The organism is Pseudomonas sp. TMW22091 (genome assembly GCF_022496705.1).
GTDB lineage: Bacteria > Pseudomonadota > Gammaproteobacteria > Pseudomonadales > Pseudomonadaceae > Aquipseudomonas > Aquipseudomonas saxonica.
Genome location: NZ_SCFI01000012.1, coordinates 57,672 through 115,342 on the forward strand (window position 1 = coordinate 57,672; position 57,671 = coordinate 115,342).

46 protein-coding genes and 2 pseudogenes (1 of these 48 only partly in view) are annotated in these 57,671 nt (G+C 56.9%); 30 read left to right on the forward strand and 18 right to left on the reverse strand.

The genetic code is table 11. From position 1 onward, the window contains the following. Together EQV93_RS19145 and EQV93_RS19150 are read right to left on the reverse strand one after the other, a co-directional pair. Positions 1-1,335 carry the 5' portion of a Tc toxin subunit A gene (locus tag EQV93_RS19145; protein ID WP_240892189.1) on the reverse strand. The gene continues 1,596 nt to the left of window position 1, outside the view, so only the first 1,335 of its 2,931 coding nucleotides appear in the window; its start codon is at positions 1,333-1,335; its stop codon lies off the left edge, out of view. Positions 1,336-1,556: 221 nt separating this feature from the next. After that, entirely contained in the window at positions 1,557-3,746 is a 2,190-nt protein-coding gene (locus tag EQV93_RS19150; protein WP_240892190.1) for a TonB-dependent siderophore receptor, read from the reverse strand. A 194-nt stretch (positions 3,747-3,940) separates the two neighbouring features. Between EQV93_RS19150 and EQV93_RS19155 the strand changes: the two genes are divergently transcribed. Together EQV93_RS19155 and mtlD are read left to right on the forward strand one after the other, a co-directional pair. Then, positions 3,941-4,933, forward strand: coding sequence for an alpha/beta fold hydrolase (locus EQV93_RS19155; RefSeq protein WP_122786052.1), 993 nt, complete (start codon positions 3,941-3,943; stop codon positions 4,931-4,933). Positions 4,934-5,362: 429 nt separating this feature from the next. Further along, positions 5,363-7,483: a bifunctional mannitol-1-phosphate dehydrogenase/phosphatase gene (gene mtlD, locus EQV93_RS19160; protein WP_146426356.1), complete on the forward strand. Its 2,121-nt coding sequence runs from the start codon at positions 5,363-5,365 to the stop codon at positions 7,481-7,483. Here the strand turns inward: mtlD and idi are convergent. Then, positions 7,473-8,048: an isopentenyl-diphosphate Delta-isomerase gene (idi, locus tag EQV93_RS19165; protein WP_122785962.1), complete on the reverse strand. Its 576-nt coding sequence runs from the start codon at positions 8,046-8,048 to the stop codon at positions 7,473-7,475. The two genes, mtlD and idi, sit on opposite strands and share 11 nt — an antisense overlap. Positions 8,049-8,206: 158 nt before the next feature. On the opposite strand from idi, the gene EQV93_RS19170 reads away from it, so the two are divergent. Then, complete coding sequence (locus EQV93_RS19170) at positions 8,207-9,436, forward strand: MFS transporter (RefSeq protein WP_240892192.1); 1,230 nt, start codon at positions 8,207-8,209, stop codon at positions 9,434-9,436. A gap of 93 nt (positions 9,437-9,529) precedes the next feature. After that, positions 9,530-10,150: a dTMP kinase gene (locus tag EQV93_RS19175; RefSeq protein ID WP_240892194.1), complete on the forward strand. Its 621-nt coding sequence runs from the start codon at positions 9,530-9,532 to the stop codon at positions 10,148-10,150. Between the two features lie 94 nt (positions 10,151-10,244). Here the strand turns inward: EQV93_RS19175 and EQV93_RS19180 are convergent, their stop codons facing one another. Next, positions 10,245-10,760, reverse strand: coding sequence for a DUF2938 domain-containing protein (locus EQV93_RS19180; protein ID WP_240892196.1), 516 nt, complete (start codon positions 10,758-10,760; stop codon positions 10,245-10,247). Between the two features lie 79 nt (positions 10,761-10,839). Here EQV93_RS19180 and EQV93_RS19185 point away from each other — a divergent pair, with 79 nt between their 5' ends. Further along, on the forward strand, positions 10,840-11,280 hold the full coding sequence (locus tag EQV93_RS19185; RefSeq protein ID WP_122785965.1) for a helix-turn-helix domain-containing protein: 441 nt from the start codon (positions 10,840-10,842) through the stop codon (positions 11,278-11,280). A 267-nt stretch (positions 11,281-11,547) separates the two neighbouring features. Here EQV93_RS19185 and EQV93_RS19190 read toward each other — a convergent pair. Continuing rightward, a pseudogene (locus tag EQV93_RS19190) lies at positions 11,548-11,961 on the reverse strand (transposase); the annotation flags it as partial. Positions 11,962-12,458: 497 nt separating this feature from the next. On the opposite strand from EQV93_RS19190, the gene EQV93_RS19200 reads away from it, so the two are divergent. Together EQV93_RS19200 and EQV93_RS19205 are read left to right on the forward strand one after the other, a co-directional pair. Then, positions 12,459-13,799, forward strand: coding sequence for an MFS transporter (locus tag EQV93_RS19200; RefSeq protein WP_146387532.1), 1,341 nt, complete (start codon positions 12,459-12,461; stop codon positions 13,797-13,799). Next, positions 13,783-14,712, forward strand: a complete 930-nt coding sequence (locus EQV93_RS19205) for a 2-hydroxyacid dehydrogenase (protein WP_146387530.1) — start codon at positions 13,783-13,785, stop codon at positions 14,710-14,712. Before EQV93_RS19200 ends, EQV93_RS19205 begins: the two co-directional genes overlap by 17 nt. A 30-nt stretch (positions 14,713-14,742) precedes the next feature. Here the strand turns inward: EQV93_RS19205 and EQV93_RS19210 are convergent, their stop codons facing one another. After that, positions 14,743-14,910, reverse strand: coding sequence for a hypothetical protein (locus tag EQV93_RS19210; RefSeq protein WP_240892198.1), 168 nt, complete (start codon positions 14,908-14,910; stop codon positions 14,743-14,745). A gap of 348 nt (positions 14,911-15,258) precedes the next feature. Here EQV93_RS19210 and EQV93_RS19215 point away from each other — a divergent pair, with 348 nt between their 5' ends. Then, on the forward strand, positions 15,259-15,843 hold the full coding sequence (locus EQV93_RS19215) for a dihydrofolate reductase family protein (protein WP_122785968.1): 585 nt from the start codon (positions 15,259-15,261) through the stop codon (positions 15,841-15,843). Between the two features lie 214 nt (positions 15,844-16,057). Continuing rightward, on the forward strand, positions 16,058-16,606 hold the full coding sequence (locus EQV93_RS19220) for a GNAT family N-acetyltransferase (protein ID WP_240892200.1): 549 nt from the start codon (positions 16,058-16,060) through the stop codon (positions 16,604-16,606). A 25-nt stretch (positions 16,607-16,631) separates the two neighbouring features. Here the strand turns inward: EQV93_RS19220 and EQV93_RS19225 are convergent, their stop codons facing one another. Continuing rightward, positions 16,632-17,525: an AraC family transcriptional regulator gene (locus tag EQV93_RS19225; protein ID WP_240892201.1), complete on the reverse strand. Its 894-nt coding sequence runs from the start codon at positions 17,523-17,525 to the stop codon at positions 16,632-16,634. Positions 17,526-17,662: 137 nt separating this feature from the next. Between EQV93_RS19225 and EQV93_RS19230 the strand changes: the two genes are divergently transcribed. Then, complete coding sequence (locus EQV93_RS19230) at positions 17,663-18,406, forward strand: SDR family NAD(P)-dependent oxidoreductase (protein WP_240892204.1); 744 nt, start codon at positions 17,663-17,665, stop codon at positions 18,404-18,406. 18 nt (positions 18,407-18,424) lie between these two features. After that, the gene (locus EQV93_RS19235; protein WP_146387516.1) at positions 18,425-18,826 is read left to right on the forward strand and encodes a VOC family protein; all 402 of its coding nucleotides are present in this window, start codon (positions 18,425-18,427) and stop codon (positions 18,824-18,826) included. A 52-nt stretch (positions 18,827-18,878) separates the two neighbouring features. Here the strand turns inward: EQV93_RS19235 and EQV93_RS19240 are convergent, their stop codons facing one another. After that, positions 18,879-19,802 carry a LysR family transcriptional regulator gene (locus tag EQV93_RS19240; protein WP_240892205.1) on the reverse strand — a complete coding sequence of 308 codons (924 nt, stop codon included), beginning with the start codon at positions 19,800-19,802 and terminating at the stop codon, positions 18,879-18,881. 140 nt (positions 19,803-19,942) lie between these two features. On the opposite strand from EQV93_RS19240, the gene EQV93_RS19245 reads away from it, so the two are divergent. From EQV93_RS19245 to EQV93_RS19255, 3 genes are read left to right on the forward strand one after another with little or no spacing between them, the layout of a single operon-like run. Further along, positions 19,943-20,707 (forward strand): SDR family NAD(P)-dependent oxidoreductase, encoded by a 765-nt coding sequence (locus tag EQV93_RS19245; protein WP_146387512.1) that lies wholly within the window; start codon positions 19,943-19,945, stop codon positions 20,705-20,707. 22 nt (positions 20,708-20,729) lie between these two features. Further along, positions 20,730-21,545, forward strand: a complete 816-nt coding sequence (gene aroE / locus EQV93_RS19250) for a shikimate dehydrogenase (protein WP_240892206.1) — start codon at positions 20,730-20,732, stop codon at positions 21,543-21,545. A 55-nt stretch (positions 21,546-21,600) separates the two neighbouring features. Further along, positions 21,601-23,043 carry an MFS transporter gene (locus EQV93_RS19255; protein ID WP_240892207.1) on the forward strand — a complete coding sequence of 481 codons (1,443 nt, stop codon included), beginning with the start codon at positions 21,601-21,603 and terminating at the stop codon, positions 23,041-23,043. Positions 23,044-23,206: 163 nt separating this feature from the next. Here EQV93_RS19255 and cobA read toward each other — a convergent pair whose 3' ends face one another. The 6 genes from cobA to EQV93_RS19285 form a co-directional block, all read right to left on the reverse strand. Beyond that, positions 23,207-23,989, reverse strand: a complete 783-nt coding sequence (gene cobA / locus EQV93_RS19260) for a uroporphyrinogen-III C-methyltransferase (RefSeq protein ID WP_122785981.1) — start codon at positions 23,987-23,989, stop codon at positions 23,207-23,209. 39 nt (positions 23,990-24,028) lie between these two features. Further along, entirely contained in the window at positions 24,029-25,696 is a 1,668-nt protein-coding gene (locus EQV93_RS19265; protein WP_122785982.1) for a bifunctional protein-serine/threonine kinase/phosphatase, read from the reverse strand. 10 nt (positions 25,697-25,706) lie between these two features. Continuing rightward, the gene (locus EQV93_RS19270) at positions 25,707-26,921 is read right to left on the reverse strand and encodes a nitrate/nitrite transporter (RefSeq protein ID WP_122785983.1); all 1,215 of its coding nucleotides are present in this window, start codon (positions 26,919-26,921) and stop codon (positions 25,707-25,709) included. A 349-nt stretch (positions 26,922-27,270) separates the two neighbouring features. Then, positions 27,271-27,846, reverse strand: a complete 576-nt coding sequence (locus tag EQV93_RS19275) for an ANTAR domain-containing response regulator (protein WP_122785984.1) — start codon at positions 27,844-27,846, stop codon at positions 27,271-27,273. Positions 27,847-27,861: 15 nt separating this feature from the next. Further along, a complete protein-coding gene (locus EQV93_RS19280; RefSeq protein ID WP_240892208.1) occupies positions 27,862-29,055 on the reverse strand; it encodes a CmpA/NrtA family ABC transporter substrate-binding protein in 1,194 nt (397 codons plus the stop codon). A 260-nt stretch (positions 29,056-29,315) separates the two neighbouring features. After that, complete coding sequence (locus tag EQV93_RS19285) at positions 29,316-33,461, reverse strand: bifunctional nitrate reductase/sulfite reductase flavoprotein subunit alpha (RefSeq protein ID WP_240892209.1); 4,146 nt, start codon at positions 33,459-33,461, stop codon at positions 29,316-29,318. 626 nt (positions 33,462-34,087) lie between these two features. On the opposite strand from EQV93_RS19285, the gene nirB reads away from it, so the two are divergent. Together nirB and nirD are read left to right on the forward strand one after the other, a co-directional pair. Beyond that, positions 34,088-36,640, forward strand: a complete 2,553-nt coding sequence (gene nirB / locus EQV93_RS19290; RefSeq protein ID WP_240892210.1) for a nitrite reductase large subunit NirB — start codon at positions 34,088-34,090, stop codon at positions 36,638-36,640. Then, on the forward strand, positions 36,640-36,999 hold the full coding sequence (gene nirD / locus EQV93_RS19295; RefSeq protein WP_240892211.1) for a nitrite reductase small subunit NirD: 360 nt from the start codon (positions 36,640-36,642) through the stop codon (positions 36,997-36,999). The genes nirB and nirD overlap by 1 nt, the downstream gene beginning before the upstream one ends. A gap of 166 nt (positions 37,000-37,165) precedes the next feature. Here the strand turns inward: nirD and sodC are convergent, their stop codons facing one another. Together sodC and EQV93_RS19305 are read right to left on the reverse strand one after the other, a co-directional pair. Continuing rightward, on the reverse strand, positions 37,166-37,687 hold the full coding sequence (sodC, locus tag EQV93_RS19300; protein ID WP_240892212.1) for a superoxide dismutase [Cu-Zn] SodC: 522 nt from the start codon (positions 37,685-37,687) through the stop codon (positions 37,166-37,168). A gap of 251 nt (positions 37,688-37,938) precedes the next feature. Next, positions 37,939-38,850: a LysR family transcriptional regulator gene (locus EQV93_RS19305; protein ID WP_146387498.1), complete on the reverse strand. Its 912-nt coding sequence runs from the start codon at positions 38,848-38,850 to the stop codon at positions 37,939-37,941. A 143-nt stretch (positions 38,851-38,993) separates the two neighbouring features. Between EQV93_RS19305 and EQV93_RS19310 the strand changes: the two genes are divergently transcribed. The 12 genes and pseudogenes from EQV93_RS19310 to EQV93_RS19365 all read left to right on the forward strand — a co-directional run bounded on the left by EQV93_RS19310 (position 38,994) and on the right by EQV93_RS19365 (position 53,336). Further along, a complete protein-coding gene (locus EQV93_RS19310) occupies positions 38,994-39,821 on the forward strand; it encodes an FAS1-like dehydratase domain-containing protein (RefSeq protein WP_240892213.1) in 828 nt (275 codons plus the stop codon). 22 nt (positions 39,822-39,843) lie between these two features. Further along, positions 39,844-41,007: an acyl-CoA dehydrogenase family protein gene (locus EQV93_RS19315; RefSeq protein ID WP_240892214.1), complete on the forward strand. Its 1,164-nt coding sequence runs from the start codon at positions 39,844-39,846 to the stop codon at positions 41,005-41,007. Positions 41,008-41,051: 44 nt separating this feature from the next. Then, positions 41,052-41,444 (forward strand): VOC family protein, encoded by a 393-nt coding sequence (locus tag EQV93_RS19320; protein WP_240892215.1) that lies wholly within the window; start codon positions 41,052-41,054, stop codon positions 41,442-41,444. Then, positions 41,441-42,823, forward strand: a complete 1,383-nt coding sequence (locus EQV93_RS19325; protein WP_240892216.1) for an MmgE/PrpD family protein — start codon at positions 41,441-41,443, stop codon at positions 42,821-42,823. The genes EQV93_RS19320 and EQV93_RS19325 overlap by 4 nt, the downstream gene beginning before the upstream one ends. Beyond that, a complete protein-coding gene (locus tag EQV93_RS19330; RefSeq protein WP_240892217.1) occupies positions 42,820-44,028 on the forward strand; it encodes a CaiB/BaiF CoA transferase family protein in 1,209 nt (402 codons plus the stop codon). The genes EQV93_RS19325 and EQV93_RS19330 overlap by 4 nt, the downstream gene beginning before the upstream one ends. Positions 44,029-44,063: 35 nt before the next feature. Further along, positions 44,064-44,891: an HpcH/HpaI aldolase/citrate lyase family protein gene (locus tag EQV93_RS19335; RefSeq protein WP_240892218.1), complete on the forward strand. Its 828-nt coding sequence runs from the start codon at positions 44,064-44,066 to the stop codon at positions 44,889-44,891. Positions 44,892-44,954: 63 nt separating this feature from the next. Beyond that, entirely contained in the window at positions 44,955-45,947 is a 993-nt protein-coding gene (locus tag EQV93_RS19340) for a TRAP transporter substrate-binding protein (protein WP_240892219.1), read from the forward strand. A gap of 116 nt (positions 45,948-46,063) precedes the next feature. Then, a complete protein-coding gene (locus EQV93_RS19345) occupies positions 46,064-46,702 on the forward strand; it encodes a TRAP transporter small permease (RefSeq protein WP_240892220.1) in 639 nt (212 codons plus the stop codon). Continuing rightward, the gene (gene dctM, locus EQV93_RS19350; RefSeq protein WP_122785999.1) at positions 46,699-47,979 is read left to right on the forward strand and encodes a C4-dicarboxylate TRAP transporter large permease protein DctM; all 1,281 of its coding nucleotides are present in this window, start codon (positions 46,699-46,701) and stop codon (positions 47,977-47,979) included. The genes EQV93_RS19345 and dctM overlap by 4 nt, the downstream gene beginning before the upstream one ends. A 280-nt stretch (positions 47,980-48,259) precedes the next feature. Continuing rightward, on the forward strand, positions 48,260-50,671 hold the full coding sequence (locus EQV93_RS19355) for a glucose/quinate/shikimate family membrane-bound PQQ-dependent dehydrogenase (protein ID WP_240892221.1): 2,412 nt from the start codon (positions 48,260-48,262) through the stop codon (positions 50,669-50,671). A 245-nt stretch (positions 50,672-50,916) separates the two neighbouring features. Further along, the gene (locus EQV93_RS19360; protein ID WP_240892222.1) at positions 50,917-52,032 is read left to right on the forward strand and encodes an aromatic ring-hydroxylating dioxygenase subunit alpha; all 1,116 of its coding nucleotides are present in this window, start codon (positions 50,917-50,919) and stop codon (positions 52,030-52,032) included. A gap of 216 nt (positions 52,033-52,248) precedes the next feature. Continuing rightward, positions 52,249-53,336: pseudogene (locus tag EQV93_RS19365) on the forward strand (IS3 family transposase). Between the two features lie 170 nt (positions 53,337-53,506). Here the strand turns inward: EQV93_RS19365 and EQV93_RS19370 are convergent. Next, a complete protein-coding gene (locus tag EQV93_RS19370) occupies positions 53,507-54,409 on the reverse strand; it encodes a LysR family transcriptional regulator (RefSeq protein ID WP_240892223.1) in 903 nt (300 codons plus the stop codon). 107 nt (positions 54,410-54,516) lie between these two features. Between EQV93_RS19370 and EQV93_RS19375 the strand changes: the two genes are divergently transcribed. Both EQV93_RS19375 and EQV93_RS19380 read left to right on the forward strand, forming a co-directional pair. Further along, entirely contained in the window at positions 54,517-55,872 is a 1,356-nt protein-coding gene (locus tag EQV93_RS19375) for an MFS transporter (RefSeq protein ID WP_240892224.1), read from the forward strand. Continuing rightward, on the forward strand, positions 55,869-57,143 hold the full coding sequence (locus EQV93_RS19380; RefSeq protein WP_240892225.1) for a glucarate dehydratase family protein: 1,275 nt from the start codon (positions 55,869-55,871) through the stop codon (positions 57,141-57,143). Before EQV93_RS19375 ends, EQV93_RS19380 begins: the two co-directional genes overlap by 4 nt. 255 nt (positions 57,144-57,398) lie before the next feature. On the opposite strand, the gene EQV93_RS19385 is transcribed toward EQV93_RS19380, so the two are convergent. After that, positions 57,399-57,596 (reverse strand): hypothetical protein, encoded by a 198-nt coding sequence (locus EQV93_RS19385; protein ID WP_146426334.1) that lies wholly within the window; start codon positions 57,594-57,596, stop codon positions 57,399-57,401. Positions 57,597-57,671: the final 75 nt, after the last annotated feature.

Genomic DNA, 57,671 nt, shown 5'->3' on the forward strand with positions numbered 1-57,671 from the left:
TGCCCGCAGGGTATTGTCATTAATCACCAGCGAGTCTGTTGGAGTGCCTTCGCAGCCTTGAGCGCTGTGCACAAACTCGTCCAGCTCGAAAAAAGGTATATCGAGCCAGCGTTGCAAGCGGATCATCCGTTGTAACCGGTCGTATCGTTGAGGACTGGTCTGCACCAGAATCATTTTGTCGGCCGTGACGGTGCTGAGTCCCAGGCTTTTTTGCCCGGCCACCACAGGGCCATTGACATAGCGTGCCCCCATGTTCTGATCGGTGGTCATCTGCGCCTGTTCAGGTAATACATGGGCTGAGCGCCGTGGGTGGTAACGCCCCAACGCCAATAATTCAAGGAGTTGGTCGGTATTCAAACCAGTGCTCTGCATGAACTGTTGTTGATCAGTAATGGGTTGGCTGTGGCCATAGTGTTTCTTGAAAAAGGACGCAGGCGGCGAATCGATTGCCGAGTTTTGCCCGTAAACGTCTTCAGTCAACAGATTTTGCTGAGCTGGACTCAGGAGCGTAAGCAGGCGTTGTGCCTCATAGGCTTCCTGTTGCACGACGCCGTATTTGTTTTCGGGTTGGTGGTTGTACGGGAGCTTGAGACTGATCAGGTAATTCAAAGCCCCGAGTCGCGGTTTTTGAGCCGACAAACCCAATACACATTGCTGATGTGCCAGATCGAACGGAAGTTCAAACGGGTAGCGCAGTTCGGTTAACACCTGCTCCACAGTTCGGTTGCCGTAGAGATCACTGTTGTCATTCAGGTACTTTTTTACAGGCACGCTCAAGGTTTCGTTAACCAAGGTCAACATCGGCAGTTCGCGATGGGTATTTTCATCGTCGATCATCAGATCTTTGAGTGTTGGCCGTCGTCGGTTGAGGGTTATTTTTTCTTTAGTGCCTTTGCCTGTTTGCTCAAGCTGCAGCGCAAACATATAGAGCGCACGCAGATAAGCGGCGGGTGAATCGACGGCGGCCAGAGAGGATGCGGAGCAAAATGCCTCCCCGTTGCCAGGGAACAGGGTCGCGTAGGTGGGAGGCGCACGGGGGTCGGTTATAGCGCTGCGTTTGTTACGTAGCGTGTCGTCATCGAGTGAAGATGGGTCACGCGCCAGCAGTTCTATTTGTGAGGCATAGCCGACGGCATTGTCATAGGCTTCCCCTCCATCGTCGTCGCAGTATTGGGCAAGTCGATCAATAAAGTCGTTTCTGGATAAACGAATGATGTCGAACACCGAGTACAGGTCGAGCGTCAGTAGTGCAGCTTTAAACCTGTCCCGATCGTGTTCACGTCCTGGGCGCGAAACAATGAGCAAATCCAGTAGGGGAGAATAATCCTTGGGCATAGTGAACAGTTCCTTTACGTGAAGTGGCTGATCCACTGCACGTTTGGAAAACTATCATTGCCCTCGTAGCGCTAACCGTCAGCTACAGCCGCTCAAAGTCTTAGGATGTATCGTTATTGAGTGTGTAATCCTGACCCCGGAGCGGGCTTTTTATTCATTCGCGGTGAAGGCAAGAGAACCGCCTTGCACCACGAAGCCGATGGCCTCATGCATCGGCCCCATCAAAAATTGATCGAGGCACTCAGCCTTGCGGTTAACGGGGCGCCCTGAAACAGGTAATTGTCCCCCATGTACTCGCCGACATCGCGCCAGTAACGCTTGTCAAAGAGATTGTCGACCGTCAAGCGGAACACGGTGTCATAGCCCTCAATACGCGTGCTGTAGCGACTGCCAATATTGAAAATGGCGTAGGAGCCCACTTCGACTGCGCCTTGCTGGTTAGCGTATTTTTTACCGCTATATTGCACGCCGCCCAACAAGGCCAAGCCTTCGACCCAAGGCAGCGCATAGTCGCCGTAAAGGCTGGCGCGCAGTGTGGGCACATTGATTGTCTGGTGCCCTTCATATTCCGGCGTACCGCTGCCTGTCACTCTGGAGCGTATGGCTGCCACGCTGGCAAACACTTGCAAGCGATCAGTCGCATGACCATTGGCGGCCAATTCAAGCCCCGTGTTTTTCTGCTCGCCCTGTTGCACAAAGGTAAAGCTGGCATCGTCGTTGGGCCTTGCATACTGGTAAGCCTGACGAATCTGAAACAGCGTGGCGCTCAAACTTATGCGCTGCCAGTCGTATTTGATACCGGCCTCGATTTGCCGCGACACGGTTGGCGCCAATATTTCAAAGGCATTGCTTGCGAACCAGGGGGCCTCTCCCCCCAGCGACAAGCCCTTGCTGTAACGGGTGTACAGCGACAGGTTTTGCATTGGTTTGTAGATCAGTGCGGCTTGCGGCAAGAATTCATAGCGCCGGGTGTGGCGCGTGGTGTCACCCTGGTCATCGAACGTCCGCTCATCAAGGCGGACTTCTCGGCCACCCAGCACCGTTTGCCACTGCTCATTGAAACTGATGAGGTCATTGAAGAACACGCCGTATTGGCGACTGTCCAAACGACGATAACTGTCGTTGACCGGGCCGGTGTAGCGGGGGAAGTCTTGAGGATCGGTGTCGACGTTACCGCTGCCGATCATCTCGTTGATCAGTTCGCGTTGGTCCACCACGCGGCGAAACGCGCTGGTACCCACGGTCAGTTCGTGGCTAATGGTGCCGGTATCGAATTGTCCGCTGAGCGCCGCCTGTATTTCATCGTTGCGGCGTGTGTCGTCGGGGCTGCGGAAATCGTAGATGTCGTAGTCGCCCTCGGGGCTGAAGTAGTTCGGCACGGCACTGCCGGCACAACTGTCTGAGCCGTAGCAGCCCCAGGCAAAAGAGCTGTAGTCATCGATGATGACTTTGCTGCGCGAGGCGCTAAGGCTCGCTTTTAAATCATCGCTGAAGCGGTACTCAAAATTCCCGTTGAGGTTCAGAGAATCTATGGTCACAGGTTTGCTGCCGCTTTGGTGGGCAAGCAGCTTTTTCGGCGAAGCATGATGTGGAAGATCGGTACCGCCCAGCAGTTGATAGCCCGGTACTGAGCGTTGCTCCTTGTTCTGGTACTCCACATCCAGTTGCAGCAGAGCATTGGGGCTTATGTTCCAGTCGAAGGCAATGGAAGCGAAGTCGCGTTGGCCATTGGCGTGCTCGACGTAAGAATGGATGTCTTCATGAGCCAGATTGACCCTCAGCCCGAATTGTTGCTCGCTGCCAAACCAGCCGCCTACGTCCGTGGCCAGGTATCCGCTGCCTCGGTCATCGGTCGAAACGGTGACCGAGCGCACATCCGCGGCTCGTTTGGTCACGTAATTGACCACACCCCCAGGCTCGGACACCCCGCTTTGCAAACCCGCGAGGCCTTTAAGCAATTCAACCTGCTGTTTGTTTTCCAGGCCGACATTTTGCTCGCCGGTGATGGTGCGGCCGTTGATTTTGTAGCTGCTGGCTGAGTTCAACGAGAAGCCACGCACCACAAAGTTTTCGTAATAGCCCACGGGCGCATAGCTTTCACCCACTGACGCGTCATTTTTCAATACATCGCTGAGCAGGCGGGCTTGCTGGTCAGTGATCAAGGCATCGGTAAAGACCGTAATTGCAGCGGGGGTGTCCAGCAACGGCGTCGACTCGAAACCTGCGACTGTGGCCTGATCAGCTTGATAGCTCAATGCCCCGGAGGCGGTCACGCTGGTGGCTGGCAGTTCAGTTTGCATTGCATGGGCGACGGGCGCCGCGCCGGATAGCAATACACCCAGGGTCAGTGAGTTGAGCGCGAACCGCGGGGCGGACTCTCCCACGTTGAAAGTCCGGTAAAGCCTGTTCATGAAACGCTCCTGAGCTATGACTGACCCGCGGCAGGCTTGAGTAGTGGCCTGATTCTTGAGCGCGACATCATACAGGCGGGTTTTAACCTTGGGTTAATAGTGGCGTGTGAGTCTCAAGTCTTTTTGAGGCATTGCCCATGAAGTTTGTACCTTTTATCAAGCGCTCATGCCTGGCTCTTTCCTGCGCCTTGCCCATGCTTGCGGTTGCGGCCCCCGAGTCATCCACTCCAGGCTATGGCGAAGAACTTCAGGGTTTTAAGTACCCGTACCCGCTGCATCACTTCACCTTCAAGTCCCAGGGGCAATCCTTGCAGATGGGCTATATGGACGTAGCTCCCACAGGGGCGGCCAATGGTCATACCGCCGTGTTGCTGCACGGTAAAAACTTCTGTGCAGCGACCTGGGGTGACAGCATCAAGGCACTGAGTGCGGCGGGTTATCGAGTAGTGGCGCCTGATCAAATTGGCTTCTGCACATCCAGTAAGCCTGAACATTATCAGTACAGTTTTCAGCAACTGTCCGCCAATACCCATGCATTACTCAGTCAGCTTGGCATAGACAAAGCCAGTGTGATTGGTCATTCCACCGGCGGCATGCTGGCAACCCGGTATGCGCTGCTTTACCCCTCAGATACGCAGAAGCTGGTGCTGGTCAATCCGATCGGCCTGGAGGACTGGAAAGCCCTCGGTGTACCGTGGCGCAGCGTCGATCAATGGTATGAGCGCGAACTGAAACTGGACGCTGCCGGCATACGCAAGTATGAACAAAATACCTATTACGCAGGTCACTGGAAGCCCGAATACGATCAGTGGGTAGACATGCTCGCGGGGCTGAACAAAGGCCCGGGGCATAAGCGTGTGGCATGGAACTCGGCGCTGATCTACGACATGATTTTTACCCAGCCGGTGATCTACGAGCTGCCGCAAATCAAGGTACCTACAGTGCTGCTGATTGGTGACGCCGATACGACTGCGATTGGCAGCGATATAGCGGCGCCTGAAGTGAAGGCCAAAATTGGCCATTACAAAGTGCTCGGCAAACAGGCCGCGGCTCTGATACCGGACGCCCGGTTGATTGAATTTCCAGGCATGGGCCATGCCCCGCAAATGGAAGATCCAGCCGCTTTCAATAAAGTCCTGATTGAGCAATTGAACCGCGCAGGGACAGCTGTCGCAGGCAGCCACTGAGTCCTGCTCAATTGTGTGCGCAGGCAGTTACGGTCACTACGCAACCGGACGTTGCCTTCGGCAACCACTGCCTAGTGACGGCCGTGCTGCCTTGCTTTAGAGCCATTGAATAGGTTATAGCTAAAAAGGACTCTTTATCGAAACAGGATATTTCAACGCCCTATGGATGGAATCACACGTATCAATCGCTCGTCCGGCTCACCTTGCGCATCCCTGATTGCCAAGTGTGGGCCTCACGTAAAAAGCTGTGCGCGCGCAGCGACAGGGTTTGTTTCTCGCCTCTTAATACATTTCGCCATCTCCCGCCTGCGACCCCGGTTACCAGGCAGCTGCGCCGACTGGCGCCATTGTTACGTCCCTCCGCCTGATGCGTTCTGAGCACTGCTTTTATCTGAACCCATCACCCGCGGTATAAGGAGTAACACCCCCATGATTCATTTCCAGGGCAAACGCATTTTCAGTGCCATTTTTGATATGGACGGCACAATGTTTGACACGGAACGCTTGCGTTTCAAAACCCTGAAACAGGCAGCGCTCGAGATTTTCGGCACACCCCTGAGTGAAGACACCCTCATAGGTTCGTTGGGCCTGAGTGCCAAGAAAGCCGAAGCGCTGGCCAAGGCCAACCATGGCGACGACTTCCCCTACGCAGAAGTCAGAAAGCGCGCCGATGAACTTGAGCTGGCTTATGTCCGCGATAATGGCGTACCAATCAAGGACGGTTTGCTGGAGGTGCTGGAGCGATTGCGCAAATACGGCCTGACCATGGCCGTTGCAACGTCCAGCCGTCGAGCGATTGCCGAGGAATACCTGATCAATGCCAATGTGCTGAAGTATTTCGATGTCACCGTCTGTGGCGACGAAGTGACTCAAGGCAAGCCCCATCCCGAGATTTTTCTGGCAGCGGCCAGTGCGCTGAACTGCCTGCCTGAACATTGCTTGATGCTGGAAGACTCTGAAAACGGCCTGCTGTCTGCGACCCGCGCTGAAGGCCAACCCATTCTGATTGAAGACATCAAGCCACCAGCACCGGAGGTCAAGGCGGCTGCCTTGAAGGTGTATCAGAGCATGCACGGCTTTCTCGCAGACCTGAACGATTGCATGCCAGACCTGGGCACACCGCAACTGACTGATAGTTTTCCGCAGGCGTTTAACCAGTTCAGTGTCGGAGTTCATGGCTTTGGCGCCATGGGCGGCGGCTACCTGACACAGATCTTCTCGCACTGGGATGGTTACACACGTCCGTGTGAAATCATTGCCGCGACGCGCTCGCGGATGCTCAGAGAAACCATTCAGGCCTTTGGCAGCTTCAGTGTGCGCTACGGCGCGACATCCTTTGACCAAACCATCGATTCGCTCAACATGATCGACATGGACGACGAAGAAGCTGTCATCCGTATGTACGACGTTGCGGAGATCGTCGGGCTTAGTTTGCCCGAACCCGCGATTCGCAAGCAGGCGGGGGTGATTGCCAAAGGTCTGGTTCGACGTTTCGAGCGGCGCGGGCGAGAGCTGACGATCCTGATAGTGCTGAACAAGGTGGGTGGCGCGGAGTTTGTCCGCCGCCAAGTCCAAACGCATCTGGCGCAGCAGGTATCGCCCGAGCTGTGCGCCAAAATCCTGGATAACACCCATTTCGCTGAAACTGTCGTGAGCCGTATCGTCTCCAAAATCAGTAATGAAGCGCTGGTGCGGCAGTTACGAATCAAGTCGACGATCTTTCAAAACAGCCTGAATGACGGTACCCCCGCGCCAAAACGCTCACAGAAGTCGCCTGCGCCCGAGTACGAACGGCTAATTGCACGCTTTAGACCGTTTGCCCAGTCAACCAATGCACTCGGTCAACTGCACTTGATCCTGTTTAACAGTGAACCTGATATGCCGCTGTACGCAGAGCGATGCAGCAATCTGCTGGAGCGGCTGCGTCAGGTGAAAACCGTTGATGACATCAGCCAGACTCAAGTGATGAAGAACCTGCTTTGGAACGGCCCGCACGCCATCATTGCCTGGTACTCCAGCTTGCTGGGCTATTCGTGGGTGGGGCAGGGCATGGGTGATCCGCGGGTCAGCGCGCTGGCCGAGCGACTGATTCATCAGGAAGTCGGGCCTGCGCTGGTCGCTGAATATCCGCACCTGGCAGATGCCATCAGTGATTTCTCCTCGACCTTTCTTGAACGTTGCAAAAATTCTTTCAAGGATCCCTGTGCTCGTGTCGGGCGTGACCCGTTGCGCAAGTTACAACGCAATGAGCGAATTTTCCGCAGCATTGATCTGGCCAAAAAGCATGGTATTGCTTGCAACGCCTTGGAATTCGGCAGTGCGCTGGCCCTGCATTATGCGCTGAGTGCTACTGACGCCAAAGACGCCGAGTGCCAACTAATGCGGAGCGTGTATGAGGAGGGTTCAAGCATTGAGGACATGCTGACCTATACCGGCCTGTACAACGGCCAGCCGTACCCGGGCCTTGACCCTGTCGCGGACAGGGCTTTGATTGAGTCCATTGTTGGCCACTTCGCACGGGATGTGGAGACTGACGCGATCAGTGCCTGATGTCCTGTTCAGTGTGCAACTTCAGGGCTAAGTCCCTGAGGTTGCACAGCTTGCCACCGGGCTGTTCGATAATCGTTTTAAACCACACCGTAAAGGTGTCGGGCTGAGTCACAAGTGCAGTGTGCAAGGTGTCGAGGTCAATCCACTGCCAATCGAGTGCCTCCTCGGGGTCAGGGTGAACATCCCCATCAAATCGCCCAACAAAAACATGATCAAATTCATGCTCAATTAAACCCTGCGAAACTTCAGCTCGGTAAGTCAGGGTGCCCGCTTCATGCAGTGCACAATCAAATCCCATCTCCTCTTGCAACCGACGGTGTGCGGCACCCAGAACCGTTTCTTCGGGGCGCGGGTGGCCACAGCAGGTATTGGTCCATAACCCACCCGAGTGGTATTTACCCAATGCGCGTCGTTGCAGCATCAGTTGACCCTTGCCATTGAAAATAAAGATAGAAAAGGCTCGATGAAGCAGGCCGTCCTTATGCACGCTTAATTTCAAGCCAGTGCCTATGGGCTGGTCGTGCTCATCTACGAGAATGAGCTCTTCGTCTTTTGAAGACGTCATATCGAGAAATCTTTTTGGGAAAAGGTTCAGCTAGGCTAGGAGTACTGTGCAGTGAACGCCACTGCTTTGATGCATGCGTCGTATGATTTGCCGACAAGAGGTGAATGACGCATATGAATGTACATGCACTCTCTCGCTAATTTCTTACGGATAAATTCATGGCAAATCCTTACCGCGAACTGCTTTCTACGCCCGGCGTCCCGGGGTTAGTGATTGCAAGCGCCATCGCCCGATTGCCACATGCAATGATTGGCATCGGGCTCATTACCATGCTGGTGCAGCACAATGGCGGGTATTGGCTGGCTGGTGCTATCGCGGCGACATTTACATTGTCGAATGCACTGATTGGCCCGCATCTCTCGAGGCTCGTCGATCGCCGGGGGCAGAGTCGCGTTCTACCCTGGGTCACCTCTTTCAGCATCATCATGTTGCTGGCGCTGATTGCGGCTGTTTACACCGGCGCCCCAGCGGTTGTTCTTTTTATTCTGGCGGTACTGGCAGGCAGTATGCCCAGCATGCCGGCGATGATCAGAGCACGTTGGACTCACTTGTTTCGCGGCTCACCGCAGTTGCATACGGCTTTTTCGCTGGACACGGTGCTGACAGAGATGTCCTTTATTATCGGCCCGCCGTTGGCGATTGGCCTGAGTACCGGTTTATTTGCTGAGGCCGGGCCCCTTGCTGCCGTATTGCTGCTGGCCATCGGGGTGACAGCGTTTTTATTGCAGCGCCGCACAGAGCCGCAGGTGATCGTGGCCAGCAAAGGCAAGGCACGCTCAACCCTGCATAACCCGGGCCTGCGCATTATCGTGCTGGCACTTCTGGCCATGGGCGTCATTGGTGGAGCGGTCGATGTGGCCGTCGTCGCATTTGCTAACGAACATGATTGGCCAACCTCCGCCAGCTTCATTTTGGCAGCCTATGCATTGGGCTCCATGATTGCCGGCCTGAGTTTTGGCGCCTTCCAAATAGGCATGCCGATTGAAAAACAATTTTTTATCGCTTTGCTGATCACTGCACTAACAGCGGTTTTACCTGTGTTTTCACCTAACGTTTACGCCTTGGCGGCCATGCTTCTGGTGGCGGGTATCTCTTTTGCTCCAACCATGGTCATCGCCATGAACCTTGGCTCGATCATCGTTCCCGCTGCACGCATGACCGAAGGTCTGACGTGGATGTCGACCGGCATCAGTATCGGGGTTGCGCTGGGCAGTATGCTCGCCGGGCTGGTTATTGATGTCTACGGTAGCGCTGCCGGGTTTGGCGTGGGCATTGGCGCCGGGCTGTTTATGGTCGCTACCGTACTGTTCGGGCTACCGGCTTTGCGTGAGGCGACAAGCACACATGAGGAATACGTCGCCACTGCACATCGCAGTGATATGACTTGACCTCATAAGCATCACCTCATGATTTTGGGTTTTCAGGCGCTCAAGCCGGCAATCGGGTTAAAGTCATCGTCAATGTGTATTAACGGTTGAAGTATGAACCCCACGTTGTTTGTTTCTCTGGATGGGCCCAAGGGCACAGGTAAAACCACACTGTTGGAGGCCATCACGCAAGTGCTGAGGGCTCACAACAAGAAAGTGATCCGGCTATGCGAGCGAAAAAGTGATCCCTACAGGGCTGAAACTATGGCCCTCGTCAACACGTTCGCCAGAAATCCCTCCTACGACCTTGAATTGACCATTTGTCAGCGCTTCGCAGAGAGCCGCGCCTGGATTTCCAGCCATGTACTCACACAGCAGGCCGTGGGCAGCATCATCCTGATTGATCGCTGGTATCCGTCGGATGCTGCGTTTCGCCGGACCGTCCCGTTTGCAGAGATCCTTCAGTTGAACTTGGATCGAAACGTGCGAGTGCCAGACCTGCATGTCGGAGTGGTCACTGCCCCTGAAATTTCCTGGGCGAGGGCGGCAACACGATCGCGGGGCCTGGGTAGCACAGTGATGCATCACCAGGCTGAGCATGTTGCGTGTACTGAAGCGTTCGAACGAGCGATTGAAGATCAAGGATGGGTTTTATGCCGCAACGATGGTGCTATTGAAACAGCAACCCAGCAGGTGGTTTCTGAAATCAATGGCGTGCTGCGTGGCATGACTTGAAAGGTCCTGATTGATGGTTAGCCCCGTGTAACGCTATAGCTTGGTGATGGGCAAACCTTTCCTATCCTGAACATCGCCGCTGAACCGAAGGCAATCAACTTAAGCAGAACGATGCCGGGAAGAGCAGGCTCAGCAACCATGCTGCCACAAAAAGTCCCACTCCGAATGTCAGATGCGCAATGACGCTCTTGCGCCTTGCAATACTCGGCGACCCTGTCTTAGAAGCGGCAACGCCGAAACCGAGCGCGGGTTGCATGATGAAAAAAGGTGCAATCACACTGACCAAACCCATCACCAGCGCGGGTGTCAGCGTAGGGTCGCAGATCCACGCTGGCCCTTTCGCACCTATCAGCAGCGTGGCGAAGACAATGCCCGTGATGTAATGGAATACCCACCCCATCAAGCGTTCGTTCCTGATAGGAGTTGCCGCCGTGATCGGGGCATGACGAAACCGCCCTTGCAGCATGTAGCCCAGCCAGCGGCCCACCAGGCCATAGTCAAGCGACGCTGAACCAAACACTCGTGCTTGAACAAAACCCGACACGTCCATGATCAGCGTTGCACCCATTCCAATACACAGAATGTGAAGCGCGGTTTCAGCTATTTCCACGGTATTTCTCCTTGCCTTGAGTCTGTTTTGGCGGTTTGATCCAGACAGTCTGCAAGTTCAAGTCGACTTGAGGTCAAGCATGAAAGAGATGGATATTAGTGAGGTGGCACGACGCTCCGGCTTACCGGCTTCAACGTTGCGCTACTACGAAGAGAAAGGCCTTATCAGTTCAGTGGGGCGCCGCGGCCTGAGTCGCGTGTTTCGTGCCGACATACTCCAGCGGTTGTCCTTGATCGCACTCGGACAATCTGCAGAGCTTTCGCTAGGCGATCTTGCTGCCATGCTGGATGCAGAGGGGCAGCCTGACATTGATCGTCAGCGGCTTAACCAAAAGGCCGATGAACTAGACCGCACTATCGAGCGGCTCACTGCCACACGCGACGAGCTTCGTCGAGTGGCGTGCTGTCCTGCTGTTCGTCACATTGAATGCTCAACGTTCCAGAAATTACTGAATGCTATCGGAAAGGAAGATACCAAGAGGAAATCCGGAAAGGGGAAACTGCGTAGACGTGGCGTGTGAATGCCTTTGTTAGATATCAACCTCAGCGCTAGCCGTAAGTACTTACCCGACCAAGGTGATCCTCTGCTCTGGATCGGAAACAGTCGCAAATGAGTGGCTGCTTCTGGCCGATTGTGTTGAAAAAGTCGGAATTTCAGGCTGGAAGAAGGCGACGTTGGCCCTCGTTTCAGATCTGGTCACCACGTTGCGTGGCTTTCCAGTTCTGCGTTGACCGTTGCAGCTTGGTTAATAGGTTAATTTGAGGGTTTTTGCTGATTCCGGGCGTACCTATCCCCTGGTCGGCGGCCCTTGTGAGGTCCGTTTCGCCAGTCGTCTTAAATTCTGTACCGCAGCGGCCAAGGTAAATTCGTCGTTTGCACCGGTCATTCCTCGTAGCCTTAATCGATCCCGTTTCAGGATTCGTTGGAGATGAGCGAACAACATTTCAACCTTTTTGCGCTCATGGCGAGAGCACATGTATGGCGGTGTTGCGGCAATTAGCCGAGCAACATTGCGTGCCGCCTCATGGACGCTACGGGCGATTTTTTGGAACGAGGTGTTTGGGCAGCAACGCTCTTTCATTGAGCATTTAGAGCAGGCAATTTGCCGGCCTCGGCACCCGTGTACCAGGCCAAGTCGATGTTCTTTTTGCTCAGTTTGTCGACAATGTGCTCGTGGTTTGGGGCACCAGCACGCTGGGCAAATCAAGTTTTAATAGTTCGGATGTTCGGGCTCGCAGATCCAGGGAGGCCAGTAGAGCTAGGCCATGGTGTTCACGGCAAAAAAGTCCGGGGTGAGGGCGCTGGGGCCGAACTGCGGGGCGCCGGTCATGGCGCTGGCCGGGGATTTGTCTAACGGTTTGACGCGCGTGCCGGTGAGGTCGTCGCCTTGTAGCGAGGCGATTTGGGACTCAAGGAAATGACGGCGGCTGGACTGGCGGGCAGTCGGGTGTCCTGGTCTTTCTGGTCGCTCATACGGGTACCTGATCAGATGTACCAAAATATTATCGGACCGGAGGCTAACAGGGGATTGTGACGGCGCTGTGGCAGCAAGTCGAACTGGAAGACGACTCAATCCCATATATAGGGCTGCAAAGTCATATATTGAACTGTTGTCAAGACTGGTTTATGGTCTGGACAAAACCAAAGGATCAGGCGGCAGTCGGGTTCCGAAAATAAATACAACAAGAGGTTTTCCCCATGACAAGTCCATCGCTGGACAGTTGTCTGCATGCCAGCACCATGAAGACGCTCAATCTGAAGCTGATTCCTTTCCTGATGCTGTTGTACATGGTGGCTTACATTGATAAGTCGAACATTTCGGTGGCGGCGCTAACCATGAACGCCGACCTCGGGCTCAGCGTGCGGATGTATGGCATCGGCGTGGGTCTGTTCTTCCTCACCTACATTCTGTTCGAAGTGCCCAGCAGCATCATCCTGACCCGGGTCGGTGCACGGCGCTGGATTGCCCGAATCATGATCACCTGGGGCATCATCGCTGCCGGCATGAGCCTGATCCAGAGCGCCAACCAGCTCTACGTCATGCGCCTGTTGCTGGGCGCGGCCGAAGCCGGTTTCACCCCCGGCATCATCTACTACCTGTCGCAGTGGTACCCGCGCAGTGACCGGGCCAAGGCCATGTCATGGTTCTACATCGGCGCGGCTCTGGCGTCGGTGATCGGATTGCCGATGTCGGGTGCATTTCTGCATCTGGACGGTTTGCTGGGCATTAACGGCTGGCGCTGGTTGTTCTTTCTCCAGGGCATTCCTGCAGTGGCGCTGGGCATTGTGGTCTTGCGCTACATGCCTGACTCCCCGGCGTCTACAAACTGGCTCGACAGCGCGCAAAAAGCCTGGCTCAGCCGCACCATCGAGGCCGAACAAGCGAGCACCGTCATCTCGCACAAGGATGCCTGGCATGTGGCGTTTCGCAGTCGCCAGGTGTGGCTGCTGAGTCTGTTCTGGTTGCTCCAGGCTTTCGGCACCATCGGGGTCACCCTGTTTTTGCCGCTGATCGTGCAGTCGGTATCCAGTCAGGGTTCGTTTGTGGTCAGCCTGCTGTCGGCAATGCCGTTTTTCCTGGCCTGCGTATTTATGTACGCCAATGGCCGTCATTCCGACCGCACCGGTGAGCGCGGCTGGCACCTGGGGGGGCCGCTGTTGCTGGCCGGGGGCATGCTGGGCCTGGCGGTGTTTACCGGCAATCAGTGGCTGGCCTACGTGATGCTGGTGGTGGCTGTTGGCCTGAATTGGGCGGCGACTCCGGTATTCTGGGCCACCACCACCGAGTATCTGTCCGGGCCTGCAGCTGCTGTTTCGATTGCCTTGATCAACTCCATCGCCAACATCGCAGGGCTTGGGCTGCCACCGGTCATGGGCTGGATCAAGGACACCACTCAAAGCTATGACTACGCCTTGTTGATGGTTGCCGTCGCCTTGCTTGTCGGTGGCATGCTGGGCCTGTACCTGGGCGGTCAACGCAAGCGCCAAATCCTGCGTGACGCCATCGTGGAGGGCCACAAAAATGTTCACAGTGCTTAAAGTTGCGCGTTTGCCGGACATGCTCAGCGAGGGTTTGCATGCCCGATATGAAGTATTGGAATGCAGTGAGAGCGGCAGCGAACTGGATGCGTCAAAGGCCCGGGGGATCCGCGCTCTGGTTGCCAATGGCGAGTCGCGGGTGCGGGCCGATTTGATCGGGCGGCTGCCCGACCTGCAAGTGATCGTGGTGTTTGGCGTCGGCTACGACGGTATCGATGTGGCGGCTGCCAGGGCCCGGGGCATTGTGGTGACGCACACGCCGGACGTGCTCACCGACGACGTGGCCGATTTCGCCATTACCTTGATGCTCGGCACTGCGCGGCGCATTGCCAAAGCCGATCAGTTCGTGCGTAGCGGGCAGTGGCAGCAAGGTCCGTTCGGTTTTACCCGCAAGGTCAGCGGGGCGCGGCTGGGCATCGTTGGCCTGGGGCGGATCGGCATGGCGATTGCCCGGCGCGCGGCGGCGTTCGACATGCGCATCAGCTACCACGGGCGTCGTCAGCTGGCGGTTGATTACCCGTACTACGCCTCGTTGACCGAACTGGCCGCCGCGGTGGATTTTCTGCTGATTGCCGTGGGCGGTGGAGAGTCGACCCGGCACCTGGTTGATGCCAAGGTGCTCGCCGCACTGGGCAGTGAAGGCATCCTGATCAATGTGGGGCGCGGTAGTGTGGTTGACGAGGCCGCGCTTGCCAGTGCATTGGCCCAAGGGCGCCTTTTGGGGGCCGGGCTGGATGTATTCGAGGATGAACCGCGGCCCCATCCCGGCTTGCTGGAGCTGGATAATGTGTTGCTGGCGCCGCATATGGCCAGTGCCACCTGGGATACGCGTCGGGCGATGTCCGACCTGACCCTGGCCAATCTGGCCGCGCATTTTAGCGATGCCGCCTACCCAACACCGATCCCGGATTGAACTGCCATTTTATGGCGCGAGCCCTTGCGCCTATTCTTGCAGCCCGGTTTTGATCAAGCCAGCCAGGTGTTTGATGGCAGGTGCCTGCAGTTCGGCGCCGGCATGCAGTACATAACCCAGGCCCAGGCACTTGGCATACGGCGATACATTGCCGGTGTCCCAGGTCATGGCCAGATCCAGGCTGGCGTCAGCGATCATCCCGAGCAACTCGGTGTTACGGGCAATCCTGACTTCGAGACTGACCCTGGGTCAGGTTTTGACGAAGCGCCGCAGAATGCCGCTTAAAAGCTATCTGACTCTTATGGGTCGATTGCAGTCCTTCACGACAGGCAGCAAGCAATCGGCCAAAAAGAGCCAGTCGGGACTGGCCGCTTTGTGGAAAACTGTTTCAGAATGAAGTTCGGTTGTACTGCGCAAGCAAGCAGCAGCATGGTGGTGGTGGTGGTGGTGGTGGTGGTGGTGGTGGTGGTGGTGGCGAAATAGGATGCAATTGAAGGCAGGAACCAAATACCGGCTATGTAACCAAATAAAATCAAGGAGAAAATCATGCGGAAAATCGTTTCGTTTGTGCATGTGTCACTGGACGGTTTTGTTGCCTCCACCGATGAAGGAATGGATAGCCTGGGCTGGATAAGTCTGAGCGACGATTTGTTTGGATACGTGGAGCAGCGAATTCAGCAGACCGACACCGCGTTATACGGGCGCGTCACCTACCAGATGATGGAGTCGTACTGGCCAACCGCTGCCGAACAGCCCAACGCCAGTGCGCATGACCACGCGCATTCGCGCTGGTATAAAACCGCCCGCAAAATTGTGTTGTCGACAACCCTGCTGGAAAAAAATCATCCTGATACCAAAATTATCAGTAGCAATTTAAGCGATGAAATTAGCAAGCTCAAGCACAGCGCGGGCAGCGAGATTTTAGTGTTTGGTAGCCCTGGCGCCACTCACGCGCTGATGGCGGAGAATCTCATCGACGAGTATTTGCTATTCATCAATCCGATTCTGCTCGGGCAGGGTATTCCCTTGTTCAAAAACATTGAGGACAGAACCGCACTCACGTTGGTGAAAAGTAAACTTTTTGCGTCGGGCGTGGTGTGCCTGAACTACGTGGTAAAACGAAATAAATGATGCAAGGTTGTGATTTTTCATTTAGGTCAGTCTTTCGCTAGTACTGCTTGGTTTTGCTTGCAGAACTTCACGACTGTCCGGTTTCGGGTATCGAAATCAGGAAGCTATCTGACTCTTATGGGTCGATTCTGTTGAAAAACTCAAGCATCTGCGTCCGTGTCGCCTTGGGCCTAGGAAGGACATAATCAGTGCACGACCATGAAATGTGATTTCGATGACCACGATAATTAAGCGCCTGACCCCGGATCATGCCGCGTTGTATCGAGCGCTAATGCTTGAGGCTTATCGCCTTCATCCCGATGCTTTTACTTCCGATGTCGGCGAGCGCGAAGCCTTACCCATCGAGTGGTGGGAGAAAAGGCTTAATAGTGGATCTGATGCTGCCGATGTGGTGTTCGCTGCGTTTGAGGATGAAGATTTGCTTGGTGTCGCTGGACTTTCTGTTGAAAGAAGAAAAAAGGCCAGCCACAAATCCACGCTCTTCGGAATGTACGTTCCACTCGCTCATCGAGAGAAAGGCATCGGCTATAAACTGCTGCGTAGCGTCCTGGCCTATGCAAAATCCCAGCCTCAGCTTTTGCTCGTTCAGCTCACCGTCACCGAGGGCAATCGAGGTGCACAAAGGCTCTATGAGCGAATGGGATTCAAGCCATTTGGAATAGAGCCTTTGGCGGTAGCAGTAGGGCAGCAATTCGTTTCGAAAGTGCATATGTGGCACGATCTACGAAACGATACCTGGGCATTGATCAGTGCCTCGACTTGAGCGGCCTGCGCCATTATCTCGCTGGCTAGCGACTGATGGCGCTTGTTTGCGTCAGGATCCTGCCGACGTCTTGTGCAGGAGGAAGTCCAAACACTCGCGCATACTCCCTGCTGAATTGCGTCGCGCTTTCATAGCCGACCTCGAAGGCAGCAGTCATGACGTTCTGAGCGTTGGCCACCATCAGCGTTCTGGCCTGGAGCAGGCGAATCCGTTTCTGATACTGCAATGGGCTCAGATTGGTGACTGCCTTGAAGTGGCGGTGAAACGCCGAGACGCTCATTGATGCTCGTTCCGCCAAGCGCTCCACGCCAATGGGCTGAGCGAAGTCACGGCGGATCCACTGGATCGCCATGTTGACGCGCGCCATCGCACTATCCGGCGCTGCGATCTCGCGCAGCATCCAGCCATGGGGCCCTTGGAGTACACGGAAGATAATTTCTCGCTCGTAAACCGGGGCCAGGGCTGCGATGGCGTCCGGGTCGCCCATCAATCGCAGCATTCGCACCCAGGCATCCATCAGGTCGGTTGTGACTGACGCCACGCAAAACCCAGGCGCGTTCTCAACGCGGCCGACAGGTTTAGGCAGGTCCGCAAATAGCGTCGACAGCACTGCCGGGTCAAGAGTCAGACTCACTGCCAAGTAAGGTTCTCCCGATACGCTCGGATGCACAGACCCCACGGCTGGCAAATCAATGGACATGACGAAATAGGTCGCAGGGTCATACCGAAGCGTCCGATCCCCCACGGTCATGCTCTTACTGCCTTGCAGGATCACATTGATCATCGGGTCATAGACCGCCGCCAGCATGTGCTCGGGGATTTTGCCCTGAACCATGGCCACGCGGGGAATGCCCGTTTCGGTACGGCGATTTTCAGCCTTGGCCGCTAGCGACCTGAGTTCATTCAGTTGATTGTCCATGCTGGCATGCTGACGGCAGGACCCGGCGCCATGCAAGCGAAAAGCAGAAACAGGCAGGTTTCGGGTAGAAATGGGTACGAACCTGACGATCCTGATGAGTACTGTGGGTGCACATATGAACCACAGAGGAACATCAGATGAGCGTAATCGTCATTACCGGTGGCAGCCGTGGAATCGGTGCCAGTGCCGCCGAGCACATTGCTCAGCGTGGGATGGGGGTCATCCTGACCTACAACACTAATCCACGGGCTGCCGCGACGGTCGTGGAACGCATTGAACACGTCGGTGGCAAGGCTGTTGCTCTCAAGCTCGACGTGTCTGACGTTGGCAGCTTCGAGGTGTTTCGCCAGTCAGTGGTACTGACCTTGCGGGACACCTGGGATGCCACCACTTTGGGTGGCCTGGTCAACAACGCCGGCTACGGTCTGTTCAATCCTTTGGCAACGGTCACCGAAGCGCAGTTCGATGGTTTGTTCAACGTGCACCTCAAAGGCCCGTTTTTCCTGACCCAGACCCTGCTGCCGCTGTTCGCGGAAAACGCCAGTATCGTTAATCTGACCAGTGCCACCACCCGCGTCGCCACCGCTGGCGTGGCGCCCTATGCGGCGTTCAAGGGTGGGCTCGAAGTGCTCACCCGTTACATGGCCAAAGAGTTCGGCGAGCGGCGCATACGGGCCAACGCCGTATCGCCCGGCGTCATCCGTACCGAGTTGGGTGGCGGTCTGAACGATGAGTTTGAGGCGATACTGGCGGCGCAAACCGCACTTGGGCGAGTCGGCGAGCCTGAAGACGTCGCCCGTGTGATCGCCATGTTACTGTCAGAGGAGGGCGCCTGGATCAATGCCCAGACCCTCGAAGTTTCCGGCGGCTACAACATCTGAATACCTGAGGATTTTGTCATGCTGGATCATATCTTTTTGTCCGTGAGCGATATCGCCCGGTCCATCCGTTTCTACGAAGCGGCCCTGACCCCGTTGGGTATCACCGCACGCCTGGACTACGACGGCAAGGACGGCCCGCCGGGTCATCCTGATCTTAAAGGCTTCGGCGCCAACGGCCGGATGTTCTTCTGGCTGCGTGAGGGCGTTGTCGAAGGGCGTGCGGTACATGTTGGTTTTATCGCGCACAGCAAGGCTGAAGTGGATGCCGCCTACGCCGCTGCCATGAATCTGGGGGCAATCGACAACGGCTCGCCTGGCGCGCGCTTGCACTACCACCCTGACTATTACGCTGCCAATGTGCTGGATCCGGATGGGTACAGCCTCGAATTCGTCTACAAAACATGGCAGCACGCCCAATGAGTACTCATTTGCGCGGGATCCTTGGCGCGCACCAGCCGGTGGTTTCTGAAATCTATAGCGTGCTGCTTGGCGCTTGCTCAGTGAGCTCAGGCGCTGTCACGGGATAAAGTTCGTCTAGCACCCTCATCAGCGCCCGTTTGCGTGGATTTTCCAGGCCGAGCCAAGCCACGCCGATGCCAGCCCCGCTCATGGGCAGAGTCAGTGGGCGAGTCACGACACCCGCGGGCAATGCCGATGCTGCGCCGCTTGGCAATATGCCAATGCCCAGACCGGCGGCCACCAACGCCAACTGTGTGGTGAACTCGCCCATTTCCCGGGCAATGGTCAGCGTAACTTTTCGTCTGTGAAAGCCTGCCAGCATCTGGTCATACAAGCCGGGAGCGAACTTGCGCGCTAGCACCAGTACCGGACATCCGGCTAGATCCTGAGGCTTTATACGAGGTTTGGCGCATAACGGGTTTTCTTGTGGCAGCGCGACGACCAGTGACTCTTCGAAAAGCATGCGTGTCTGGACGCCAGGTACATTCAAGGGCAGGCGTACCAAGGCAAAATCCAGGGCGTTGTCCAGCAAGGCCCGAGCTTGCGCTAGCGAAGGCATGTCCTTGAGCTCCAGTTCGATGTGCGGGTAGCGTTGCTCCAGCGTACGGACGAGTTGCGGCAACAAGTGCGACAACGTTGAAGACACAAATGCCAGACGCAATATGCCAACCTCACCGGCCGCCGCTTGCTGCAGCACTTCAAGGGCGCGCCGGGCCTGGCGCAGAGTAGCCAAGGCCTCGGGCAGAAATAGCATTCCTTCCTCGGTCAACTCGACGCGGTGCCGGTTACGCTCGAATAACTGTGCGCCTACCTCTTCCTCCAGAGCCCGTATTTGCGCGCTCAGGGCGGGCTGGACTATGTGCAGGCGCACCGCTGCTCGGCCGAAATGCAACTCTTCGGCCAGTGTCGCGAAAGCTTTCAAATGCTTGAGTTCCACATCTTCTCCCTGTGCAGCATGGTCACTTGGTGATCACGAGGGGTGATCACAACATCACCATAAACGATTGGCATCCCGGCGCGATAGCAGTTGAAAGTGGCGACATTGCCCATTCAACAACTCAGCGTAGGGAGACACACATGATCGACAGCTTTCGTCTGAACGGGCGTCGAGCGCTGATCACCGGTTCGGTACGCGGCATTGGCCTGGCTCTGGCTCGCGGGCTGGCACAAGCGGGTGCCCACGTGGTGCTCAATGGCCGCGATGCCGAGCGCGCTCAAGGTGCTTGCGCGCTGTTGCGCGATGAAGGGCTGGACGTCGATTACTCGGTATTCGACGTGACCGACCACGTTGCTGTCGCAACGGCCATCGATGGGCTGGAAGAGTGCCTGGGGCCGATTGATATTCTGATCAACAACGCTGGCTTGCAGCATCGCCAGGCGCTCCAGGATGTCAGCGCCAATGACTGGCACCGGCTGATGAGTACCAATCTTGATGGCGTGTTCAATGTATCCCAGGCGGTGGCTCGTCACATGATTGCGCGCCGGCACGGCAAGATCATCAACATTGGCTCGGTGCAAAGCGAACTGGCCCGACGTTCCATCGCACCTTACGCCGCCAGCAAGGGCGCCGTGCGAATGCTCACGCGGGGCATGTGTGCCGACTGGGCAGGTCTGGGTCTTCAGATCAATGCCCTGGCCCCCGGCTATTTTCAGACGGAATTGAATCAGGCGCTGGTCAACGATCCGGCGTTCTGCGAATGGCTGTTGCAGCGAACGCCTGCCGGGCGTTGGGGCAATGTAGAGGAGCTCTGCGGAGCGGCCGTTTTTCTCGCATCATCAGCCTCCAACTTCGTTAACGGTCAGACCCTTTTCGTCGATGGTGGCTTGACCAGCGTCGTCTAACTCTCTCGCCAAGGACTCCCGCATGCCTCAATCCCTGCCAACCCTGTGCGGCTCAATCATGGGCTCGCCGTTTTCGCTCTCTGCAAAGATCCACAACGCGGCTTATGCAGCGCTGGGCCTGGATTACACCTTTGTCTGTTTTGGCGTCGAAGATCCGGTCGCCGCCGTAGCAGCCATTCGTACGCTGGGCGTGCGCGGCATGAACGTTTCCATGCCCTATAAAACCGCAGTGATGCCTCATTTGGACAAGATTGACGAGTCTGCCCACGTCATCGGTGCGGTCAACACCATCAATAACGTCGACGGGGTACTGACCGGCTACAACACCGACTACCTCGGTGCAGTACGTGCCCTGGAAGAAGTCACCGATCTGTGCGGCAAGCGTATCGCCGTAATCGGTGCCGGCGGCGCGGCTCGTGCGGTGGTCTACGGGTGTTTGCAAGCAGCGGCCGAGGTCACTGTGTTCAATCGCAGCGTCGAGCGCGGTGCTGCGCTGGCAGAAGAGCTTGGGGCAAGGTGGGGCGGGGGCGTCGAGGCATTCACGGCCGAGGCCTTCGACATCGTCATCAATGCGACGTCCGTGGGCTTCAAGCAACCGGACAGTAACCCGCTGGACGGCAGCCTGGCCGGTCACCTGCTGGTCATGGACGTGGCCTTCATGCCGGTGCATACCGCGCTGTTGCTGCAAGCCCAATCGTTGGGTTGCCGCACCATTGCCGGCACCCGCATGTTAGTGCACCAGGCGTGTCGGCAAATCGAGTTGTACACCGGGAAAGAGGCTCCAATCGACATCATGGAGCAGGCCATGCTCCAGGAAATACAGCGGTTGAAATTGTAAGCAACCCTTCGACTGGTCAATAACAAGATGCCGTAAAGGCACCTGGAGGTACCCCATGACTCACGATCATTCAGCATCCGACATTGCCACGCCCCCCGACGCGCAAGCGCACAAAAAAGATTTGCACCGCGCGGCTTGGGCCTGCTCCCTGGGAAGTGCACTGGAGTACTACGACTTTGCGCTTTACACCCTGGCTTCGGCATTGATTTTCGGGCCTCTGTTCTTTCCGGAGCAGACCCGCGCCATGAGCCTGATCGCCAGTTTCGGTACCTATTTTCTGGGCTTTGCGATACGGCCTCTGGGCGGGGTACTGTTCGGCATGATCGGTGATCGCGTCGGGCGTAAGTTCGTGCTGACATCGACAGTGCTGCTGATGGGCATTTCCAGCACGCTCATCGGTGCACTGCCAAGCTTCCATCAAGTCGGCTACCTGGCACCCATGCTGTTGGTGATCCTGCGTCTTCTGCAAGGGTTGGGCGCGGGTGCCGAGCAGGCCGGTGCGGCGGTAATGATGACCGAATACGCCCCTGAGGGCCGACGGGGTTTCTATGCTGCGCTGCCGTTCCTTGGCATCCAATTGGGCACCATCCTCGCAGCGCTGGTGTATTTCCTGGTGGTCAGCGGCAATGACAACGTGATCGAAAGCGGGCTGTGGCGGGTGCCGTTCTTCAGCAGCGTGGTGATCGTTGCGTTGGGCTTGTACATGCGTCTGTCGCTCAAGGAATCCCCGACTTTTATCCGCCTGAAGGCGCTCAAACGTGTCTGCGTCAACCCGCTTAAAAGCGCGATGGAGCATTCCAAACCCACGTTGTTGATCGGCATTGGGCTGCGCCTGGGAGAAAACGGTGGCTCGTCGATTTACCAGGCGCTGGCGGTAAGCTACATCGTTGGCGTGGTAGGGCTGCAAGGGCCGGTGGGGGTGTTGACCCTTATCTGCGCGGCCAGCCTGGGCGCGATGACCGTACCGATTGCGGGCAAGCTCAGCGACCGTTTTGGCCGAGTCGTGGTCTACCGGGCCTTTGCTCTGGTGCAATTGGCACTGGCATTCCCGGTGTGGTGGGTGCTCAGTCTGGGCAATGTCGTAGCAAGTGTCATTGCTATCTCCATCGCCTTGGGCATTGGCACTTGGGGTATGTTCGGTACGCAGGCTGCGTTGCTGCCAGAGTTGTTTGGCTCGCGTCACCGCTACATGGGGGTGTCCATCGCTCGTGAGGCATCGGCAGTGATCGCTGGTGGGATTGCGCCGATGATCGGGGCCGGCATCATTGCGCTGGTGGTGGCAAGCCATGACGGTGACGCCAGCGCAGGTATCGGCGCTTGGCTGCCCATTGCCTGTTACCTGACGCTGCTTACACTGATCACCCTGTACGCCACATTCAAAACCCCGGAAACCCTCAATCGCGACTTGGATGATCCGCGGGATGCCTGGGAAACAGCCCATGCCGACTCAGCAATGCATGTCCCGTCCAGCAGCACTCGAGGTACACGAACGGCTTGAGGGCCGCTATAAACACGATGTCGAGGTCACTCAAGAGTTGTAAAAATCAGCTTCCGGCTGGCTGGACAGGGCGGTTTAAGTTGTTTTGGGCGGGGCCGGTATCTGTCGCCGGTACCCCGCAATCAGCTGTTGGCTGCCCTGGTTATTGCAGCAGGCAAGTGGTTCACCTTCCTCGCCGAATAACCTGCTTGTTTTCAGGCTGCGTGCTAACCGTTGTATCGGTGCATTTCCAGCTTCCACCCGCAGCCGCCACTTCGCCAATCACCAAAATCGCCGGGCTTTTCAGTTCAAAGGCCAACGCATCTTCGTACATTGAGGTCAGTGTGCTGCGTAACTCCCGTTGATGTGGCAACGAAGCATTTTCGATCATCGCCACTGGCGTGCGGCTGTCCAAACCACCGGTCATCAAACTGCTACGGATATCTTCAAGCTTGGCCACACCCATATACACCACCAGCGTTGTGCCACTGCGTGCCAGAGCGGACCAATTGAGGCTGCTGTCGTCCTGGGTATGGGCGGTAATCAAGGTAACGCCTCGGGCGACACCACGCAGGGTAAGCGGAATGCCGCAGTTGGTAGCGCCCGCCAAACCGGCGGTGATGCCGTTGACCAGTTCCACTTCAATACCGCGGACGCCGAGCCATTCGGCTTCTTCGCTGCCACGTCCAAAAATACATGGATCGCCACCTTTTAGGCGTACCACGCATTTCCCTTGGCGGGCGTAGCGCAGCATCAATCGGTGGATAAAATCCTGCGGTGTGGAGCGGCAGCCGCCGCGTTTGCCCACGGGCACTATTCGCGCGTTGGGACAGTGCTCAAGCACGGCTGGATTGACTAGATCGTCGATCATCACCACATCGGCGGCGTGCAAGGCGCGCACAGCTTTAAGGGTCAACAATTCCGGATCACCGGGACCGGCACCAACCAACCAGACTTTTGCGCTCATGGGGTATTCCTTATCAGGGCAATTGGACGTTGTTTATCGTCATGCGTGCAGTAGCCAAATCAGCATCAGCATATTCACCAGCAGCGAACCCAACGCCAGCCCACGCCATACCTTCAGAGGCTCGCGCTCCAAGAGGGGTTTTGGCCGGGGGGTGGGTTGGTGTTCGCCTTGTTGCAAGGCCAGTAGCCATTCTTCAGCAGTTTCATAGCGCTGTAGCGGGTTGCTGGTCAGGGCTTTATCGAGGTTGTGCACCAACCATTCAGGCAGGTCAGGGCGATAGCGATTGGCGGGTATCGGCTGGGCAAACCGTGGGCGCTGGAAGGCCTCGATTTCGCCATAGGGATAGTGGCCAGTCAGCAAGAAATACAACGTCACGCCGGCGCTATACAGATCTTGTACCGCACTGGGTGCGCTGCCTGCATAAGCTTCCGGAGCGATAAAACTGGGTGTACCAGGCAGCTCCCCCGGAACATGATTTGAGAGGCCTGGGCAATAGGCCAAACCGAAGTCCAGCACCCGCAATTCACCATCACTGCTGAGCAGCAGGTTCTGCGGTTTGATATCCCGATGCAGGATGTTGCGTCGGTGCAGCATGCCCAGCGCCCGTAACAAGCGCGGGGCGATTTCCAGCCATAGGTTGAGGCTGAAGTGACCGTGCAACTGGTAATGCTCAGCCAAGGTGATGCCTGGATGTTCGCGCATCAAGTAATACAGGTGCTGACGCTGGCTGGCGTGGTGAACTTCGGGAAAGTTACGTCCGGCAACCCGGCGCAGGAACCATTCTTCCTGCAATAAGGCTTGCCCGGCGGTGCTGTCATTTTCGCAGTGGGTTGCCAGCGTTTTTAGTAGCCAGGGTTGCTGCTGGGTATCGCGTACCCGATACAGCAGTGATTGGCGGCTGTGACCTAACAGCGCCTCCACCTCCCAGCCTTCAAAGAGTTGCCCAGGCTTTAGCGTTGGTGGCAGTGGCCATTGCTCGATTTGGCCAAGGGCCTCGCCCAGGCTAGTTTCACCCAGGTCATCAATCCGTACCAACAAGGCGCTGGCATTGTCCTGACTGCCGGCCTGGTGAGCGGCGTAAACCAACGCTTGGCACGCGGCCTGCAGTTGGCTTTCATCACGCAGAATACCGGCAATTGAGGCGTCACTGAGGGTTGCCCACACGCCATCGCTGACCAGTAGAAAACTCTCGCCCTGACGCAATTCGCCATCCAGGTAATCCACGACTAAATGCTGTTCCAGCCCCATGGCGCGCTTGAGTACGTGCTGCATGCCCGGCTGGTCCCACACATGATCTTCGCTGATGCGCTGTAGCTGCCCGGCGAACCAGCGATATACCCGGCAATCGCCTATGTGGGCGAGGGTGAAACGCCGTCCACGCAGCACTAAAGCGCTGAGGGTGGTGAGCAACGGCTGCCCGCCACCGTTGGCATGTAGCCAACGGTTTTGCGCCAGCAGCAAACGGTCCAGAGATTGCGCCACACCCCAGGTTTGCGGGGTGGCGTAGTAGTCGTGGGCCAGGGCCTGCAAGCTCGAACGAGCAGCCAGGCCGCCGTCGGCGCACTGGCTGACGCCATCGGCAAGGGCAAACAAAAACCCCTTGCTGGCGGCTAGCGTCGGCGCCGGAGTGACCAGGCGCGTGGCGTCCTGGTTCTGCGCGCGCGGCCCGCGGGCGCTGCTTTGGGCGTAGCTCAGTTGCAAGGCCATGGCGACTGAATCAGACGCGCGCAGCGGTGAAAGCGGCCGAACCCCAAGTGGTTCTCCAGCGGCTCTTCACGCCGTGCAGACCAAACCAGGCAATCACGCCAAGGCTGGCAAACAACCACAGGCCGATCTGATAGTCGCCGGTGTTTTGCTTGATGGCACCCAACCCTGCCGCCAACAAGAAGCCGCCGATGCCACCGGCCATGCCGATCAAACCAGTCATGACACCAATCTCGTTACGAAAGCGCTGTGGCACCAGTTGAAATACCGCACCGTTACCGGCACCCAGGCCCAGCATGGCGCTCACAAACAAGGCCAACGCCGCGACTGAACTGGACAGATGGAAGCCCACTGCCGCGATGCAAATGGCCGCCAGGGCATACATGCCCAGCAGGGTGCGAATACCCCCAAAGCGGTCTGCAAACGCGCCGCCTAATGGGCGCATCAGGCTCCCACCCAGCACACAGGCGGCTGTGTAGTAGCCGGCGGTGACCGGGTTGAGGTCGTACTGGTCGTGGAAGTAGCCAGGCAGGGCGCTGGCCAGGCCGATAAAGCCGCCAAAGGTAACGCTGTAGAAAAACATAAACCACCAGCTATCGCGGTCACTCAGAGCCTTGAAGTAGTCGGCCATGGATTTGGCTTTGCTGCGGTTGGGCGCATTGCGCGCTAGCAGGGTAAAAACGATAAGGCACAGCACCAGAGGGATCAGTGCCAAACCAAACACATTGGTCCAACCAATCGCGGCCGCCAGGATCGGCGCAGCCAGGGCGGCAATTACGGTGCCGGAGTTGCCTGCCCCCGCAATGCCCATGGCCTTGCCTTGGTGCTCGGCGGGGTACCACTGTGAAGCCAGGGGCAGGGCTACGGCGAAGGAGGCGCCGGCCATGCCGAGGAACAGGCCCAGCAGCAACACTTGTTCATAACTGTGAACGCCCCACTGCCAAGCCACCAGCAGTGCACTGATCACAATGATCTGGCCAAAAATACCGGCGGTTTTAGGCGACAGTTGGTCCGCCAGCATTCCCATCAAAAACCGCAGCAACGCACCGGCCAGAATCGGCGTGGCCACCATAAAACCGCGCTGTTGTGTGGTCAGTTGCAAGTCGGTGGCAATCTGCACAGCCATCGGACCGAGCAGGTACCACACCATAAAACTCAGGTCGAAATACAAAAAGGCGGCAAACAGCGTGGGGGTGTGGCCTGCTTTCCAGAAACTGTTCGTATTCATTTCCAGCACCTCATCTGCAATAGAGTCAACGAAGGTTGTAAGGCGGTTGGTCGTTAAGTACGGCCACTCCACCGGCCTGTTTCCGAGGCCAAAAACGCAAAAACGCCGCAGTCCCCATTTCGCTTTCGCGATGGGAAGTGCGACGTCTTTGTCGTGGCGGGGTAACCGTCGTTGGCTACCTGCAGTAATACCTGAGCACTATGTGTGCCAGTTTCCTGCTGCTTGGCTTGCGCGGCTCAAGAGCGGGGTGTTCACTGTGGTGTTAGCGGGTTGGTCAGTCGATTGGAGGCTTGGCCTAACCCTCTATGGTGCAACCGTGCTGCTTTGTGGAGCGTTAAGCGCACGCACTTCAGCCCAATAACTCATTCATGGCAATAATCTGCTCGGCCACCTGGATCAGTTTCTGTTGTTTGCTCATGGCCTGACGGCGCATCAGCGTATAGGCCTGCTCTTCGTTGCAGTCTTTCATTTTCATCAGCATGCCTTTGGCCAACTCCACCCGCTTGCGCTCGGCAAGCTGCTGATCGCGGGCCTGCAATTGCGAGCGCAGCACCTGGTCGCTTTCGAAGCGCGCCATGGCCACATCCATGATCGGCTGCAGACGCTGGGCATGAATGCCTTCGACTATATAGGCGCTAACCCCAGACTTGATCGCCTGACGCATCACGCCGGGGTCATGCTCGTCGGTAAACATGACGATGGGATGGGGCTGGTCGCGGGTCACCAGCACCACCTGTTCCATCACATCGCGGCTGGGGGACTCGGTGTCGATCAGCACGACATCCGGACGCACTGCTTCCACTCGCGCGGGCAGGTCGATGGTCAGACCGGATTCGTCGATGACTTCAAATCCCGCCTCGCTCAAGGCAGCGCGCAGGCGTCCGACTTTTTTCGAGGTGTCATTGATTAGCAGGATACGCAGCATGGTGGCCAGCTCCTGTCAGTAATCATTAAGGGCATGCAGGGCAAAACTGCGTGCGTAAGCTGCAGGGTCGGAGCCATCCCACACACAACCATCGAGCAAACGACTGCTGCGCATGGGCGTGCCCGGTAGTTGAATATCCAGGGCACTGGCTGCCGCGCCATACAGTTCAAGCTGTTGCACCTGCTGCGCTACTGCCAGGTAATCTGGGTCTTCGCGCAGCAGACCCCAGCGACGGAATTGGGTGATAAACCACATGCCATCTGAGAGGTAGGGGAAGTTCGCCGCACCCTTGTTGTGGAACCGCAGGGCATGCTCGTCTTGCCAGCGGTTACCGAGGCCATCGCTGTAATCTCCCAGCAGGCGTGGTTCGATACTGGCCAGCGGCGCATCCAGATACTCAGTGCTGCTAAGCAATTTCGCAGTGCTGAGGCGATTCTCGCGGCTTTCTTCAATAAAGCGGCTAGCTTCCAGTATTGCCATTACCAGGACGCGAGCTGTATTGGGATTTTGCTCTACAAATTCACGGGTGCAGGCCAGCACCTTCTCCGGGTGGTCAGGCCAAATGCTCTGGCTGGTGGCCAGGGTAAAGCCCTGGGCCTGGTCCACAGCATTTGCGCACCACGGCTCACCCACGCAAAAACCATCAATACGCCCTGCTTCCAGGTGCGCGAGCATTTGCGGGGGCGGTACTACAACGCTGTTCACATCCTGCAGTGGGTGAATGCCCTGGCTGGCCAGCCAATAATAAAGCCACATGGCGTGGGTGCCGGTGGGGAAGGTCTGAGCGAAGGTGAGTTTTGTCCCACTTTGGTGCACTCGTTGTTTCAGTGCACTGGTGCTGGTCACCCCGGCGTCTTTTAGCGGCTGCGACAGGTTGATACTTTGGCCGTTCTGATTGAGCCCCATCAATACCGCCATATCGGTAGCGGCGGCGCCGCTAATGCCCAGCTGAATGGCGTAAATCATGCCGTACAGGCTATGGGCAACATCCAGCTCACCGCTCAGCAGTTTGTCGCTGATTCCCGCCCAGGACGTTTGACGTTGCAGGTTCAGGGTCAGCCCGTAAGGCTGTGCAAAGCCCTGAGTGGCGGCGACTACCAGCGAGGCGCAGTCGCTGAGGGGCATATAGCCGATATTCAGCACATTCTTTTCCAGGGCATCGCTGCCCGCCACCCAAGCCAGAGGGTGCAAAAGCAGTCCATCGCTCATACGGTTGTTCCTGAAAACGTTAGATCAAAAAAAACGCCGTACCTTCCGCGCTATAGAAGCCGGTCGAGCACGACGCCATTGTCAGTGCGGGCCGCCCTTGTCTTGCCAGACGACCTTTGTGGCAAAGGATAGCAATTGGTGTGCCGGGTTCTGCAAAAGAGCATGAGTGTTGCGGCAAAGCCCCTCCCGCAGTTGACTGCGTTCATTTGCCGGGCTTGGGCTGCGCTCACTTTTGCCTCAGGCCGCCACTGCCAACCACCTCAATAAACATCGCGCAAATAGCGTCGGTCTTTACTCATACCACTGACATACAAGGTCGCGGCGCCGCTGCTCATTTTGCCGTGGGTTTGCACGATTTTTTTCAGCGCGGCATCGACATCTTTGGCCATGCGGCTGGCATCGCCACACACGCATACGTAAGCGCCCTGTTCCAACCAGCTCCATAGCAGAGCACCTTCTTCAAGCATGCGTTGTTGTACGTAGATTTTCTCCGCCTGATCGCGGGAGAAGGCGGTGTCCATGCGGCTGAGCAGACCGCTGCGTTGCCAGGCGCGCAGTTCTTCACGGTAGTAAAAGTCGCTACGGGCCCGTTGCTCACCGAAGAAAAGCCAGTTTTTACCGCCGCCCTGAGCTTCACGTTCTTGCAGAAAGGCGCGGAAGGGGGCTATGCCGGTGCCGGGGCCGATCATGATCAGTGGCACTTGCGGGTCATTAGGCGGACGGAAGTGCGTCGATCGATGCAGGAAGATTCGTGCACCTTGTTGCCCTGCGCGATCAGCGAGGAAGGTAGAGCACACACCGCCACGCTGCTGTTTGTTGTGCAGGTAACGTACGGTGGATACCGTGATATGCACTTCATCCGGGCATACTTTTGGGCTCGATGAGATGGAGTACAGCCGTGGTTGCAGGGGCTTGAGCAGGTTGAGCAGTTCGGTAACGCTGAGGGGGACGGGGAACTCCAGCAGCAAATCGAGCAGCTGCCGGCCCCACAGCCAATCCTTGAGCCGGGCCGGGCTTTCACCCAGCAGCAACTCTTTGAGCAATGGGCTGGCGGAACGCTCGCTGACCCATTGCAGTTGCTGCGGGGAGATGCGGGCGATTTCCAGATGCGCTTCCAGGGCTTGGCGCAAGGACATGGCGGGCTGGTCTTTAAGTTCGACGCTGCAATCGCCATCCAGCTTCAGAGCAGCCAACAGTGCATTGACCTGTTCAGGGCAGTTGCTCGGCCACACGCCCAAGGCATCGCCGGCCTGATAGGGGAAGTCGTGGCCACGCAGGTCGAAGGCGATATGGCGGGTTTCTTTTTCTGCACCTTTGCAATTAAGGATGCGGTTATCCAACTGTTGGGTCAGCAAAGGGTTTTGGCGGTCGTAGCAGCTGCTTTCCACTCGTGCGGGGCGCAAGGTGGACGGCATTTCCACCGCCGCGGTGGTGCTGGTGGGCAAGGAGGCGCAAACGCGACTAAGCCAGCTGTCCGCCGCTTCCTGATAGTCCGGCTCGCACTCTTGGCGTGGTTGCAAACGTTCGCCACCGAGGGCGGCTAAACGTTCATCGAGCTTGCGACCAAAGCCGCAGAACTGGTCGTAGCTGGAGTCCCCCAGGGCCAGCACGCTGAAGCGGCTATTGGCCAAGGCCTGAGCGTCTGCGCTTTCGAGGCTGCTCCAGAAATTGCTGGCATTGTCCGGTGGGTCGCCATCGCCGAAAGTGCTCGTGACCAACAGAACACCAGAGCTGGTACGCAGGTCGTCCAATTGCGCACTGTCCATGGGCAGCAGACGCGCGCGCTGGCCATTGTTGCGCAGACGCTGCGCGCAGGTTTGGGCCAAAGTCTCGCTATTGCCGGTTTGCGAAGCCCAGAGCACTAGCCATTGCTGGCCAGTGATTTCGGCCAGGGCAGGGTTAACCAACTGGCCCGATTGGGCAGGCATCTCATGGCTGCTATCTGAACGGGCAAACAACCCTGCCAACATACCGTCCAACATCAGGCGTTTGCTGGTCGGTAATGGCGCGCTGGCTGGCAACGTCGGCACGCCGCTCGCTCGCCCTTTGGCACTGCGCAGCCCCAGTAAGTAGCCCTGCATATACAGCTGTTCATTGGCCTCAAGCTGCAGCTGCGCCGGTGTGTCGAGGTTGAGCAAGCGAGCCAGGGCGTTAATCTGCATCGGGTGCAGCTCCTCGGAATCTGTGGTGTCTACACAGGCCTCAACCAGCTCGCTAGCTGAAACTGTCGGGGCGGGTTGAGGGGTGACGACTTGCAGGCTGACAGCGCAGAACTTGAATGCGGGCTGCAGAGAAACGGGGTCCACGGCATTGCTGGTCAGGGCGTTGATGGCGAGCTCTTCGCCAAACACATCATTCCAATGAAAGGGCGCAAAGCAGTTGCCTGGGCGCACGCGGTCGGTGATCACTGCTGGCAGTTTGGCCACGCCACGACGGGAGCGAATGGCCACACGGATACCTTCTGAAATGCCCAGGCGTGCTGCGTCGCTGGGGTGAACTTCCACAAAAGGTCCCGGGTTCAGTTTGTTCAGGGTCGGCACCTTTCCAGTCTTGGTCAGCGTGTGCCATTGGTGCTGCAAGCGGCCAGTGTTAAGCACCAGAGGGAAGTCATGGTCGGGCAGCTCCGCGGGCAGTAGATGGGGGCGGGCAAAGAATTGCGCCTTGCCGCTATCGGTTGCGAATACCAGTGCCGGTTGGCTGCCGTCGGCATTCAGGCTCAGTGTTTGGCTGGTGTCGTTATTCAAGTAGCGCAAAGGGTTGCGCGTCGCCCCTTGATAGTCGGCAATGGGCCATTGCAGCGGTTGTTCGCGAAGACGTGCATAGCTGGCGCCACGAATGTCATAACCGGTTTTCGGGTTCCAACAGCGTTTGATTTCTTCGAAAACCTCGGTGGCGCTTTCATAGCTGAAGGCCTCGCAGTAACCCATGGCGCAGGCGACGCGGGCGATAATTTGCCAATCGGCCAAGGTGTCACCCGGTGGCAATACAGCTTGCTGCATGAGTGTGAGGTTGCGTTCGGAGTTAATCATCACACCTTCGGCTTCGGCCCATAAGGCACCAGGCAATAGGATGTCGGCGTAGCGGTTGGTTTCCGTGTCCAAATAAGCGTCCTGGCTTATCACCAGTTCGGCCTTTTGCAGCGCGGCGATCACTGTCTGGCGGTTCGGCACGCTGGCCACCGGGTTGGTGCAAATAATCCAGCAGGCTTTGATATCGCCAGCGGCCATGGCGTCAAACATAGCCAAGGTGCCGTCACCCCCTTCGCTGCGCAGGCTGCCAGGCGGTATGGCCCACAACTTTTCGATAAAAGCGCGATCTTGCGGCACCAAGGCTGAGCGTTGTCCTGGTAGACCGGGCCCCATATAGCCCATCTCGCGGCCGCCCATGGCATTGGGTTGGCCGGTGAGCGAGAACGGCCCGCTGCCGGAGCGACAGATGGCGCCGGTGGCCAGGTGCAGATTGCACAGGGCATTGGTGTGCCAGGTACCTTGCACGCTTTGGTTGAGGCCCATGGTCCAACAGCTCATCCAGTTTTCTGCTTCGCCAATCCACTGTGCGGTTTGACGAATATCGACTTCCTCGAGGCCGGTGATGGTGGCGACTTTCTCGGGTGTGTAATCCTCCAGAAAGCTCGGCATCACTTCCCAGCCTTCAGTAAAGGCCGCAATAAATGCGGGGTCGGTGTGGCCATTTATCACCAGCAGATGGAGCAAGCCATTGAGCAGCGCCAAGTCGGTGCCGGGGGCGATTTGCAGGTACAGATTGGCTTTGTCCGCAGTGGCGGTGCGCCGCGGGTCGATAACGATCAACTTGGCCCCGGCTTTCATCCGGTCCAGCATGCGTAGAAAAAGGATAGGGTGACAGTCGGCCATATTGGCGCCGATCACAACAAACACATCGGCATGTTCAAAGTCGCTGTAAGAGCCGGGCGGACCGTCGGCACCCAGTGACTGTTTATAGCCGCTGCCGGCGCTGGCCATGCACAGCCGAGAATTCGATTCAATATGGCTGCTGCGGATAAAACCCTTGGTCAGCTTGTTGGCCAGGTACTGCGCCTCCAACGACATTTGACCGCTGACATACAGGGCAACGGCGTCTGGCCCGTGCTCATCAATAATGCCGCGCAAGCGGCTGGCAGTGGCGTTGATGGCCTGATCAATGCTCACCCGAGCCGGGTCGCGATTGCGCTCCTGGCGCATAAAGGCATGCTCCATGCGCCCTGCATTGGCCACGGTCTGGTTGCACGTACTGCCCTTCGTGCACAGGCGACCAAAGTTGCTTGGGTGTTGTTTGTCTCCGGATACTTTGACGATGAGGTTGTCTTGCACCTGCATCACAATTCCGCAGCCAACCCCACAGTAAGGACACACGCTGCGCACGGTTTTACCGGTGCTGTTATCCGCCATCTTGCTACCTCGCCAGGGATCTCATGAAGACTCAGAAACGTAAAAAGGCGCCATGCTGCTCCTCGTCTTTCAACGGGAGTTGCACGGCGCCTTTGTCGTGTGTCTTTGCCTGAATGATTGAGCCATCGTCGTTGATAGCCTGTGCTTATGCTTAGCAATGGCTGGGCCAACACGTGTCGGCGCGACTGCGGTGCTTTGTGGGATGTGCTTCAGCTGCGAGGTTTTGCTAGTTAGACCCCCTTACGTAAAGGCCTTACACCGTACTTTTTTCCGTGAATGTCGCCTTGTCTTGGGGCGCCAGATAAAAATCCGCACTGTTTTGGAACTGTAATGAGGGCTCGTCAATGTCGCTGTAATGCGGTTACCCCCTTCAATGTCGGACTCTGCAAGCCAGTATTTAATTTCTGGCACAGCCACTGCATATACCTAAACAGCTCACTGCGACTGCGCACGTGAGACGCCCCGTCGATCAATGGCGATCGTGTTGGCCAACACAGGCCCGGGTGACAATGACTGCGACAGGCTCAAGGGCCGGCGGCACGAACAGGCAAAGGCGCCTGGAACCTTTTGGTTCCAGGCGTTTTTTTTGCCTTCGAAAAAATGGAGCGGCTTTGGCGGGTGCACTTATGAACAGTAAATGGGCGACTGATATTCAACAACTGGTGGTTATTGGCAACGGTATGGTTGGCCATCACTTCGTGGAGCAACTGGTGGAACGCGGTGCTCTCGGCCGCTTTCAGATTCATGTGTTTAGCGAAGAGCCGCTGCGTGCTTATGACCGCGTGCATCTGTCCGAATACTTCGGCGGCCGTGATGCCGAATCTCTCGCCCTCGGCGAAGCAGCGCTGTACCAGACTCCAGGCGTAACCCTTCATTTGGGCGTACCTGTGCTGGAAATCGACCGTGCACGCCGTGAGGTGATCACCGCCAATGGCTGCGTGCCTTACGACCAGTTGGTCATGGCCACTGGCTCCTTCCCCTTTGTGCCGCCGATTGAAGGTGCTGTCGGCGATTCACGCTTGGTCTATCGCACCCTGGGCGATCTTGACACTATCCAGGCTGCGGCAAAAAATGCGCGCCGCGGCGTGGTGGTAGGTGGGGGATTGCTCGGGCTGGAAGCGGCCAATGCCCTCAAGTGCCTGGGGCTCGAAGCCCATGTGGTGGAGTTCGCATCGCGCCTGATGCCTGTGCAGCTGGATGACCATGGTGGCCAGGCGCTGAAGGCCCGTATCGAAGCATTGGGGGTGAGCGTGCATGTGTCTCGTGGCACCCAGTCAATCACCCCCGGCAGCGAGTATCGCTACCGTATGAACTTCGCCAATGACGAATTTCTGGAAACCGATCTGATCGTCTTCTCCGCCGGTATCCGCCCGCAAGACGCGCTGGCCCGGCAGTGTGAGTTGGAACTGGGTGCGCGCGGCGGTATCGCCATCGACAGCCAGTGCCGCAGCAGTGACGCGAACATCTACGCCATTGGTGAATGCGCAGCGTGGAATGGCAGCATCTTTGGTTTGGTAGCGCCGGGTTATCAAATGGCTCGCAGCGTCGCCGCGCAATTATGCGGTGAAGAGGCAGAGCCGTTTATCGGCACCGATATGTCCACGAAACTAAAACTACTCGGCGTGGATGTCGGCTCCATCGGTGACGCACATGGCGCTATCGCTGGCTCGCGCAGCTACCGCTTTATCGACGAAGCCTGCGGCAGTTACCGTCGATTGGTGGTCTCTGCCGATGGCAAACAAGCCCTTGGCGCGATGTTAGTGGGCGACAACAGCTACTACGACACGCTGCTCCAGTACGTGCAAAACGGCCTCGCACTGCCAAACGATCCGTCGTCGCTGATTCTGCCTTTGAGTGACGCTGCTCCAGCTGTTGGCGTGGACGCGCTGCCTGCCACCGCCACCGTGTGCTCTTGCCATAACGTGAACAAGGGCGCGATCTGCTGCGCCATCGATGCTGGTTGCAGTGACCTCGCTGGCATCAAGGCACAGACTAAAGCGGGCACCGGTTGCGGTGGTTGTGCGGGCTTGCTCAAACAAGTTTTCGAACATGAACTGACTGCCCGTGGTGTCAGCGTCGACAAGAGCTTGTGCGAGCATTTCGCTTATACCCGCCAAGATCTGTATTCCTTGGTACGAGTGGAAGGCATCGAGTCCTTTGACGAATTGCTGGCCCGCCACGGTAAAGGTCACCTGGGCTGCGTTATCTGCAAACCGGTCGTGGGCTCTATCCTTGCCTCATGCTGGAACCGGCAGATTCAAGAACCATGGCTGGTGCCGCTGCAAGACACTAACGACAGCTTTATGGCCAATATGCAGAAGAACGGCACCTACTCGGTGGTGCCGCGTATTCCTGCAGGAGAGATCACCCCGGACGGTCTCATCGCCATTGGCGCGGTAGCGAAGAAATACAACCTCTACACCAAGATCACCGGGGGCCAGCGCATCGACCTTTTTGGTGCGCAACTGCACGAATTGCCCGATATCTGGAGCGAACTGATCGTAGCCGGTTTCGAAACCGGCCACGCTTATGGTAAGTCGACTCGCACGGTGAAATCCTGCGTGGGCAGTACGTGGTGCCGTTACGGTGTACAGGACAGCGTGAAAATGGCGCTATTGCTCGAGGACCGCTACAAGGGCCTGCGCTCGCCGCACAAGCTCAAGTTCGCCGTCTCCGGATGCGCCCGTGAGTGCGCCGAGGCTCAGAGCAAAGACGTTGGCGTCATCGCTACCGAAAAGGGCTGGAACCTCTACATCAGCGGCAACGGCGGCATGCGGCCACGGCACGCCGATCTGTTCGCTACTGACCTTGATAGCGAAACCCTAATCCGTTACATCGACCGCTTCCTGATGCTCTACATCCGCACCGCCGACAAACTGCAGCGCACTTCGGTATGGCGCGAAAGCCTGGAAGGAGGGTTGGATTACCTGAAAGCGGTAATCATCGACGATAGTTTGGGTTTAGGCGCCGAACTGGAGGCGCAGATGCAGTTGGTAGTCGATCGTTTCGAGTGCGAATGGGCAAACACCTTGCAGGACCCGGAAAAACTCAAACGTTTCCGCACCTTCGTCAACGACAAGGCAGGCGACCCGGACATTAACTTCGTCAAAGAACGCGGCCAAATTCGCCCGATCAGCGTCGAAGAACTCAACCTTATTCCTGTAGAGGAGATGATCTGATGAGCAGCCTAACCATGAACCAACAACTCTGGCGTCGAGCCTGCGGGTATGGCGATTTGGTCGCAAATTCCGGTGTGGTGTCGCTCGTTGATGGGGTGCAGGTAGCGCTGTTCTATCTGCCCGCGCAAGAGGCTGGCAAACAGCTGTATGCCTTGGAAAATCGCGACCCTGTGTCTGGAGCGAACGTGATAGGGAGGGGGATTGTCGGCTGTTTGGCGGGGCAGTTGGTGATCGCTTCGCCACTGTATAAGCAGCACTACCGGCTGGGTGATGGCAGCTGTTTGGAGTTTCCTGAGCAGCCACTGCGCAGTTGGCCGGTCAGGATGGTGGGGGATTTGGTAGAGATTGATTTGGGGTGAGGTAACGTGGTGTCTCGTAGGTAAGGCCAAAGCCACCGGCGCTGACGGTGGCAGACATCACGCTGAGAAATGCCATTTTGGCCAAAATGTCTGCCGTGCTGAAAGGTAGATCGATCAAGGCGATAGGCGCACAGGTTGCATGAGCGCCTGGATCTGCGTGTGGGAATCAGATCACGCCGCACGCCACACGGTCGCCACCACCGCCCAACGGCTTGGGCATATCCGAATGGTTATCACCACCGGCATGGATCATCAGCGCGTGGCCTTTGATCTCTGAGAGGTTCTTGAGCCGCGGAGCTAGCACCGGGTAGGTCGCCATGCCGTCGGCGGTGACGTACACCGCCGGTAAATCACCCAGGTGCCCGTCAGCATACGGCCCAAGATGCTTGCCGGTTTTCTGCGGATCGAAATGCCCACCGGCCGCTAGCGCAGCACCTTTGACGCCATCCTTCACGCCTGGTTCGCAACTGCCGTTTTCGTGCACATGGAAACCATGCACTCCCACCGGCAGTGATTTTAGATTCGGCGTGAACAGCAGGCCATAGGGGGTTTCACTGATCGTTATCGAGCCGATGGCTTGAGGCGCACCGTCGGCGCTCACCAGATTCATGGGTACATCTTGAGTTGCCGCGTGGGCCGTACCCGCTACGAGGGTACCGATCAAACCAAACCACAGAGAGCGTTTCATAGTCGATTCCTGAATTGTATGAGCGATTTGTGAGAGGCGAACACTTGGGCTGTAAGCAATTAACTACTGATGAAGTGGCTCGTGACGACACACGATGACTCGTCAGCCTAAACATGAGAGTAGGTGGGCATTCAGAAGTTTTATATGAATGACGACCATTTGTTACGAGAGGCTTTAACGGCAGGTATCGCTGTACGCGTTTGACAAAAACCAAGGGGAGCGGGGTGGTCCAGCGGATTAAAGGCCAACGTTCATTTTTTTGCTTGAACCGAACCTTGGTTTTGCGCCAATAAAATGTCGATCAAGGTACGGGTCACCTTCGGTAGTGCCTGTAAATCGCGCACCAGCACACTTCGCTCCCGTACGCGCCAGGGCTCGTCGAGCTCGATGACTGACAGGCCCATGGTTTGTTGATGTCGGCGTGCCGAAGACTCAGGAAGGATGGCCAGGCCTACACCCGCTTCAACCATCCGGCACATCGCTTCGAAACTGTAGACCTTGATGCGCATGTTCAGCGTATTGCCGTGCAGGGCTACCTGTTCACTCAAAAACCGCAGCAGGGTGGTGCCTTCGTGCAGGCCTATGTGCGGATAAGCCAGGGTTTCTGCCAGCTTGATCGATTTGCGCCGGGCCAGGGGATGATCGAGGGGCGTCACCAGTACCAGCTGGTCGGTACTGAAGTGTATGACCTGCAAGCTGTCGGCCTCGACCGGGCCGGCAATGATGCCCATGTCTGTAGAACCATCCATCACGCCACGCACGATGTCGCGACTCAATCGCTCCTGCAGGTCAACGGTCACCCCCGGACGCTCGGCGAGAAAACCGGCGAGGATTTCGGGCAAGAACTCAGTGGCCGCCGTGGTGTTGGCAAAGATCCTGATATGCCCTGAGGACTCGGTGCCGTACTCGGTGAACTCGCTTTTCATGTAGTCCACCTGGCGCATGATCACGCGCGCATGGTGCAAAAACAGTTCGCCCGCAGGCGTGAGCTCAACGCCCCGGCTGTCCCGGTAGAGCAGGCGGCTGGTGAGGTTTTCTTCAAGGCTTTTGATGCGGGCACTGGCCGCAGCCGGGGAAATGAATGCCTTGCGTGCACCCTGGGTCATGCTGGGGGATTCGGCAATATGGATAAACAGGCGCAGGTCGACGAGATCAAAGTGCATGGCTGATTTTCCTTGAGCATGAATGCAGCTGCAGAATTCCAGCGTTAACCAAAACCGAACGCCCCCTTACCGAAACGCAGATTCACAGATCGCTATGCTTTTGGCAATCATGTCCAAAATAACAAGCCACGGGGCAATCACCGATGAGCGATAACGCACTCTCCGCCTGGGTCGGGCGCGCTGAAGAAATCCATGATCACCTGAGCCTGAACCTGGTCACCCGCATAGCGGCCACTCTGGGTGAGCAAGCGCCCCAGGCCGGTGAACCCTTGCCGGCGCTGTGGCAGTGGTGTTTCTTCCAGCCCGCGGTGCAAGGCAGCGGTTTGGGCGGCGATGGTCATCCTGCCCGCGGAGGCTTTCTGCCACCTGCCGACAACCGCAACCGCATGTGGGCCGGCGGCCGTATCGAGTTCCACACGCCGCTCAAGGTGGACGCTCAAGCCACGCGGGTTTCGACCATTACCGATGTTCAGCAAAAGCACGGCAAGACCGGCTCACTGTTGTTTGTCACCGTCCAGCATGACTACCTGCAGGACGGGCTATTGGCGATTCGCGAAGAACAGGACATCGTTTACCGCGAACCCACCCCTCCCAAGCTCGCAAGCGGCGACCCATTGCCCGAGGGCACCTGGCAGGAATCCGTCACGCCAACCCCCACTTTGTTGTTCCGCTACTCAGCCGTGACCTTCAATGGTCACCGCATCCATTACGACTGGCCCTACGCTACCGAAATCGAAGGCTACCCGGGGTTGGTGGTTCACGGCCCACTTATGGCCACGCTCAGTCTGCGCGCTTTCTGCCGAGCCAATCCTGCTGCACGCCTGCGGCGCTTCGCCTATCGCGGCGTTCGCCCGTTGATTGCGCCCCATCCCTTTGAGGTGAGCGGTCGTGTTGTGGCTGCGGGCAGGGCAGAGTTGTGGGTGGGCAATGCCGAGGGCGTGGCCCAGAAGGGCGAAGTGATCTTTGATTGAATAATGACAATAAGGATCTGCAATGAATCCGTATCTGAACGAAGACTACAACGCTATTCGCGAGGGTGTGCGCGCCCTGTGTGCCGAGTTCCCGGCGGAGTACTGGCGCAAGATTGACGAAGAAAAGGGCTTTCCCGAAGCGTTCGTTGGCGCCATGACAAAGGCTGGCTGGTTGTCGGCGATGATCCCCGAACAATACGGTGGCTCAGGCCTGGGTTTGGCAGAGGCTTCGGTGATCCTGGAAGAGGTCAACCACTGCGGCGGGAACTCCGGCACCGTGCATGGCCAGATGTACAACATGTTTACCTTGCTGCGCCACGGCAGTGAAGAGCAGAAAAACTACTACCTGCCCAAGCTTGCCAGCGGCGAGCTGCGCCTGCAGTCCATGGGCGTGACCGAGCCATCCACCGGTACCGACACCACCAAAATCAAGACCACTGCAGTGCGTCAGGGCGATGAGTACGTGATCAACGGCCAGAAGGTCTGGATCTCTCGGGTTCAGCACTCGGACCTGATGATCCTGCTGGCTCGCACTACACCCTTGGCGGAGGTGGAGAAAAAAGTCGATGGCATGTCGATCTTTCTGGTCGACTTGCGCCAAGCCATCGGTAATGGTCTGACCGTGCAGCCCATTGCCAACATGGTCAATCACGAAACCAACGAGCTGTTTTTCGACAACCTGAAAATCCCAGCCAGCAGCTTGATCGGTCAAGAGGGCAAGGGCTTTCGCTACATACTCGATGGGCTCAATGCCGAACGTACGCTGATCGCCGCCGAGTGCATTGGTGACGGCCGCTGGTTCAATGAGAAGTCCGCACAGTACGCCCGCGAGCGGGTGGTGTTCGGTCGCCCGATCGGACAGAACCAGGGTGTGCAGTTCCCGATTGCCGAAGCCCACATCGAGCTTGAAGCCGCCGATTTGATGCGCTGGCGTGCCTGCGAGGAGTACGACAGCGGGCGCAGCGCTGGCGCAGCGGCCAACATGGCCAAGTACCTGGCGGCTAAAGCCAGCTGGGAAGCGGCCAATGCGTGCCTGCAGACCCACGGCGGTTTCGGTTTTGCCAATGAGTACGATGTCGAGCGCAAGTTCCGCGAGACCCGTCTGTACCAGGTAGCGCCTATCTCCACCAACCTGATCCTGTCATACGTGGCCGAGCACCTGCTCGAACTGCCGCGTTCATTCTAGGTATTCATCCGGATTCACATCCGATGCCTTAACGGAGATTGCACATGCAGATCAGCCATCTCGACCATCTGGTACTGACGGTGCGCGATATACCCAAAAGTCTGGACTTCTACAGCCGTGTGCTGGGCATGCAGCCGGTAGTGTTTGGTCAGGGGCGCCATGCCCTGTCGTTCGGCCAGCAGAAAATCAACTTGCACCAGGCAGGCGCCGAGTTCGAACCCAAGGCGACGCATCCGCTGCCGGGGTCAGCCGACCTGTGTTTCATCGTCAACGACCGACTGGACGACGTAATCGAGCACTTGCAAGCGCATGAGGTGAGCATTCTGGAAGGTCCGGTCGTGCGTACGGGTGCCCGAGGACCGATCCGCTCGATCTACCTGCTTGATCCGGACCTCAATTTGATCGAACTCTCGAATTCCATGGAGACCGCTTCATGAGCCAGCACACTCAAGCGCTCACTGAGTTTTTGGCCAGCCTGCACTTCGAGCAGTTGCCTGAAGCCGTTATCAGCCGTACTGAAGATCTGTTTCTTGACTGGTTGGGCTCGGCTCTGGCCAGCCAGGGTTCACATCCGATCCCGTTGTTCGAGCGCTATGCGGCAATGATGGGCCCGGCCAGTGGCCCGGCCGCAATCCTGGTCAGCGGCAAGACCAGCTCCGCGTATTTCGCTGCGCTGGTTAACGGTGCCAGCTCGCACCTGGTGGAGCAAGACGACCTGCACAACAGCTCCGTGCTGCATCCGGCGACGGTAGTCTTTCCGGCGGTTCTGGCCGCTGCCCAGGACCTGGGTAAGTCCGGCCGCGAACTGATCGTTGCGGCAGTGGCCGGTTACGAAGCCGGTATTCGTATAGGTGAGTTTCTCGGCCGTTCGCACTACCGCATCTTTCACACCACGGCCACGGTCGGCACCCTGGCAGCAGCCGTTGGCGTGGGCAAATTGATGGATTTCAATCAGGAGCAGTTCACCCATCTACTCGGCACTGCGGGCACCCAGGCGGCGGGCCTGTGGGAGTTTTTGCGCGATGCAGCCGACTCCAAACAGCTGCACACGGCCAAGGCGGCAGCGGACGGTCTGTTGGCCGCCTACCTGACCGCAGAAGGGCTGAGCGGCGCGAAAAACATTCTTGAGGGTGAGCAGGGCATGGCTGCCGGCATGTCCAGCGATGCCAACCCGGATTGCCTTTCTGACCGTCTGGGTAGCCGCTGGGCACTGATTGAAACTTCGTTCAAATTTCACGCCTCGTGCCGTCACACGCACCCGGCGGCGGATGCCCTGCTGGCGGTGATGCAGCGCGAGAACCTGCGGGCCGAAGACATTGCCAGCGTGATCACGCGGGTCCATCAGGGAGCCATCGACGTGTTGGGCCGCGTGCAGGAGCCACAGACGGTCCACCAGGCCAAGTTCTCCATGGGGACAGTGCTAGGTCTGATCGCCGTTTACGGCAAGGCCGGATTGCCCGAGTTCCATCAGCATGCGCTGACCGACTCGCGCATTGGCGACCTGCGCAACAAGGTGCACATGGTGCTCGACGAGCACGTCGACGCTGCCTATCCGCAGCGCTGGCTGGGCCGTGTTGAAGTGACCACGTTAAAGGGCCGGACGGTGTACGGCAGCATCGATGAACCCAAGGGCGACCCGGGCAATACCCTGAGCCGCGCCGAGCTTGAAGACAAGTTTCGCCGCCTGCTGGCGTTCTCGGGTGCTTGCAACGATGAGCAGGCGACCGGACTTATCGAGCTGGTCTGGCACTTGCGCCATTTGGACGATATGGGCGTGCTGACCGGCGTCGCAACTTCTGCGGGGGCAGCATCATGAACGACACCACAACCAAGAAACCCCGCCCACTGGACGGCATTACCGTTGTCAGCCTGGAGCACGCCATCGCGGCGCCGTTTTGCACCCGTCAACTGGCCGATCTGGGGGCGCGTGTGATCAAGATTGAACGCCCGGGCTCCGGTGACTTTGCTCGTGACTATGACGAGCGGGTCAATGGCCTGGCCTCGCACTTCGTCTGGACCAACCGTTCCAAGGAAAGCCTGACCCTGAACGTCAAACAGCCGGACGCGGGAGAGGTGCTCGACAAGCTGCTGGCCACGGCAGATGTTTTGGTGCAGAACCTAGCGCCGGGAGCCGCCCAGCGCATGGGGCTGTCTTTTGAAGCCCTGCATGAACGCTTCCCCAGGTTGATCGTCTGCGATATTTCTGGCTACGGGGAGGGTGGGCCTTACGAGCAGAAAAAGGCCTACGACCTGTTGATCCAGAGCGAAGGCGGCTTTTTATCCGTTACCGGCGGGCCGGGCGAAAACGACATGGCCAAAGCCGGCTGCTCGATTGCCGATATTGCGGCGGGTATGTACGCCTACACCGGTGTGCTCTCGGCACTGCTGTTGCGTGACAAGACCGGGGAGGGCAGCCGCATTGATGTGTCGATGCTGGAAAGCCTGGTGGAGTGGATGAACTACCCGATGTATTACGCCTATGACGGTGCCACCCCACCTCCGCGAGCCGGTGCCGCCCACGCCACAATCTACCCCTATGGGCCGTTTCCTGCGGGGGATGGTGGCACGGTGATGCTTGGCTTGCAGAACGAACGTGAATGGCAGCAGTTCTGCGACAAGGTGTTGCTACAGCCAGAATTGGCAGGCGATTTACGCTTTAATGCAAATGCGCGGCGTTCGCAAAACCGAGCTGAACTGCGGGCCATCATCGTTGAGGAATTTTCCCGCATGAGCGCCGATGAAGTCATCGCAAGGCTTGATGCGGCGTCGATTGCCAACGCCCATGTCAACGACATGGCAGGGGTTTGGGCACACCCGCAACTTCAGGCCCGTGACCGCTGGCGTGAGGTGGACAGTCCGGCCGGCAGGCTGCCAGCACTGCTGCCACCGGGTCGCAACGTCGCTTTTGAACCACGAATGGATGCCGTGCCGCACTTGGGCGAGCACACCGACAGCCTGCTTAATGAACTGGGCTACGGGGCAACGGACATCCAGCGTCTGCATCAACAAGGAGCGGTGTGAGGCTTGCGCCTCGCACCTCGGCACGGAGCACTTTCATGAACAAAACGACTATTCGTTCAGCGCTGTTTGTACCGGCCACCCGCCCCGAGCGGATTGCCAAGGCGCTGGAAAGCGGCGCCGATGCGGTCATCGTCGACCTTGAGGACGCCGTCGCAGAAAACCTCAAGGTCCAGGCACGGGCCAATCTTGATGCTTTTCTTGATGCCAATCCACAGGCTCGGGTGCTGGTGCGTGTCAATGCGCCGCAGCATGAGCAACAGGCGGCCGATCTGGACTTATGCCGTCGCCAGCCTGGTGTCGTGGCGGTCGTGCTGCCCAAGGCAGAAAGTGCAGCGCAGGTTGCGCTGGCTGCGGCATGCGCCAAACCCGTTTGGCCAATCATCGAAAGTGCCAGGGGCTTGCTTGAGTTACCGGCCATTGCCCGGGCAGCCGGAATCGAGCGATTGACTTTCGGTGCACTGGATCTTGGTCTGGACATGGGCTTGAGCAGCACCAGCGCCGCAGCGCAGCGAATTCTCGATCAGGCTCGCTACGCCATTTTGCTGCACAGCCGACTGGTAGAGCTGGCGCCGCCACTGGACAGCGTATTTGCAGATATCAAAAACATCGAAGGCATGACCCAAATGGCGGCCGATGCCAGGGATATGGGGTTTGGCGGCCTGCTGTGCATCCACCCCAGTCAGGTTGCGCTGATACACGACACTTACATGCCCGGTCATGAAGAGCTGGACCGGGCGCGACGGATTCTGTCTGCAGTTGAGTCGGCTAACGGGGTTTTCGTGGTTGACGGGCAGATGGTCGATGCTCCGGTGATCGAACATGCACGGCGAATATTAAGGCGGGCCGGTTCTGCGTCTGCCTGATTCAAGCACCACTAAAGCAATACCCGGCACTACCAAACTTATAACAACAAGAGGTATGTACCCATGTTCAAGCACACCCTCAAGGCGTTGGTCTGCGCACTTCCGTTATTCGCAGGTTTTGCGAGCGCGGCCGATCCCATCAGCATCAAGTTCGCCCACGTTGTCGCCGAACACACCCCCAAGGGCCAGGGCGCGCTGATGTTCAAAAAGCTGGCCGAGGAGCGCCTGCCAGGGCAGGTCAAGGTCGAGGTTTATCCAAACTCTTCGCTGTTCGGTGACGGCAAGGAAATGGAAGCGTTGTTGCTGGGAGACGTGCAACTGCTGGCGCCGTCGCTGGCCAAGTTCGAGCACTACTCCAAACCGATCCAGATCTTTGATCTGCCATTCCTGTTCGACGACATCGATGCGGTCGACCGTTTTCAGCAGAGCCCGCAAGGTCAGGCCTTGCTCAAGTCCATGGAAGGCAAGGGCCTTACCGGTCTTGGTTATTGGCACAACGGCATGAAACAGTTGTCTGCCAACAAGGCCCTGCATGAACCCAAGGATGCTCGCGGCCTGAAATTCCGGGTACAGGCATCTGCCGTGCTGGATGAGCAGTTCAAAGCCTTGCGCGCCGCGCCGCGCAAGATGAGCTTTGCCGAGGTCTATCAGGGTTTGCAGACCGGCGTGGTCAATGGCACCGAAAACACCTGGTCGAACTACGAGAGCCAGAATGTGTATGAAGTGCAGAAGTTCTTCACTGAGTCCAATCATGGCGCCATCGATTACATGGTGATCACCAACACCAAGTTCTGGAACAGCCTGCCGCCGGAGATCCGCACCACGCTGGATGAGGTCATGGCCGAAGTCACGGTGGAGGTAAACAAACAGGCCGAGAAGCTGAATCAGGCCTCCCGTCAGAAGATTGCCGATTCCGGCAATAGCGAAATCATCACCCTTACCCCTGAGCAGCGCGAGATGTGGCGTGAAGCCATGCGCCCGGTGTGGAAAAAGTTCGAAGGCGCCATTGGTTCTGATGTGATCCAGGCCGCCGAACAGGCCAACAAAAGTAGCTAAGGCCCCGACTGCTGTTGGCGACTCCGTGCGGGGTCGCCAACGGCTACGTTAACGGCAGCCCTGACTTCATCGGTCCCACACGTCGCTTAGCGACCGCTCTATCAAGGGAGAAACCCATGCACGCAGTTGTTCGTGTCTGGAATCGCGCGGAAGAAATGCTGGTGGCGTTCCTGCTTGCAGGCATGACCCTGGTCACTTTCGCGTACGTGGTGTTCAACAACCTTTATGGCGTTTTCTACTTTCTAGGGGATTCGCTGCCCTTCGCCAACGACGCCATGCTCGGCATTGGCGACAAAATTCTATACATCGCCCAAGAGATGACCTGGAGCGTAGCGCTGACCAAGGCCATGTTTGGCTGGCTGATCTTTGTGGGGTTGGCCTGGGGCGTGCGGATTGGCGCGCACATTGGTGTCGACTTGCTGGTGCGCCAGTTCAATCCTGCCAACCAACGACGTGTGGCCATGCTTGCAGTGTTCATTTGCCTGGGCTACTGCGCCCTGATAGCGTATTCGAGTGAGCAGTGGGTGGCTACTTTGTATGAGGTCGGGACCAGTGCTGAAGACCTGGACCGGTTCGGCATTGCCCAATGGCAGATCGTAATGATCGTGCCCATCGGTTTTGCGCTGATGTTCGTGCGCTTCCTGCAGATTTTCATCCGTATCGTGCAAGGCAAACAGCAGGGGCTGGGCTTGCACAGTGAAGTGGATGACGCCGTCAAACTGGCGGAAAACGACCAGTCGGGGACCGAAAAATGACCATTGCCTTCCTTTTTGTCGCCCTGTTCGTGCTGATGTTTGTCGGTATTCCGGTGGCGATCTCCCTGGGGCTGTCCGGGGCCATGACCATTCTATTCTTCAGTAACGACTCGGTTCGTTCCCTGGCGATCAAGCTGTTCGAAACCAGCGAGCATTACACGCTGCTGGCCATTCCTTTCTTTCTGTTGTCCGGCGCATTCATGACCAGCGGTGGCGTAGCCCGTCGCCTGATCGACTTCGCCAACGCCTGCGTCGGTCATATCAAGGGTGGCCTGGCCATCGCGGCGATCCTTGCCTGCATGCTGTTTGCGGCATTGAGCGGTTCGTCGCCAGCCACAGTGGCAGCGGTCGGCTCGATCGTTATCGCCGGTATGGTGCGCTCTGGCTACAAGCAAGACTTTGCCGCCGGTATTGTGTGCAACGCGGGTACTCTGGGCATCCTGATTCCACCCTCGATTGTCATGGTGGTTTACGCCACCGCAACCGAAACCTCGGTCGGCAAGCTGTTCATGGCGGGCGTCGTTCCGGGCCTGCTGCTGGGGCTTGTGTTGATGGTCACCATCTACATCATGGCCCGCGTGAAAAACATGCCCTCGTTGCCGCGGGCCTCGTTCAAGGAAATCATGACCGCAGGCCGTCGGGCCGGTTGGGGCCTGATGTTGATAGTGATCATCCTTGGCGGTATTTATTCGGGCATGTTCACACCCACCGAAGCCGCCGCCGTGGCCGCAGTCTATGCCGCTTTTGTGGCCATCTTCATCTACAAGGACATGACCGTTCGTGAATGCCCGAAGGTGATTATCGAAGCGGGCAAGCTGAGCGTGGTCCTGATGTTCATCATCGCCAACGCCATGCTGTTCGCCCACGTACTGACCACCGAGCAGATCCCGCAGTCGATCACTGCCTGGGTGGTCGAGCAGGGCTTTACGCCGATTGAATTCCTGCTGGTGGTCAATATCGTATTGCTGGTTGCGGGCACCTTTATGGAGCCGTCCGCGATCATCTTGATTCTTGCACCCATCCTGTTTCCGATCGCAATGCAACTGGGCATCGACCCGATCCACCTGGGCATCATCATGGTGGTGAATATGGAAATCGGACTGATCACACCACCAACCGGGCTCAATCTGTTTGTCACCTCAGCGGTCACGGGCATGCCGCTCACCCGCGTGGTGCGCGCGGTTTCGCCTTGGCTGATGGTGATGCTGGCCTTCCTGGTGCTGGTGACCTACGTGCCGTTTGTTTCCCTGGCGTTGCCGAACTGGTTGGGGATGTAATTACAACGCAGGGGGAGCGACCCAATCTGTGGCAGTTGATTGTTGAGCAACGTGATTTCCATTCGCGAAATGAGCAGTGCCCTCGAACACGGTGACCGAGAAAAAGGAGGAGGGCGCCGCTGCATGCAGACGAAAAAATAGGTTGTCTCGTTTTCATGGGGCGGTACCTCGACAACACTGAGCCCCCGGCACTAGGCGCCAATGGTCTAATATTCACAACTTTTTGATCTGGGTAATATTGAGAGGGAGCTAACTGTATTAGGTTTTAGAGGAAAAATTTGTGAGTGCGCAAGCGCAAGGTTCAGGATTAAGAATTTTCACCGCAGTGATAACTGCCATTTTTTCGCTTGTTTTATTAATAGGCGGAATATGGCTGGCATCATTGGGTGGTTCTTTGTATTACATCATCGCCGGCATTGGGCTGCTCATTTGTGCAGTCTTGCTTTGGCGACGATCCGCAGCGGCGATCTGGCTTTACGGATTGCTGATGCTGGCGACCGTTCTATGGGGGCTATGGGAGACCGGCTCGGATTTCTGGGCATTAGTACCTCGCTTCGATATTCTCGGCGTGCTGGGCATCTGGCTGCTGATTCCGGCAGTGACGCGTGGCATTGATGCGCGTTTGAAAGCCAGCAAAGTGTTTTTGTCGGCCACCCTGGCTTTCGCGATCGCTGTGTTGGTCTACTCGATCTTCAACGACCCTCAGGAAATCAACGGCAGTCTGACTTCGGCCCAACCTGCGCAAGCCCAACCGGTTGACGGCATTGCCCCAGGCGACTGGCCAGCCTATGGCAGAAGCCAGGCAGGAACCCGTTATTCGCCACTTAGCCAGATCAACGACAGCAATGTGAAAGATCTGGAGGTCGCGTGGACTTTCCACACCGGTGAGTTCAAAACTGATAATGACTCGGGTGAGACCACTAACGAAGTGACGCCGATCAAGATTGGCGACAACATGTATATCTGCACTACCCACCAAAAACTGGTGGCGCTTGATCCAGCGACCGGCAAGGAAAAGTGGACATTCGATCCGCAACTCGTATCCGACCCTTCGTTTCAGCATCTGACTTGCCGTGGTGTTGCATATTACGACCAGGCCAACACGGAGGAATTTGCGACCAGCTTGAAAGACGTCGCTCCGGTCCAAACCAGTTGCCCTCGTAAAGTGCTGCTGCCGGTCAACGATGGTCGTCTGTTCGCAATCAATGCCGACAATGGCGAACGCTGTTCAGACTTCGCTGAAAATGGCGAGCTGGACCTCAAAAAAATGCAGCCCTATACCTATCCGGGCGCTTTGATGCCGACGTCTCCACCCGTGGTGTCTGGCACAACGATTGTGATTGCCGGCTCTACCACCGATAACTTTTCCGTACATGAGCCTTCTGGCGCGATTCGCGGTTACGACGTCAACAGCGGCGCTCTGAAATGGGTGTTCGATACGGGCGCAGAAGATCCAAACGCAATTCCTGGCCCTGGCCAGACACTGGTCAACAACTCGCCTAACGCTTGGCCTCCACTGGCGTACGATGCCAAGATCGATATGGTCTACATCCCGACCGGCAACCCTACGCCAGACATCTGGGGCGGTAACCGTACCCCTGTGATGGAGCGTTATGCCAGTGCGATTGTGGCGTTGAATGCTTCAACCGGTAAGTTGGCGTGGAGCTTCCAGACTACCCACCATGACCTGTGGGATATGGATGTACCGGCGCAACCAACCTTGGCGGATGTGAAAACGCCGGCGGGTGACACCGTTCCTGCGGTGTATGTGCCTACTAAAGCGGGCAACATGTTCGTTTTCGATCGTCGTGACGGCAAGCCGATCGTACCTGTCACTGAAATGCCAGTGCCTGAGGGTGAAGCAGCTCCTGGTGACTGGGTCAGTCCGACACAGCCTCGTTCCGCACTGAACTTGACCCCGATCCAGACATTGACCGACAAGAACATGTGGGGCGCCACCATGTTTGACCAGTTGATGTGTCGAGTGATCTTCAAGCGCCTCAACTATAACGGCCAGTACACACCGCCTTCAGAAAACGGCACGCTGGTTTTCCCAGGTAATCTCGGTGTATTTGAATGGGGCGGTATTTCCGTCAACTCTGATCGCCAGATAGCGCTAATGAATCCGATGGCGCTGCCTTTCGTGTCCAAACTGATTCCACGTGGGCCTAATAACCCGCTGTGGCCTGAAGAAGGTGCGAAGGGGTCTGGTACTGAAACGGGCATTCAGCCTCAGTATGGCGTGCCGTATGGCGTTGAGATCAATGCATTTCTCTCGCCGCTAGGTCTGCCCTGCAAAGCGCCGGCATGGGGTTACGTTGCCGGTGTGGATCTGAAAACCCACGAGGTCGTGTGGCGTAAGCGTATTGGTACGGCGCGGGACAGCCTTAAGGGTATCCAGTTGCCGCCGATGAAGATTGGCGTGCCAATGTTGGGCGGCCCGATTTCGACTGCCGGCAACCTCATGTTTATCGCGGGCACTCAGGACAACTACCTGCGCGCCTATGACGTCACCAATGGCGATCTGCTTTGGCAGGCCCGTTTGCCAGCTGGTGGTCAGGCGACACCGATGACCTATGAGTCGAACGGTAAACAGTACGTTGTGATCATGGCCGGCGGCCATGGCTCGTTCGGTACGAAGATGGGCGACTCTCTGATCGCTTACGCGTTGCCCGATTCTAAAGGGAAATGATGTAGCCCCAATCTCTGCTAAAAACTAGAGACCTCTGAGCGGCCAGTTGTGTGAACCACAACTGGCCGCTTTGGGGTCTTTTTTATTGGCCTCACGATAATCTTCAGTAGCTGGTGTGAAGTCCCAGGATGTTTCTGAATGGGCGCAAAAGGCGATGTTAAGTTTTTTCTCAGCCTGAGCAGGGGTTGGCCCATCATTCAGCTGTAACTATAGTCATGCCTACAACCTGACAGGGCGTACACCCAATGCTTACTAACCTTTGGTATGTCGTTCTCCCATCGTCACAGCTGACTGACGGACTCAAGCCAGTCCGATTACTTGGGCAACCTTTCGTAGCGTTCCGCGATGACGCGGGTGTTGCTCACTTGCTATCGGATGTTTGCGTGCATCGAGGCGGTTCGTTATCGGCCGGCATTCAGGTAGGCAATAGCGTGCAGTGCCCCTATCACGGCTGGCGGTTTGGGCCTGACGGCATCTGTACGCTCATTCCCGCGCAGCCAGACATGCGAATTCCGGCGAAAGCCCGGGTCGATGCGTACCCGACGTTGGAACGATACGGTTGGGTCTGGGCTTTTTTGGGTGACCTCCCCGAAGCGCAACGTCCGCCTTTACCCACGCTCGACTGGGTCGACGATCCTGCCATCCGCACAGTTGCCGGCCATTTTGACTGGGAGGCCAGTTGGGATCGAATTATCGAAAATGGCCTCGATTTCGCGCACGCATCTTTTGTACATGGCTCAACCTTCGGTGATCCGGATCATCCCGAGATTGATTCATTCGATGTCGAAAGCGATAGGTGGAGTGGCCGTGCGCAAATGCTCATGCGCAGGCCGGTACGTAAAGGTCTGCTGAGGCGCAAGTCATCAAGTGAGTTTGTCAGCGTGGTCACTGTTCCGGGTTTTCATTTGTCCGGCCCATGTACAACGCTGGAACTCCAGTTACCGAACGGCTGGCGGATCTACATCGTCTCCGCGCATGTCCCGATTGACGCAAACCGCACACGAACCTGGTGGATGATGGGCAGAACGTTTCTGCGTTCGAGGCTGCTTGATCGCAAGTTCATTGGCAGCAACCTCCGTATTTTTGAACAAGATCATGACGTGCTAAAAAAAGTGCGTCCCGAGCGTGTGCCGGACTCATTTCAGCAAGAGGTTTCGCTGAAGTCTGATGCACTGCAGATTGCCTTTCGCAAAAGTGTACAAGTCCTTGAACAGCGCGGCTGGCGTATCGATGAAGAACGTCTTGCGCGAACGTTCACGGGACGAAAGGCTTGCGCAGTACCGTGCCCCGAACGCCAGCATGTTCGCGCTTGGGCGATTGAGCCTATTCCGTTAGTGGATATCACCCGCGAACACGAATGATTGTGCGCCAAGGCCATTTGAGCTTTTTCCACGAACTCTCATAGGCGGAAATTGGGAATAAGGAAAAAGAGGAGGAGGGTGAAGCGTATTCTTGCACTGGTATTAATGAACCCATAAAGGCAGCCGGCAGATTTCTAAATCAGGGGGGTAATCCCACCTGAAAAAAGTACTCATCAGAAGTAGAATTTTCTCCTGACCGGATCAAGGAAATTTTGCGTGAAGGCATCGCGTTTTTCAGACAGCCAAATCATGGCCATCCTCAAGCAAGCCGAGGCCGGAACTCCTGCACCAGAGCTGTGCCGCGAGCACGGCATCAGTTCGGCTACGTTCTACAAGTGGCGTACCAAGTTCGGCGGTATGGCCGCATCGTTGCTGACTCGACTGCGCGAGTTGGAGGACGAAAACCGGCGACTTAAAAAAATGTACGCCGAAGAGCGCCTCAAAGCCGAAATCATCCAGGAAGCTATGGCAAAAAAGTGGTGAAGCCATCGCGACGACGAGAGATGGCGCAGGAAGTGGTTCGTTCAGGTCGGTGCAGCATCAAGTTGGCGTGCCTGGCTTTCAGAGTTAGCCTCACGTGCTAACGCTATCAGCCGCGTTTGGCCCCTGAAAATGCCGCGATTGCCGATAAACTGATCCAACTCACGTACAACCAGCGTAACTGGGGGTTTGGCTTGTGCTTTCTGTATCTGCGCAACGTGAAGGGCTATCGCTGGAATCACAAACGGGTTTATCGGATTTACCGCGAACTGGAGCTGAATCTACGCATCAAGCCACGTAAGCGCATCGTACGCGAGAAACCTGAGCCGCTTGCCGTTCCTGAAACCGCTAATCAGTGCTGGTCGATGGATTTCATGCATGATCAATTGGCGGATGGGCGCAGCTTTCGGGTCTTCAATTTGATTGATGATTTCAACCGTGAAGCCCTGAGCATGGAAATTGATTTGTCTCTGCCGGCTGAACGTGTGGTGCGGGCGCTGGATCAGGTCATTGAGTGGCGCGGGAAACCGCAGGCAATCCGCAGTGATAACGGCCCCGAATTTGTCAGTGCCAAACTTACAGTCTGGGCCGAAAAACGGGTTATCCGTTTGGAATATATTCAGCCGGGCAACCCGCAGCAGAACGCCTACGTCGAACGCTATAACCGCACGGTCCGTTACGACTGGCTGGGCCATTACTTATTTGAATCGATAGCTGAAGTCCAGGACTACGGGACAAACTGGATCTGGACATACAATCACGAGCGCCCGAATATGGCCCTCGGAGGAATCACTCCCAAACAGAAATTGGCCCTGGTGGCCTGACCTCTATTTTTGGTGAATGCTAAAAATGGGGGGATTACCCTTTATCTGCAAGAGCAACTGGTGGTTTATGCCGGTCTGCCCGTACGGGGTTGTGATCGTGTTGCTACTGATGCTGTTGCCGCCGATAGCATTTGATTTCTGGAGGCGGATTTACCTCGCGGCCTAAGGCGTTACTCCCCCCAGCCTTCGCGCACGGCCCGGCGTATTGCTTCGAGCAACATGGCAAACGCCGGGTTGTCGTTATTTTCTCGCCAAATAAGGTGCAATTCGCTTTGCACCCCTTCGCCCAGATCGATATCGCGAAAAATCACGTTTTTGAACACCACGCTGCTTGCACAGCGCGGCACCAGGGCCAGGCCCATCCCGGCATTGACTAGCGCCAGAATGGTGAGCGAAGAACCGAGCCATTGCACGTACTGCGGTGCCACGCGAGCTGATCGCAGCATGCCGGTCAGCAGTTCGTTGAACGGTGGATACGCTGCGTGGGAATACATCAGAAAGGGCTGGGCATCCAAGTCTTTGACTGAGATATCGCTGGCGTGGGCTAACGGGTGATGCCGGGGCAGCGCTAGGACAAAGGGTTCGCGAACAAGGCACTCGGTAGCGTAGCCGGGCTCCAGCAGCGGTGCCCGGGCGATGCCAAGATCGACTCGTCGTGCGCGCAACGCTTCATGCTGTTGGTAGGTGTTCATCTCTGAAAGGTCAATTTTGACGTGGGGTTGCTTGAGCCTCGCTTCAGCAATGACCTTTGGCAAAAACTCATACACCGCGCTGCCTACAAAACTGATGTTGACCGAACCGATATCACCCTCTGCGAAGCGTCGGGCGTTGGTCGCCGCTTGCTGAGCACGCTCCAGCAGGTTTTGTGCTTCGATGAAAAAAGCCCGGCCCGCTGCGGTCAGGGCCACGCTGCGGGTGGTGCGGGTAAACAGTTCCACGCCCAAGTGGTGCTCCAGCAATTGAATCTGCCGACTGAGGGGCGGCTGGGTCATGTTCAACCGTTCAGCAGCACGCCGAAAGTTAAGTTCTGTGGCTACCGTGGTGAAGCAGCGCAGCTGGGTCAATTCGAACATTGATCTAATCCTGATATCAATCGAATGCCAAGTTAGATTAGACGGGAACAATGTGCGCGTCCATCATCGGGCTGTCCCTAAAAAAACAATGATTGGGAGTTGCCCCTTTGAATACCCTTCACCCGATGCCTGACGCCACGGTACTTGCCCGGGCCGCGTCCAAGGTAAAGCGTCATGTTCTGCCCTTGTTTGTGGTGATGTTCATCGTCAACTACATCGATCGGGTCAATATTGGCTTTGTTCGCAGTCATTTGGAAACCGATCTGGGCATTGGCGCCGCCGCTTATGGTCTGGGAGCTGGGTTGTTCTTCATTGGTTACGCGATCTTCGAAGTGCCGTCCAATATGCTGCTGCAGCGCTACGGTGCTAGAGCCTGGTTGACCCGTATCATGTTCACGTGGGGCGCGGCGGCAATGGCGATGGCTTTTGTGCGCGGTGAAACCAGTTTCTATGTGCTGCGCTTTATTCTGGGCGCGGCAGAGGCGGGCTTCTTCCCGGGGATCATCTACTACTTCACTCAGTGGTTGCCGTCGACTGAGCGGGGTAAGGCGATGGCGGTCTTCCTCAGCGGCTCGGCGATTGCCTCAGTGATCTCCGGCCCGGTGTCCGGAGCCCTGTTACACGTAAGTGGTTTTAGCCTGCACGGCTGGCAATGGATGTTCCTGATAGAAGGTTTTGCCTCGATTGTTCTCTGCGCGTTCGTCTGGTTCTGGCTGCAATCCCATCCTCGTGATGCGAAATGGTTGAGCGAAGAAGAGAAGGGCGCATTGATCAACGCGATTGCTCTGGAGCAACAAGCCCGTGAGGCGGTGCTAACGGTCAAACCTTCAATGTTGAGGCTGCTTGCCGACAAGCAGATCGCCTTGTTTTGCTTCATTTACTTCTCCATTGCTCTGACTATTTATGGCGCGACATTCTGGCTGCCCAGCATGATCAAAAAGATGGGCAGTTTTGATGATTTCCAGGTTGGGTTGTTCAACTCGATTCCGTGGTTGATTTCCATTGTTGCCATGTATGGTTTTGCCGGAATGGCCAGCAAATGGAAACACCAGCAGGCTTGGGTCGCGCTGACGCTGGTGATTGCCTCGCTTGGTATGTTCATGTCGACTACCGGCGGCCCTGTGTTCGCATTTATCTCCATCTGTTTCGCCGCGATTGGTTTCAAGGCAGCTTCAGCGCTGTCCTGGCCGATTCCTCAGGGCTATCTGGACGCGCGTATCGCGGCGGCAGTCATCGCGTTGATCAACTCTATCGGTAATCTTGGCGGGTTCGTTGCACCTACCGCGTTTGGCTTTCTGGAGCAAACCACGGGCTCTATCGAGGGTGGTCTGTACGGGCTTGCAGCCACATCGCTATTAGCGGCGGTGGTGATATTTTTTATTCGCACAACGCCAACAGGCCAAGCTCAACCCAACCCTACTCACAGCACCTTGAAAATCGACCCTGCGGGAGCCGCTTCTTGAAAATCACACGAGTTACCGTCACCCCCATCGCATTCCGTGATCCACCGTTGCTCAATGCCAGCGGTATTCACGAACCTTATGCCCTGCGCTCCATCATCGAAATAGAGAGCGACACTGGCTATATCGGCCTCGGTGAAAGCTATGGCGACGCCCCTGCGCTGGCGATCCAGCAGCAGTTACAGGCGCAATTGATAGGCCTTGACCCGTTTAACCTGAATCAGTTGCGGGCAATCGTCCGGGCTACCGTGGCAGCCCACGCACCGCAGAGTATTGCAGGCGCGGAACTGGCGCCTGGCTCTCATGCGAGCAAGGCAGTCAGCAACGCTTACTCGGCGTTCGAAGTAGCGTTTTTAGACCTGCAAGCTCGTTCCTTGAATGTGCCCTTGGTGGATTTGCTAGGTGGCGCGGTACGTGATGAAATCCCGTTTAGCGCCTACCTGTTTTTCAAGTACGCGCAGCATGTGGATTCGCCTTACCAACTAGATTCTTGGGGTGAAGCGCTGAACGAGGAACAGATCGTCGCCCAAGCACGGAGAATGATTGAGACTTACGGCTTCAAGAGCATCAAGCTTAAGGCTGGGACTCTACCCCCTGAGCACGAAGTGTCGTGCATCAAAGCTCTGAACAAAGCCTTCCCAGGATATCCGTTACGCATTGACCCCAATGGTAACTGGTCTCTGGAAACCTCAATTCGGATGGCGCAGTTGTTGGGTGACGAGCTGCAATATTACGAAGATCCAACGCCTGGCCTGGAGGGCATGTCCGAGCTGCACAAACTCACTGGTTTGCCGTTGGCAACGAACATGGTCGTCACTGACTTTGACGAGTTCAGGCGCAGCGTTGCCCTCGACAGCGTGCAAATCGTTTTGGCCGATCATCATTACTGGGGCGGACTGCGTGATACTCAGCACCTGGCAAAGATGTGCCAGACATTTGGTGTTGGAGTATCCATGCACTCCAATTCACACCTGGGTATCAGCCTGATGGCCATGGCCCATGTTGCCGCGTCGGTGCCCAATCTAGACTATGCCTGCGACACTCACTATCCGTGGCAAGAGCCTGATGAAGAGGTGGTCAAAGGCGGAAAAATACCCATCGTTGATGGTTGCGTGAAAATCACTCGTGCGCCAGGACTTGGGCTTGAGCTGGATTACGGGCAATTGGCAAAGTTGAATGATCTTTACCTTACTTGCGGTATTCGACAGCGTGATGATGTGAAACAAATGCAGCGGTACAAGCCTGACTGGCAAGCGTTAAAACCTCGGTTCTGATGAGTTCGCGTTGTGGACTGCTCGCTGCGTTCAGCGAGCAGTGGAAGAGATGTTGAGAGATCACATGCATCCGCTTGGCCAGCACCTTGTCAACGGTGTTCAAATAGAATCTGCAGGCTACAAGTGATTTGTTGGCCTTGGGGGCAGTGCTAGGATCTGTTTTTCTGACATAGCACCTCGTTTAACATAATATACATTATGCGAACCTTCGTATTGGGGCGTCAGGGTCAGTGGAGGCTGCTTTTCAACAGGCTTTCAGTCGTCCAAGCCCAGATCCTTCTTTGCGTCCGCCGCTGAATGCATTGCTTCTTGACCTTGACGGACACGCTGCAAAATCTTCAACGCTTCAATGTGTATTTTGGCGCGTGTTACAACGGCCATTGCTTCGGCAACATGAGCCGCATCGCCAGTGACGTTGCCCGATGAGCAGATAAGCGAAATTAGCCTTGTCATTGGTGACTCACTGACTGTTAAGAAAAAGCCTGATGTAACGATAACGCTAACTACATTCGCTCATAAGGGTCATAG

Coding starts and splice junctions, on each gene's coding strand:
- EQV93_RS19150 (WP_240892190.1), bottom strand. CDS start 3,746: ATGAACAGGCTTTACCGGACTTTCAACGTGGGAGAGTCCGCCCCGCGG.
- EQV93_RS19155 (WP_122786052.1), top strand. CDS start 3,941: ATGCTTGCGGTTGCGGCCCCCGAGTCATCCACTCCAGGCTATGGCGAA.
- mtlD (WP_146426356.1), top strand. CDS start 5,363: ATGATTCATTTCCAGGGCAAACGCATTTTCAGTGCCATTTTTGATATG.
- idi (WP_122785962.1), bottom strand. CDS start 8,048: ATGACGTCTTCAAAAGACGAAGAGCTCATTCTCGTAGATGAGCACGAC.
- EQV93_RS19170 (WP_240892192.1), top strand. CDS start 8,207: ATGGCAAATCCTTACCGCGAACTGCTTTCTACGCCCGGCGTCCCGGGG.
- EQV93_RS19175 (WP_240892194.1), top strand. CDS start 9,530: ATGAACCCCACGTTGTTTGTTTCTCTGGATGGGCCCAAGGGCACAGGT.
- EQV93_RS19185 (WP_122785965.1), top strand. CDS start 10,840: ATGAAAGAGATGGATATTAGTGAGGTGGCACGACGCTCCGGCTTACCG.
- EQV93_RS19200 (WP_146387532.1), top strand. CDS start 12,459: ATGACAAGTCCATCGCTGGACAGTTGTCTGCATGCCAGCACCATGAAG.
- EQV93_RS19205 (WP_146387530.1), top strand. CDS start 13,783: ATGTTCACAGTGCTTAAAGTTGCGCGTTTGCCGGACATGCTCAGCGAG.
- EQV93_RS19210 (WP_240892198.1), bottom strand. CDS start 14,910: ATGATCGCTGACGCCAGCCTGGATCTGGCCATGACCTGGGACACCGGC.
- EQV93_RS19215 (WP_122785968.1), top strand. CDS start 15,259: ATGCGGAAAATCGTTTCGTTTGTGCATGTGTCACTGGACGGTTTTGTT.
- EQV93_RS19220 (WP_240892200.1), top strand. CDS start 16,058: ATGACCACGATAATTAAGCGCCTGACCCCGGATCATGCCGCGTTGTAT.
- EQV93_RS19225 (WP_240892201.1), bottom strand. CDS start 17,525: ATGGACAATCAACTGAATGAACTCAGGTCGCTAGCGGCCAAGGCTGAA.
- EQV93_RS19230 (WP_240892204.1), top strand. CDS start 17,663: ATGAGCGTAATCGTCATTACCGGTGGCAGCCGTGGAATCGGTGCCAGT.
- EQV93_RS19235 (WP_146387516.1), top strand. CDS start 18,425: ATGCTGGATCATATCTTTTTGTCCGTGAGCGATATCGCCCGGTCCATC.
- EQV93_RS19245 (WP_146387512.1), top strand. CDS start 19,943: ATGATCGACAGCTTTCGTCTGAACGGGCGTCGAGCGCTGATCACCGGT.
- aroE (WP_240892206.1), top strand. CDS start 20,730: ATGCCTCAATCCCTGCCAACCCTGTGCGGCTCAATCATGGGCTCGCCG.
- EQV93_RS19255 (WP_240892207.1), top strand. CDS start 21,601: ATGACTCACGATCATTCAGCATCCGACATTGCCACGCCCCCCGACGCG.
- cobA (WP_122785981.1), bottom strand. CDS start 23,989: ATGAGCGCAAAAGTCTGGTTGGTTGGTGCCGGTCCCGGTGATCCGGAA.
- EQV93_RS19265 (WP_122785982.1), bottom strand. CDS start 25,696: ATGGCCTTGCAACTGAGCTACGCCCAAAGCAGCGCCCGCGGGCCGCGC.
- EQV93_RS19270 (WP_122785983.1), bottom strand. CDS start 26,921: ATGAATACGAACAGTTTCTGGAAAGCAGGCCACACCCCCACGCTGTTT.
- EQV93_RS19275 (WP_122785984.1), bottom strand. CDS start 27,846: ATGCTGCGTATCCTGCTAATCAATGACACCTCGAAAAAAGTCGGACGC.
- EQV93_RS19280 (WP_240892208.1), bottom strand. CDS start 29,055: ATGAGCGATGGACTGCTTTTGCACCCTCTGGCTTGGGTGGCGGGCAGC.
- EQV93_RS19285 (WP_240892209.1), bottom strand. CDS start 33,461: ATGGCGGATAACAGCACCGGTAAAACCGTGCGCAGCGTGTGTCCTTAC.
- nirB (WP_240892210.1), top strand. CDS start 34,088: ATGAACAGTAAATGGGCGACTGATATTCAACAACTGGTGGTTATTGGC.
- nirD (WP_240892211.1), top strand. CDS start 36,640: ATGAGCAGCCTAACCATGAACCAACAACTCTGGCGTCGAGCCTGCGGG.
- sodC (WP_240892212.1), bottom strand. CDS start 37,687: ATGAAACGCTCTCTGTGGTTTGGTTTGATCGGTACCCTCGTAGCGGGT.
- EQV93_RS19305 (WP_146387498.1), bottom strand. CDS start 38,850: ATGCACTTTGATCTCGTCGACCTGCGCCTGTTTATCCATATTGCCGAA.
- EQV93_RS19310 (WP_240892213.1), top strand. CDS start 38,994: ATGAGCGATAACGCACTCTCCGCCTGGGTCGGGCGCGCTGAAGAAATC.
- EQV93_RS19315 (WP_240892214.1), top strand. CDS start 39,844: ATGAATCCGTATCTGAACGAAGACTACAACGCTATTCGCGAGGGTGTG.
- EQV93_RS19320 (WP_240892215.1), top strand. CDS start 41,052: ATGCAGATCAGCCATCTCGACCATCTGGTACTGACGGTGCGCGATATA.
- EQV93_RS19325 (WP_240892216.1), top strand. CDS start 41,441: ATGAGCCAGCACACTCAAGCGCTCACTGAGTTTTTGGCCAGCCTGCAC.
- EQV93_RS19330 (WP_240892217.1), top strand. CDS start 42,820: ATGAACGACACCACAACCAAGAAACCCCGCCCACTGGACGGCATTACC.
- EQV93_RS19335 (WP_240892218.1), top strand. CDS start 44,064: ATGAACAAAACGACTATTCGTTCAGCGCTGTTTGTACCGGCCACCCGC.
- EQV93_RS19340 (WP_240892219.1), top strand. CDS start 44,955: ATGTTCAAGCACACCCTCAAGGCGTTGGTCTGCGCACTTCCGTTATTC.
- EQV93_RS19345 (WP_240892220.1), top strand. CDS start 46,064: ATGCACGCAGTTGTTCGTGTCTGGAATCGCGCGGAAGAAATGCTGGTG.
- dctM (WP_122785999.1), top strand. CDS start 46,699: ATGACCATTGCCTTCCTTTTTGTCGCCCTGTTCGTGCTGATGTTTGTC.
- EQV93_RS19360 (WP_240892222.1), top strand. CDS start 50,917: ATGCTTACTAACCTTTGGTATGTCGTTCTCCCATCGTCACAGCTGACT.
- EQV93_RS19370 (WP_240892223.1), bottom strand. CDS start 54,409: ATGTTCGAATTGACCCAGCTGCGCTGCTTCACCACGGTAGCCACAGAA.
- EQV93_RS19385 (WP_146426334.1), bottom strand. CDS start 57,596: ATGACAAGGCTAATTTCGCTTATCTGCTCATCGGGCAACGTCACTGGC.